This is a genomic window from Pseudomonas fluorescens group sp. PF-69, assembly GCF_054481235.1.
Genome location: NZ_JBTMNC010000001.1, coordinates 910,571 through 967,691, shown reverse-complemented (window position 1 = coordinate 967,691; position 57,121 = coordinate 910,571). Strand labels below are relative to the sequence as shown.

The window sequence follows — 57,121 nt, the reverse complement described above, 5'->3', positions numbered from 1 at the left end:
ATCGCCTGAAAAATCGGGTTCATCTGCGCTCGCTGGGCTTGCGTGGCAACCCCTTGAAGCTTGTGCCGAACATCAGCCGGATGCCGCAGTTACAGGTGATTTTGCTCGACGAAACGGGCCTGGACACTTGGCCTGTCGGGCTGTTTTCCCAGTCGCGGCCGCGCAGTATTTACCTCGATCTGCGACGCAACCCGATCACCCTCATTCCTGAGGTCGCACCGGGGTCGTTTCGTGCCGAGTTGCTGGCGCGCACGGTGATCAGCCGCGAGCCGCGCTGGATTTCGCCAGAGAACCTCGACACCCTCAGGTCCTATATTGAATCGGTCGGCATGGACCCGGACCGGCCATACCCGCCACGCGGCACGCTGGACAGCGCCGACTGGGCGGCAGGCATGACCGAGCGGCAGTGGCAGCAGAAGCAGGAAATCTGGAACGAGGTCGAGGACGAGTTCGACTCGGTGCCGTTCTTCAATGAAATCCGCAAACTCACCCAATCGGCCGACTTCACGGCGGGCGACGCCTATAAGACGGACCTGACCGCCAAGGTCTGGCGCATGCTCGAGGCCATGGCCAAAGACAGCGAACTGCGGATCAAACTGTTCAACGAGGCCGCAACGCCCACCGCCTGTGTAGATGGCGGCACGCAACTGTTCAACGCCATGGGCCTGCAGGTGCTGATTCATGAGGCCCACGCCCTCGCCAGCGCGGACCTGATCGAGACTCGGCTGCTGGAGCTGGCCCAGGGCAAATCCAGGCTCGATGAACTGGGCGCCATCGCCCGTCAACGGGTGGCGTCACGATTGGCGGAGGGGGAGCGGTTCCGGCGACTCGACGGGCAGGGCAATGTCATCGGCACCATCGATGAAGTGGAGGTTCACCTGGCGTACATGACCGATCTGGCTGAGCGCCTGAACCTGCCATGGCAGGCCCGGGGCATGCAGTTTCGCAAGATCGCCGGGGTGACCAAGGAGATGATCGACGCGGCGTTCCGGCGAATCGTGGCGCTGGAGGAGGGCGATTTGCTCACGGATCGAATCCTTGAACAGCCCTTGTGGAAAACCTGGCTGGAGTCTTCCAACGCTAAAGAACTGGACAGTTTGAAGCGACAGATCGACGCGACCACGGAGTTGCAGGATGCGTTGCAGCGTCGGTCCGAGACGGTGGAACCGGCCGCCAGGGCGGATCTGGACGTGGAGATCAAGGCGCTTTGCCGCGAGTTGAACCGCGACGAAAACGCCTTCAGCGAAGGGCAGGTCATGAGTGATGAGGACTACACCCAGGCATTGACCGACATCGACGGGCAGATCCGGCAAACGCTGAAATCGATCACTCGACAAGCGATCAAGCGTGCCCGGTTACCGCGGCTTGAGCTTCCATCCGCTCAATAACCGCGAACCCGACAACAATCAGTAACCTGTGGCGAGCGAGCGTGCTCGCCACAGGTTTTTTGTATTCACGCGCGATTGTCCAGGACCCGGTTCACCGCCAGCTCACTGAGCATGATCACCTGCTGAAGCGCCAGCATGGCGTTGCGGTTCGCACCGTCCAGCATCCCGGCAAACTCGCTCGCCATCACGCTCGCCGACGCCAATGACTCACAGGCATGGGCCAACAGGGTTTCGTTGTCGACATCAGGTGCAACGACAAAAATGGTCCGGGCCGTACGCGTGGCGGCCGTCACCGGGACGTTGGGTTTGAGGTAATAGTCCAGTGCGCGGTCGACGGCGGGGTGGAGCTTTCTTGACGGCGTGCAGAGGTGCGCATCGGTGCTTTGAGGTTCTGATCCAGCGGGTGTGTCGGTGACGTTGGGCATGGTGAGTCTCCGTGGTAGGTCTGGAGGTGCCACGCTACCCCCCTGACTTCCGACGGCCAACCCTAAAAAAGCGTCGGACGCGTCCTCGATTTTTCATGGTTTTTCATCGTTTCTAAACGTTTCCTTTTCGCCGGTTAAACGGTGCTCGATGGGCTTGTTTAAGCGCTGTCAGCATGACTTCATTCAGGCTACAAAAGCTTGTGCCGTTGCCTACAGTTGCGCCAGAATCCGCCGGCTTGTGCGCCTTGGTGCGGGTCTCTATTGTTTTGCGGCCACTGCCCATCAGTGGTCGGGTTTAGTCGCCCGTCGATGTCAAGACGCACACTGCCTCTGTCAGTCAGGTATCCCATCCCTGCACTTGATGGCGGCTGTGCGCAGGGCGCTTCGGCGCGCCGATTTCTTGGCTCATCGGTCTGCTAACCTGCGCGCAGCTGCGTCCCTATCGTTTAGCAGCGAACGGGTTGCGGCCTCACTCTTGCGAGGACCAGCTGACCCGTACGGCAGAAAAAGCAAACCCGATGGCGGTCGCCCTCCATCGGGTTTTTCTTTGGACGAGCGGCTCGCACTCAGAACAGGAAATACCGCTGCGCCATCGGCAACACATCCGCCGGTTCACACCACAACAACACGCCGTCGGCCTTGACCTGATAGGTCTGCGGGTCGACGTCGATGTTCGGCAGGTAGTCGTTGTGGATCAGGTCGGTTTTCTGCACTTTGCGACAGCCTTTGACCACGGCGATTTTCTTCTTCAGGCCCAGGGCTTCGGGCAGGCCGGCCTCCTGTGCGGCCTGGCTGATGAAGGTCATGCTGGTGGCGTGCAACGAGCCGCCGTAGCTTGCGAACATCGGGCGGTAGTGCACCGGTTGCGGGGTCGGGATCGAAGCGTTGGCGTCGCCCATCAGGCTGGCGGCGATGGCGCCACCCTTGAGGATCAGCGTCGGTTTGACCCCGAAGAACGCCGGGCGCCAGAGCACCAGGTCGGCCCATTTGCCGACTTCCACCGAGCCCACTTCATGGCTGATGCCGTGGGTGATCGCCGGGTTGATGGTGTACTTGGCGATGTAGCGTTTGGCGCGGAAGTTATCGTTGCCTTCACCGTCGCCGGGCAGCGGGCCGCGCTGCTTTTTCATCTTGTCGGCGGTTTGCCAGGTGCGGGTAATGACTTCGCCAACCCGGCCCATGGCCTGGCTGTCGGAGCTGATCATCGAGAACGCGCCGAGGTCGTGGAGGATGTCTTCGGCGGCAATCGTCTCGCGGCGGATTCGGCTTTCAGCGAAGGCCACGTCTTCGGCAATGCTCGGGTCCAGGTGATGGCAGACCATCAGCATGTCGAGGTGTTCGTCGATGGTGTTGCGGGTGAACGGCCGGGTCGGGTTGGTGGAACTCGGCAGCACGTTGGCGAAACCGCAGGCCTTGATGATGTCCGGGGCATGACCACCGCCCGCGCCTTCGGTGTGGTAGGTGTGGATGGTGCGGCCCTTGAAGGCGGCGAGGGTGGTTTCGACGAAGCCGGATTCGTTGAGGGTGTCGGTGTGGATCGCCACCTGCACATCGTACTGGTCGGCGACGTTCAGGCAGTTGTCGATGCTCGCGGGCGTGGTGCCCCAATCCTCGTGCAGCTTCAGGCCGATGGCGCCGGCCTTGACCTGTTCGATCAACGGCCCCGGCAGGCTGGCGTTGCCTTTGCCGGTCAGGCCGATGTTCATCGGGAAGGCATCGGCGGCTTGAAGCATCCGCGCCAGATGCCATGGGCCGGATGTGCAAGTGGTGGCATTGGTGCCGGTGGCCGGGCCGGTGCCGCCGCCGATCATGGTGGTGACGCCGCTCATCAGCGCTTCTTCGATCTGCTGCGGGCAGATGAAGTGGATGTGGGTGTCGATGCCGCCGGCGGTGAGGATCATGCCTTCGCCGGCGATGACTTCGGTGCCGGCGCCAATGGCGATGGTGACATCGGGCTGGACATCCGGGTTGCCGGCCTTGCCGATCGCGGCGATGCGCCCGTCCTTGAGGCCGACGTCAGCCTTGACGATGCCCCAGTGGTCGATGATCAGCGCGTTGGTGATCAGGGTGTCGACCACGTCGGCGGCGAGCAACTGGCTCTGGCCCTGGCCATCGCGGATCACTTTGCCGCCGCCGAACTTCACTTCTTCGCCGTAGGTGGTGAAGTCTTTTTCCACTTCGATCCACAGGTCGGTGTCGGCCAGGCGCACCTTGTCGCCGACGGTGGGGCCGAACATGTCGGCGTAGGCCTGACGGGAGATTTTCATTCGTTTGCCTTGAGATTCAATTGAATTTGAAATCGTTCGCTGCGCTCACTTTCGCGAGCAGGCTCGCTCCCACAGTTGATCGCATTCCCCTGTGGGAGCGAGCCTGCTCGCGAAGGGGCCGGAACAGACACTGTCTTGATCAGAGATTCCCCATGATCCGCCCGGCAAACCCGAACACCCGTCGATGCCCTGCCAGGTCGACCAGTTCGACCTCACGGCTCTGCCCCGGCTCGAAGCGCACGGCGGTGCCGGCGGGAATATTCAGGCGCATGCCACGGCTGGCGGCGCGGTCGAAGGTCAGGGCGTCGTTGGTTTCAAAGAAGTGGTAATGCGAGCCGACCTGGATCGGCCGGTCGCCGCTGTTGGCCACCGTCAGGCTCAGGGTGCGACGGCCAGCGTTGAGTTCGATGTCGCCGGGCTGGATCTGGTATTCACCGGGAATCATCAATGGGCTCCTTGCAGAATCTTGTAGTAGAGGGCGGTCGGCTTGTAGCGCCCGCTCGGGTCGCAGGCGTAGTCGGGGATTTCGCCGGCGCGGGTGTAACCCAGGGCCTTGTAGAAATCTTCCGCCGCAGAGCCTGCTTCGGTATCGAGGTAGAGCATGCCGCGCTTGTGCTGCAGGGCCGCCTGTTCCAGTGCGCTCATCAACTGTTGGCCCAGCCCACGGCGGCGTGCGTGTTCGCGCACCAGCAGTTTTTGCACTTCGGCACGGTTCAGGCCGTTGGCTTTCTGGCACAGGGTCAGTTGTACGCTGGCCTGCACTTGTTCGTCCTTGACCACCACCCACAGCAGCACATGGCCCTTGTTCAGGTTTTCCTGGACTTCATCGAAATACGCGCGGGCCTGGGTCGCGTCGAGGTCGGCCATGAAACCGACGCTGGCGCCATAACCCACGGCGTCGAGCAGCAGATCAATCAAGCCCTGACGATAGTGCGCAAAACTCTCAACATTGACGCGTCGCAGTTGGGCGGGGTTCATGGGGTATCACTCCTTGTTGGCGCTCGGTGGTTGCGCGCCAGGATTGAGGGTCAGTTGCATAAAGGTCAGGTCCAGCCAGCGCCCGAACTTGGTGCCCACCTGAGGCATTTGCCCGGTGGTTACGAAGCCGATGCGCTCATGCAGGCGAATGGACGCGGTGTTGCCGCTTTCGATGGCGGCGACCATCACGTGTTTGCCGCCACTCTTTGCGCGTTCGATCAGTACCTCCATCAACCGAGGACCGAGGCCATTGCCGCGCTGGTCGCTGCGTACGTAAACCGAGTGTTCGACGGTGTGACGGAAGCCATCAAAAGGCCGCCAGTCGCCGAATGAAGCGTAGCCCAGCACCTGGTTTTCGGCGTCGACGATCACCAGGATCGGGTACGCCTGGGATTGCCGGGCGCTGAACCAGGCCTGGCGATTGCCCAGGTCCACCGCCTGTTCGTTCCAGATGGCCGTGGTGTTGAGCACGGCGTCGTTGTAGATATCGCGGATGGCTGGCAGGTCGGCATGTACCGCATCGCGGATGTGGTAAGTCATGGCGTGGCCTCAGGCAATCGGTTGATGGACGGTGACCAGTTTGGTGCCGTCGGGGAAAGTGGCTTCGACCTGAATCTCCGGGATCATTTCCGGGATGCCTTCCATCACTTGTTCGCGGCTGAGCAGGGTGGTGCCGTAGTGCATCAACTCGGCCACGGTCTGGCCATCGCGGGCACCTTCGAGCAGCGCCGCGGAGATGTAGGCCATGGCCTCCGGGTAATTGAGTTTTACGCCGCGCGCCAAACGCCGCTCGGCCACCAGGCCTGCGGTGAAGATCAGCAGCTTGTCTTTTTCGCGTGGGGTCAGGTCCATTGGTGCAATCCATCAGGGCAGATTAAAAAAGGTATTCGGGTACATAAACACAACCCCTGTGGGAGCTGGCTTGCCAGCGATGGGGACCTCAAGGCCGCCAAAAGCATCGCTGGCAAGCCAGCTCCCACAGGGATCGGTGTTCAGGTGTTCCAGATTCGCGGTGGCATGGCTTCGCGGCCAAGCAGTGCCGGGCGCAGCAACCTCCACACATCAATCAGCCAGCCGCGCGCCAACAGTGCTTCGCTGGCCAGGCACCGGGCGACCATTAGCCCCGGCAATTGCGTCAGATCCCCGCGCACGGCATGGGGCAGCGAGCGACAACGCTCCAGCAAATCGCTATCGATTTCCCCGGTCACCAACAGGGTGGCGAACACCGGTTGCCCGTCCAGGCCAATCGGTGAGTCGAGCAAACCGTCAGCCCCGACAATGCGCTGGCGTTCGTGCCAGAGCAACTGGCCGTCGCGGCGAATATCCAGTTGCGCCTGAAAGTGTCCGAGGTCGAAACGCTCGCCGCTGGCCGGGCGACCCAGGGCGACGACGTCCCAGTAGAACAGCCGCGCATCGCCTTCAAGGTCGATGGCGGTGCTGAGTTCAGCCTGCGCCGCGCTGAAGATGATCGTTTCCTGTGGCAACCACTCCAGTGTCGCACCGGCCGCCACCTGCAATTTCAATTGCTGATAAGCGGGGCCGGCGGCGCGATACCACTTGGCCGCGCCGGGGCTGGTGATCTGTGCCCAGGCATCGCGGCCGACGCTGGCCGAGATGTTCAGGCGATCACCGCCGGCGATTCCGCCCGGCGGGTGGACGATGATGTGCTGGCAGACCTGCGGCCCTTCGGCGTACAGGTGCTTCTGCACCCGCAACGGGCCCAGGTGGCGGCGCTGAACCGGGCGTGTGCTGTCACCGAAACGGGCGTAAGCCAGTTCGAGTTCGGCATGCCAACTGGGCGTGAACAACGGCGAGGCGGGTAGATTCATGATGTCTAATTATCGTTAGGCTGCTACGGATCAGATCGCAACTTTAGATGGTAACCAGGCCGCGCACACCCTCGGCTTCCATATTTTCACCGCGACCCTGTTGCACGATCTCGCCCCGCGACATCACCAGGTATTGATCGGCCAGTTCGGCGGCGAAGTCGTAGAACTGTTCCACCAGCAAAATCGCCATGTCACCACGGGCCGCGAGCTTCTTGATCACTGCACCGATCTCCTTGATCACCGACGGCTGGATGCCTTCGGTGGGCTCGTCGAGAATCAACAGGCGTGGGCGGCTGGCCAGGGCGCGGCCGATGGCGAGCTGCTGTTGCTGGCCGCCGGACAGGTCGCCGCCGCGTCGGTGCTTCATTTGCAGCAGCACCGGGAACAACTCGTAGATGAACGCCGGCACTTCCTTGGCTTCGGAGCCGGGAAAGCGCGACAGGCCCATCAGCAGGTTTTCTTCCACGGTCAGGCGCCCGAAAATTTCCCGGCCCTGGGGCACGTAGGCGATGCCGGCATGCACCCGCTGATGCGGCTTGAACGTGGTGATTGGCTTGCCTTCCCAGTTCACCGCGCCCTCTTTGGCTGGCAGCAGGCCCATCAGGCATTTGAGCAGCGTGGTCTTGCCTACGCCGTTACGCCCGAGCAGGCAGGTGACTTCGCCGACCTTCACGTCAAACGTCAGGCCGCGCAGGATGTGGCTTCCGCCGTAGTACTGGTGCAGTTTTTCAACGTGCAACATTCTCAAATACCCCTTAAATCCCTTGTGGGAGCGAGCCTGCTCGCGATAGCGGTGGGTCAGGCGGCAAGTTTTTTTTCAGATAGACCGCCATCGCGAGCAGGCTCGCTCCCACAATTAAATGGTGTTCAGCCCTCATCGACCGAGATACACCTCGATCACCCGCTCATCGGCCTGCACCTGCTCCAGTGACCCTTCGGCCAGCACGCTGCCCTGGTGCAACACGGTGACGTGGTCGGCGATCGAGCCGACGAAGCCCATGTCGTGTTCCACCACCATCAGCGAATGCTTGCCGGCCAGGCGCTTGAACAGCTCGGCGGTGAATTCGGTTTCGGCGTCGGTCATGCCGGCCACCGGTTCGTCGAGCAACAGCAGTTGCGGGTCCTGCATCAGCAACATGCCGATTTCCAGGAACTGCTTCTGGCCGTGGGACAGCAACCCGGCGGGGCGATTGACCGAAGGGGTCAGGCGGATGGTGTCGAGCACTTCGGCGATGCGATCCCTCTGCTCGCCGCTGAGCCGTGCCCGCAGGCTGGCCCATACCGACTTGTCGGTTTTCTGCGCCAGTTCCAGGTTCTCGAACACGCTCAGCGCCTCGAATACGGTGGGCTTCTGGAACTTGCGACCAATGCCGGCCTGGGCGATCTGCACTTCACTCATCTGCGTCAGGTCCAGGGTTTCGCCGAACCAGGCATTGCCGTGGCTGGGGCGGGTCTTGCCGGTGATCACGTCCATCAGCGTGGTCTTGCCCGCGCCGTTGGGGCCGATGATGCAGCGCAACTCGCCGACGCCGATGTACAGGTTCAGGTTGTTCAGTGCGCGGAAGCCATCGAAGCTGACGCTGATGTCTTCCAGGGTCAGGATGGTGCCGTGCCGTGTGTTGAGGCCTTTGCCGGCGCGCTGGCCGAGGCCGATCGTATCGCGGCTGGTGCCGGCGTCCTTGTTGGGCTCCACGGGGAAAAAGGCCGGTTCGAGCATGAATTCAGCCGTCGCAGTGACTCTCATTGTTCACCTCTTTTCTTCAGCAAACCGATCACGCCCTTGGGCAGGTACAGGGTCACAACGATGAACAGCGCGCCGAGGAAGAACAGCCAGTACTCAGGGAACGCCACGGTGAACCAGCTCTTCATGCCGTTGACCACGCCCGCGCCGAGCAGCGGGCCGATCAGCGTGCCGCGACCGCCCAGCGCCACCCAGACTGCCGCTTCGATGGAGTTGGTCGGCGACATTTCACTGGGGTTGATGATGCCCACTTGCGGCACGTACAGCGCACCCGCGAGGCCACACAACACCGCGCTGAGCACCCACACGAACAGCTTGAAGCCCCGTGGGTCGTAGCCGCAGAACATCAAGCGGTTTTCCGCATCGCGCAGTGCGGTCAGCACCCGGCCGAACTTGCTTTGCGCCAGGCGCCAGCCGATGTACAGGCTCGCCACCAGCAACAGCACGGTGGCGAAAAACAGCACGGCGCGGGTGCCCGGTTCGGTGATGCCGAAGCCGAGGATCGTGCGGAAGTTGGTGAAGCCGTTGTTGCCGCCAAACCCGGTTTCGTTGCGGAAGAACAACAGCATGCCGGCGAAGGTCAGGGCCTGGGTCATGATCGAGAAGTACACGCCCTTGATCCGCGAGCGGAAGGCGAAGAAACCGAACACCAGCGCCAGTAGTCCCGGGGCCAGGACGACCAGGCACAGGGTCCAGAGAAAGCTGCTGGTGCCGGTCCAGAACCAGGGCAGTTCGGTCCATGACAGGAAGGTCATGAACGCCGGCAGGCCATCGCCCGAAGCCTGGCGCATCAGGTACATGCCCATCGCATAACCGCCCAGGGCGAAGAACAAACCGTGACCGAGGGACAGCAACCCGGCATAGCCCCAGACCAGATCCAGCGCCAGGGCGACGATGGCGTAGCAAAGAATCTTCCCCACCAGGGTCAGGGTGTAGGCCGAGACGTGAAAGGCACTGTCCGCCGATAACAGCGACAGCAACGGCAATGCCAGCAGCAGGATCAGGATGACTGCACCCACGGCAATCGTGACTTTGGGGCCGGCTTTTTGTGTGGCGGTAACGAGCAGGGGCTGGTTCATCAGTCGATCACCCGTCCTTTCAGTGCGAAGAGGCCTTGCGGACGTTTCTGGATGAACAGAATGATCAGCGCGAGGATGAGGATCTTGCCGAGCACGGCACCGATTTGCGGTTCGAGAATCTTGTTGGCAATGCCTAAGCCAAACGCCGCCAGCACGCTACCGGCCAATTGCCCGACGCCGCCGAGCACCACCACCAGGAACGAATCGATGATGTAGCTCTGGCCGAGGTCCGGGCCGACGTTGCCGATCTGGCTCAGGGCCACGCCACCGAGGCCGGCGATGCCCGAGCCGAGGCCGAAGGCGAGCATGTCCACGCGTCCGGTGGGCACGCCGCAGCAGGCGGCCATGTTGCGGTTTTGGGTGACGGCGCGCACGTTCAGGCCCAGACGGGTCTTGTTCAGCAGCAGCCAGGTCAGCACCACCACAAACAGCGCGAAGGCGATGATGACGATGCGGTTGTACGGCAGCACCAGATTGGGCAGCACTTGAATCCCGCCCGACAGCCAGGCCGGGTTGGCCACTTCGACGTTCTGCGCGCCGAACACCAATCGAACAAGTTGAATCAGCATCAGGCTGATGCCCCAGGTGGCGAGCAGGGTTTCCAGGGGGCGGCCATAGAGGTGACGAATCACCGTGCGTTCCAGGGCCATGCCGATGGCCGCCGTGACGAAAAATGCCACCGGCAAGGCGATCAGCGGATAGAACTCGATGGCCTGCGGGGCAAAGCGCTGGAACATCAACTGCACCACGTAGGTCGAGTAGGCGCCGAGCATCAGCATCTCGCCGTGGGCCATGTTGATCACGCCCAGCAGGCCGAAGGTGATCGCCAGGCCAAGCGCCGCCAACAACAGGATCGAGCCCAGTGACATGCCGCTGAAGGCCTGTCCAAGTAATTCGCCGACCAGCAGTTTGCGTTTGACTTGAGCCAGGCTGGTTTCGGCGGCGGTGCGCACGCCGGCATCGGTTTCGACGCCCGGTTCCAGCAGACTTTCGAGGCGGGTGCGGGCCAGCGGATCGCCGGTTTCGCCCAGCAGTCGCACTGCGGCGAGGCGCACGGCCGGGGCGGTGTCGACCAATTGCAGATTGGCCAGTGCCAGGCTGAGGGCGGCGTGAACGGTTTCGTCCTTTTCGCCAGCCAGTTGCTGGTCGAGGAATTTCAGTTGCGCGGGTTTGGCACTTTTCTGCAATTGCTGCGCGGCGCCGAGACGGATTTTGGCGTCGGCGGCGAGCAGTTGGTGGCTGGCCAGCGCGGTGTCGATCAGACCCCGCAGGCGGTTGTTCAGGCGCAGGGTTTTCGGCTGGCCGTCGATGCTCAACTCACCTTGTTGCAGGGCGTTGATCAGTTCGATGCGGGACGGATCGGGCTGCGCGGCCCAGGCTTCCAGCAGTTTGGCCTGCTGCACGGGATTGGCGGCGACGAAGTCTTCGGCGTCGCCGGCGTAGGTGGCCATTGGCAGCAAGAGTGCGATGGCCAGAACAAGTCGGTAAAGGGCAGTGGGCATAAAGAGTCGCCTTGACGCGGACATTGTGGGAGCGAGCCTGCTCGCGATAGCAATGGGTCAGTCACAGAGATCTTGAATGTGCTGCCGTCATCGCGAGCAGGCTCGCTCCCACAGGGATTTGTGTCGGGCCCGAATGCCCGGGCCCGACCTCCAGTGGCTTAGTTGCTCTTCACCGCATAGTCCGGCTTCTTGTCGTTGCCCGGAATGAACGGGCTCCACGGTTGGGCGCGGATCGGGCCTTCGGTCTGCCAGACCACGTTGAACTGACCATCGGCCTGAATCTCGCCGATCATGACCGGCTTGTGCAGGTGGTGGTTGGTCTTGTCCATGGTCAGGGTGTAGCCGGACGGCGCAGCGAACGTCTGGCCGGCGAGGGCTTCGCGGACTTTGTCGACGTCGGTGGACTTGGCTTTTTCAGCGGCCTGGGCCCACATGTGGATGCCGACGTAAGTGGCTTCCATCGGGTCGTTGGTCACCGCTTTGTCGGCACCCGGCAGGTTGTGTTTCTTGGCGTAGGCCTTCCAGTCAGCGACGAACTTCTTGTTCACCGGGTTCTCCACCGATTCGAAGTAGTTCCACGCCGCGAGGTTGCCCACCAACGGTTTGGTGTCGATGCCGCGCAGTTCTTCTTCGCCCACCGAGAACGCCACGACCGGTACGTCGGTGGCTTTCAGGCCCTGGTTGGCCAGTTCTTTATAGAACGGCACGTTGGAGTCGCCGTTGACGGTCGAGATAACGGCTGTCTTGCCGCCGGCGGAGAATTTCTTGATGTTGGCGACGATGGTCTGGTAATCGCTGTGACCGAACGGGGTGTAGACCTCTTCGATGTCCTTGTCCGCCACGCCTTTGGAGTGCAGGAACGAGCGCAGGATTTTGTTGGTGGTGCGTGGGTAGACGTAGTCGGTGCCGAGCAGGAAGTAACGCTTGGCGCTGCCGCCTTCTTCGCTCATCAGGTATTCCACTGCGGGGATCGCTTGCTGGTTCGGCGCGGCGCCGGTGTAGAACACGTTCGGCGACATCTCTTCGCCTTCGTACTGCACCGGGTAGAACAGCAGGCCGTTGAGTTCTTCGAACACCGGCAATACCGATTTGCGCGACACCGACGTCCAGCAACCGAACACCACGGCGACCTTGTCCTGAGTCAGCAACTGGCGGCCTTTCTCGGCAAACAGCGGCCAGTTCGATGCCGGGTCGACCACCACCGGCTCCAGCATCTTGCCGTTCACGCCACCCTTGGCGTTGATTTCGTCGATGGTCATCAGCGCCATGTCTTTGAGCGATGTTTCGGAGATCGCCATGGTCCCGGACAACGAATGCAAAATGCCCACCTTGATGGTCTCGGCGGCCTGGACGGTCCAGGTCATGCCCATCGCGGCAATCGATGCCGAGAGTGTGAAAGCCTTGATCAAGCTACGACGCTTCATTGTGCGATCTCCATGAACTTATGAATTTTTCTGGTTGGCAGATGCGGACTACTGAAGGGTCTTTAGCAAGGGCTGTGCCCGGTCGGGAAAAGGCAGGGAAATGTCGGTTTGGCGCGGTTGCGCGAGTGGCTGGCGCACCATGAAGGATCGTGTCCGGCACCTTGGTGCGCAGGGGTGCGCCAGATTGGGGCGGATACAGTGTTCATCTGTGGGAGCGAGTCTGCCCGCGCCCACATTGATCGGTGTTCAAGCGATGACTTGGCGGAACGTTAATGTCGAAGTCAGTGTTTGACGCACGTTTCCATGCCGTGACCGCCGCCTTGATACTGCGGAGCGTAATAGTACTTGGTGAAGGACACTTTCCCTTCAGGGGTTGAAACCACTTTGGCAATACCCACGCCATAATCTTTCGGCGCTGGATCGGTGTAGGCGAAATAGATGGCCAGCGAGTTCAGATGGGCTGCGGCAAAACCGTTATATCGAGCGTTGTCCGCCAGGGTCAGGGTGAAGTTGTAGGCGCCATACTCCCCGGTACTTTGTTCGGGATTGAGTTTCAAATCGACGACGCCTTCATAGTCGCCGATATGACTGTCCTTGCCGGTGCACACGTATTGGCCGCTGTAGTCGGTGCCAGTGAAGGGCGGTTGAGCGGCCCAGGCTGGTGCTGAAATGAACGCAATCGACACGATGATTTTTTTCAACATGGGATTCTCTTTTCGCTCTTGTAGGATCTTGTTGTTTAAGTTGTAGGAATAAACTCTGTACAAAGTGCGAGGTTTATTGGTTGCTCAGCTCGCGACCCAGCGGATTATGAGTTTTGTTTTGCTGTTGTTCAGGTTCAACTTAAAACAAGATCTTTCAAAGTAACGTCAGCGCGTAAAGTGTTGTTCCGTTAATAGAGCGCTGTATTAGCGACGACGCATCAAACCGATGAAGAACAGGCCACCAATCGCCGCGGTGGCGACGCCGATGGGCAGGTCCTCCGGCGCGATCATCGTCCGGGCGGCAACATCGACCCACACCAGAAATACGCTGCCCAGCAACACGCACACCGGCAGCAACCGCCGATGCTCGGCCCCCACCAGTCGCCGCGCAATGTGCGGCACCATCAGCCCGACAAAGCCGATGGAGCCGCTGATGGACACCAGCACCCCGGTCATCAGCGAGGCAATCACAAACACCCGCAGCCGGACCGTTCGTGCATTCAGCCCCAGCGTCACGGCGGTTTGTTCACCGGCCATCAACGCGTTCAACGGCCGGGCCATGCCGAGCAGCAACAGCAACCCCAGCAGAACGCTGGCAGCCGGCACCGCGAGCAATTCCCAGCGCGCCAGGCCGAGCCCGCCGAGCATCCAGAACATCACCGCCGAACTGGCGCGGTGATCACCCATGAACAGCAGCAGATTGGCCATCGCCATCATCACGAACGACACCGCGACGCCACACAGCAGCAGGCGATCGCTGTCCAGCCGACCGTTGCGGTTGGCGATCATCAGCACCAGCAGCATGCTCGACAAGGCGCCGACAAACGCCGTGATGGGCAACGTCAGCAGGCCGACGATTTCACCCACATGCAACACCACGATCACCGCACCCAGGGTGGCGCCCGAGGTCACGCCGAGCAGATGCGGGTCGGCCAGCGGATTGCGCGTCACCGCCTGGAGCGTTGCGCCGATCAACGCCAACCCGGCACCGACCAGTGCACCGAGCAACATCCGTGGCACGCGGATCAGCCAGACGATGTGTTCCTGCCCGGGGCTCCAGTCGGGTAAGCCGAGACCGAGGAGTTTGTGCAGCAGAATCCGCCAGACGACGTCCAGCGGCACCCGCGCCGGGCCGAAGCCCAGTGACACCACAGCCGACGTCAGCAACAGCGTGCCGAGCGCGATCAGCAACCAGGGGTAGCGACGGTTGATCATTCGCCGTGGAAACCCTTGGCCAGGGTGGCGACGGCGAGCACGTTATCGATCCCCGGCGTGGCCTGCACGTAGGGAATGACGATGAAGCGCTTATGCTTGATTGCGTCTACCGATTGCAGCGCTTGGTTGTTCAGCAAGAATTGAATCTTCTGATCAGCGGTGATTTCGCTGTAGTCGACGATCACGATCACCTGTGGATTGCGTTCAACCACGGTTTCCCAGTTGACCCTCGTCCAGCTTGCCTCGACATCGTCCAGCACATTTCGCCCGCCAGCGGCGTCGATCAGGGCTTGCGGCATACCGAGGCGGCCCGAGGTCATGGCCCGGTCTTCACCGCTGTCGTACAGGAACACGCGCGGTTTTTCGGCGGGCAGGTCTTTGCGAATCTCGGCGACTCGCGCCTGCATGGCGCCGATCAAGGCATTGGCGCGATCCTGCACATCGAAGATTCTGCCGAGGTTGCGCAGGTCGTTGTAGGTGTCCTCCAGCGTGGCCGGCGGGCGCTTCATCACGAAGGCGCAGGACTCGGTCAGCTCATAGACATTGATGCCCAAAGGCTGCAGGGTTTGCGGCGTGAGGTCGCCACCCACGCGCATGCCGTAATCCCAGCCGGCGAAGAAGAAATCGACGTTGGCATTGAGCAGGGTTTCCACCGACGGGTACTTCGCCGCCAGTTCCGGCAAGCCATCAAGAAGGGTCTGCATGTCAGGCGTCACCGCCTTCCAGCCGGACACACCGCTGTACCCGGCCATCTGTGGCTTGAGGCCGAGGGCGAGCATCATTTGGGTCATGTTGATGTCATGGCTGACCGCGTGTTTTGGCGCCTGCTGGAAGGTCACCTCGCGGTTGCAGCTCTGAATGGTCAGCGGGTAATGCGTGGCCTCGGCCAAGGCGTGGGCGCTGCCCAGCAGTAAAACGAGGGTGAAACTGCGGCGCAGCAGGGAGCGCAAAATCATGGTCGGGTTATCCAGGTCATTCGTGGGTAGCCGTGCAAGGGGTGTTCATCGATCAGCGCTTCGACGCCGAAGACGTTACGCAACAGCGCGGCGTTGAGGACTTCTTTGGGCGTGCCGCTGGCAACGATGCGGCCGTGGTCGATCACGTACAGCCGATCGCAAAATGCGGCGGCCAGATTGAGGTCGTGGATGCTGGCCAGCGTGCCGATCTTCAGGCGCTTGACCAACCTCAACAGCTCAAGCTGATAGCGCGGGTCGAGGTGGTTGGTCGGCTCGTCGAGGATCAGCAATTGCGGCTGCTGGGCCAGGGCTCGGGCGAGGATCACACGTTGTTTTTCACCGCCGGAGAGGGTGGAGAAAGCATGGTCCTCGAAGCCCTTGAGGCCGACTGACTCCAGGGCCTGGGTCGCGAGATTCCGGTCTTCGAGGGAGTCGCCATCGAACAGGCCTTTGTGGGGCGTACGGCCCATGGCGACCACTTCGTTCACGGTCAGGCCGAACGCCTCTGGGAATTCCTGCAGGACCACGGCGATGCGTTGCGCGCACCAGCGTGAGGATTGCTTCCAGACGTTGTGATGCTCGAGCCGGACTTCGCCGCCCTGCGGTTTGCTGAAGCGCCAGGCGCAACGCAACAGGCTGGTCTTGCCGCTGCCGTTGGGGCCGATCAAGCCGACGAACTCACCGGCAGCCACGTGCAGCGAGGCATCACGCAGCTGGAACTGGTGATGACAGTGGCCGTGGCCCAGGGGCGACCAGGTGATGTTGTTGAGGTGAAGCGAGGTCATGCCGCTACTCTTGAGGCGAAGCTTATGGCCTCCTCGCTGGCAAACCAGCTCCCACAGGTGTTGTGCAAATTCTGTGGGAGCTGGCTTGCCAGCGAAGGGGCCCGAAAGAAAACCCGGAACTGCCAGGGTGATGCGCGGGGCAGTCTACAGTGCTGACAATCCCGCGCATCTCGCCTGTCTCAAGATGAAGATGAGGCCGACTCAGTTTGCCGGTTCAAGCGCGAAAACAGCACACGATCGAGCACCCAGATCACCACCAGCGAGGCACCCACCAACGGAAACGCCACGGCCAACGCGAACATGATGACCATCGCGGTTTTCCATTTCGGCAGGTCGTGACGCAGCGGCGGAACGCCGAACTTGCCTTGTGGGCGTCGCTTCCACCAGATCACCACGCCACTGACGGCGCTGAGCAGGATCATCAGACAGATCAGCAGCACAATGATCTGATTGAACACCCCGAACATCTTGCCTTCGTGCAGCATCACGCCGATTTCCGTGGCGCGGGCAACGGTGCCGTATTGTTCAAAACGCACGTCGGCGAGGACCTTGCCGGTATACTGATCGACATGCAGGGTGGCGTCATTGCGCGGGTCATCGGCGAACACGGCGATGGTGAACACCCCCGTGGCGGTGGTCGGCAAGGTGATGCTGTAACCCGGCTCGACCTTGCGTTGCACGGCGATGTCCTGCACGTCTTGCAGGCTGATGGCCGGTGCCGCGGGGCCGGCTTGCGCACCGCCGTGGGCCATGTGCTCGGCATGGTCGCCAGACATCGGCATCGGCGTATTTTCCATGGCCCACGGCACGGTCTGGCGTGCGGCGCTGTTGAGGCTGCGGGCCTCGACGTCGGACTTGGGGACGTCATCCCACATCGCGGCGGGGAACACGTTCCACACTTCGGCGTATTGCTTGCCCCAGAACCCTGTCCAGGTCATGCCGCTGAGCAGCATCACCAGGAGCAGCGAGGCGCCCCAGAACCCGGTCACGGCGTGCAGATCGCGCCAAAGCACTCGTCCGCGACTGTTCAGGCGTGGCCACAGAATCCCCGCCGCCTGGCCGCGCGGCCACCACAGGAATACCCCGGAAACCACCAGCACCACGCCCCAACCGGCCGCCAGTTCGATGAGTCGATCACCCACGGTGCCGATCATCAGTTCGCCATGAATCGCACGGGCGATGGCTTGCAGGTTCTTCTTGGCATCTTGCTCGCCGAGGATGTCGCCGTGGTACGGGTCGACGAATACATTCAGTTCGTTGCCGCCCTTGAGCACGACGAACTGGGCACTGCGTTCGGCGTCGACCGGTGGCAGGTACTGCTTGATCGTTCCTTGTGGATACGCGTCTTTCACGCGCTTGAGCAGGTCGTCGGCCGGGACGGTGTGATGGCCGGCGGGAACGTTGAGCAGGCTGCTGTACATCAGTGAATCGAGTTGCGGCTTGAACAGGTAAATGGTGCCAGTCAGGGCCAGCATCACCATGAAGGGGGCCACGAACAGGCCGGCATAGAAGTGCCAGCGCCAGGCCAGGTTGTAGAAATTCACGTTGGGCTGTTTCATCTTGTGTGCTCCGCTTGGCTTGGATCTTTTTTGTTGTCGGGTACGGTTGCTGCGCAACCGATCGCGAGCAAGCTCGCTCCCACAGGGGGAGCGGGTTGCCCTTGAGGGTTAGAAGCTCATATCCACCTTGGTCCAGAACGTGCGCCCGGGCTCCTTGATGGCTTGCGGGTCATTGGCCGGGTAACCGAAACCGGCGTTGCCCGCCAGGTTCAGGTGTTCGGCGTAGGCCTTGCCGAACAGGTTGTCGACGCCAGTACTGACCTTCCAGTTCTGGTTGATCCGGTAGGCGCCGTTGAGCGAGAACACGCCGAACCCCGGGGTCTTGTCGAAGTCCTTGCCGACGACATTGCCTTTGTTCTGGTCGATGCGGTTTTGCGCGGCGACCACTCGCCACAGCGCGCCGGCGCTCCAATTGTCTTCGCTGTAAGTCAGGCCGAAACGTGCGTCCAGCGGCGGCATTTGCGGCAACGCACTGCCATCGCTGCTGTTCTTGCCCCAGGCGTAGGCCAGGGTCGCGTCGGCCTTCCAGCGGTCGGTGAGCTTGTAGGCCGCGCCCAATTCACCGCCCATGATTCGCGCGTCGATGTTCTCGGCTTGCGAGGTGGTGCCCATCATTCCCGGCGTGTAGTCGAACAGAATGTAATCACGCACCTGACCGACATAAGCCGAGGCCCAGGCTTCGAGCGCTTCGGTCTTGTATTGCAGGCCGACGTCGAGTTGGGTGGTTTTCTCCGGTTTGATCGAATCGAAGGCGTTCACCGAACCGGCAGGACCGGAGTTCGGCGAAAACAGCTCCCAGTAATCCGGGAAACGCTGGGTGTGCCCGAGGCCTACGTACAGCGTGGTCGGGCTGTCAGCCAGATCGTGTTCATAACGAACGAAGCCGCTGGGCAGGGTGTCGGCGCGGGTGTCGTCGGCGGTCGGATTGGGCCGGGTCATCATGCCGGAGCCGGTGGTTTGCCGGTAATCCTTGGCCGAAGCACGGTCCAGGCGCGCGCCGCTGATCAAACGGTCACGCTCGGCGGCATACCAGGTCAGCTCGCCGAACACCCCGTAGTTATGGAAGTCGGCGTCCTTGGTGTAGGGCAGGTTCTGGTAGGTGTCGACACCCATGGCGCTGCGTTGGCGGTGTTCGTTGGTCTGCGCATCGATGCCACTGATCAGCTGCACATCGGCCCAGTGCCAGGTGGCCTTGATGCGGGCGCCGAGGGTGCGGCGGTCGACGTTGGAGGCCATGGGGCCGGCCATCATGCCGGTGCCGGACGGCGTGCGCAGGGTGTAGTTGTCCATCACGTGGTCGGCGTAGTTGTAGTAGACCTGCGCCTCGAGCTTGTCCAGGACGTCACTGATGTTGGACTTCTCGAAGCGCAGGCCGAGGCTTTCGCGCTTGAACTGCGAACCGTCCATGCTGCGCCCGGCGTAACGGGCCTCGCCGTCGCCCTTGCCGGCGGTCAGTTCCAGCAAGGTATCGGCGTCCGGGGTCCAGCCGACAGCGACGTCGCCGTTCCATTTGTCGTAGCGCGACGCGACGGTGTCGTTGTTGCCGTCTCGATAATCATCGGAGTGCGCGGTGTTGCCGATGACGCGCACATACCCCAGCGGCCCGCCGGCAGCGGCGTCCACCAGCTTGTCGAACCGGCCGTTGGAACCGGCCAGCACGCTGGCATTCACCCGGGTGCCGAGTTCGCCGAAACGTTCCGGTTCACGGTCGAACAGGATGGTGCCGGCCGATGCGCCAGGCCCCCAGAGCACGGTTTGCGGGCCTTTGATGACGGTCAGCTTGTCGTAGGTTTGCGGTGAAATGTACGAGGTGGGCGCATCCATCCGGCCGGGGCAGGCGCCGAGCATCATGCCGCCGTCGGTGAGGATGTTCAGCCGTGAGCCGAACATGCCGCGCAGGACCGGGTCGCCGTTGGTGCCGCCGTTACGCACCATGGCGAATCCGGGGATGGTTTTCAGGTAGTCGGCACCGTCGCTGGCCGGCACCGGTTGGCGCGGCTCCTTGGGGTTGGTGACGATGGTCAGCGGTGAACTCGGCGCAACGGCGGTGATGACCGTCGGGCTCAGTTCTTCAACATGATTGGCGTGTTCATCGGCCAGCGCCACCGGCGCCAGAAGGGCACCGCAAAGGATGGCGGTGGCGTGCCTGAAACGAATGCTGGCTTCGTTCAGGGCAAAAGAGGCTTGGGCAGGGCTCAAGCGTGAGTCAGCAGAAAACCTGGACATGACAATTTCCATCGAACAGTCGTAAACGACACGGCCGACAACCTGCGCAATCCCTGTGGGACCGAGCTGTGGTTGTCTTGTGGACCGTGTGAAATCAGTGGTGGGTGTTTACGCGAGGACGGGCGGGGCGCGGGTGCGAGCACCGGGGAAGAAGGTTTGCCGGGCATGGCCCAGGCGTGGGGAGAGTGCGATGAAAGTATTGACCGGCGGAGTGTCGAATGCGGTGAATGACACGCCACCGGTGAGTGCCGGGCAGTTGAACAGCAGGCTGCAATAGCCGCATTTTTCCCAGAGGACATGATGCCCGGCTTGTGGCGGGCAGTGCTCGGCGGCGGGTTGCGCACCGTGGTCGGCGTGCTCCATTGCCGACATGTCCATGCTCATGTCCATCGACATGTTCATGGACATGTTCATGGACATGGCCGCACGCGAATCCATCGGCATCGACTGAGATATCAGCGGACCGATGAAAATCATCAGCATGGCGAACAGGCTGATCCAGCTGCCGCGTGTCAGGCTCAATGGCTGACGACGTGACCTGGATGACCTGGCGCTAAGCGAGCGCATGGGCGTTTTCAGCTCAGGCGATTACGGGGTATGCGCGTGTGCTGGCATGCCGTCCGGCGCCTGCTTCTGCACCGCGACGTCGACCTTCACGTCACCGGCCTTCTCGAAGTGCAGGGTCATCGGGAACCGTTTGCCGTCAGTGAGCAGGCTGCGGTCTTTCAGGTTCAGGAGCATCACGTGATAGGCCATCGGTGCAAAAGTGACCTCGCCGCCAGCGGGGATCTCCACGCTCGGTACGTGCTGCATTTTCATCATGTCGTTTTGCATGACGTGCTCATGCAACTGGGCTTCGCCGGCAATGGGGGTATCGGCGCTGAGCAGGCGGTCGGCGGTTTTGCCTTGGTTGTGAATCACGAAGTACGCCGCAACGGTCGGCGCATTGGGCGGCAACTCTTGCGACCAGGGGTGGGCGATCTCCAGTTCGCCAACCTTGTATTCGTGGGCATTGGCAAAACAGGCAGGCAGCAGCAACGCGGCCAGAACGAGGAATTTGTTCAACATGGCAGTTCTCCGGAACGATTCAAAACGCAGTTCAATTGCGAGAAGGAATCACACCAGAGGGGACGCGCGGGGATTGAGACTTGGCCATTGCTGGCGCGGAGTCGGGGTGTTGAGGGACGACGGAGGCAAGCTGTGATTGGATTCGAAACTGGCGAAATACAGCTGCGGTTCATGCCCTGGCAGCGCCACCAGCGGCGCGGAACCGGAGCAACACCAGCAATGCTGCATATTGGAGTGTTCGTCGTTTTGCGGTGCCTTCTGCTCAATCTTGCCCAGAGAAATCGCCACCATTTTGGTGCCGCTGGATGAACAGAAACTGCCCCACAACACTTGTTCGGCAGGCGCTTTGGCCGTCTGCGCCATCGCTCCGGACATCGGCATGGCGAGCATGTTGAACAGCACTGCGAAGCAGGCTATCCAGGCAATTGCGAGCCGTTGTCGGGACATGGAAAAAATCCGTTTGGGTGGGCGATCAGGCGCGGGCTATTTAGCCTGATCAAGGCCGATAAGTAAAAAGGCTGCGTGCGGTTTGGTGTCGCAGTGCGATCAGATCGCAATGGCATGCAAACGCATACCCAACGCTTTCATGACCTTCATGATAGTCGCGAATTCTGGATTGCCAGTGCTGCTCAACGCCTTGTATAGGCTCTCACGACCTAACCCCGCGTCACGGGCAACTTGTGTCATGCCTTGCGCGCGGGCTATGTCGTTGAGCGCCGCGCGGATCAGAACACCGTCACCTGCATCTTCTTCAAAGCAGGCATCCAGATAGGCAGCCATTTCTTCCGGAGACTTGAGAAATTCCGCTGCATCGAAACGGGTGAATTGTTCGGTCATGATTTACTCCTCATTACCGATGTTTTGCGCCATTTGAATGGCACGTTTGATATCTCGTTTTTGAGTCGATTTATCACCGCCTACCAGTAGTAAATAAACCACTTGGTCCCTACGGGCGAAGTAGATCCTGTAACCGGGACCCTGGTGTACGCGCATTTCATAAACTGCCGCGCCTATTGGCATGCAATCACCAAAGTTTCCATGCTGAGCCGCCCGGAGTCTTGCAATGATGCGAGCCTTGCCGATGGTGTCTTTCAATGAGTCGAGCCAATCGGCAAACGCTCGGGATCGTTCAAAGTCGATCATGTCGGGGATCGTATTCCTTGGGATACAAGTTGGCAAGCAGCGCTTTTCTGAGGATGAATCCAGGTTTCCTCTTGAATGGCTAATCTGTTGACTTGATCGATTTAGCGGAATCCGAATATAGGGGGGAAGCCGTTTAGATTAACAGCCAGCTTCTTCTTGGAGTTTTGCCGGCAAATTCGCGGATTTTTGCAGGTCTTAAGAATGGTCTGACAGCGACAAGGCTTCAAGTAATTGCCTGACCGAATCAAACTCCCGCTCAACCCCCGGCAACACCGGCCGCTTCAACACCAGCACCGGCACCCCGCGCTCCCGCGCCACTTCCAGCTTCGGTTCGGTGGCGGCGCTGCCGCTGTTTTTGCTGATCAGCACGTCGATCTGCCGGCGTTCGAACAGCACACGCTCATCCTCGATCAGGAACGGCCCGCGTGCACCGATCACTTCGCAGCGCTCGTTGCCGGGGTAAACGTCCAGTGCGCGCAGGGTCCAGAATTGATCCGGCGGGATTTCATCCAGGTGCTGCAGGGGCTCGCGCCCGAGGGTAAACAGCGGTCGCCGGAAGGGTTTGAGTGCCTGGATCAATTCAGCCCAGTCGCTGACTTCGCGCCAGTCATCCCCGGGCTGTGGTTGCCATGCCGGACGCCGCAGCGCCCAGCAGGCGATGCCACTCAAGCGGGCGGCGGTCGCGGCGTTTTGACTGATTCGGGCGGCGTAGGGATGGGTGGCGTCGAGCAGCAGATCGATTCTTTCATCGCGGATGAACTGCGCCAGGCCTTCGGCACCGCCATAGCCGCCAACACGAACCTGGCAAGTCAGATCCGTCGGCACCCGACCGACACCGGCCAGGCTGTAGATATGTTGTGGCCCCAGGGTTCGGGCAATCGCCAGGGCCTCGGTGACGCCACCGAGTAACAGCAGGCGTTTCATTGGAAGGCTCCTGCATGGCCGACGATCCCGCCCTGGCGATCGATGGCGAACACTTCGACCTGAACCTGCGCCGGTACCACGCTGCGGGCAAAGTCCAGGGCATGGCGGCACACTGCATCGCCGAGGGCGATCCCGGCAGCGCTGGCCATGGCCAACGCTTGCTGACTGGTGTTGGCTTCGCGGATGCCTTGCTGCAACGCCGCGTCGGCGCCAACCGCTGCCGCCCATCCGGCCAGTTGTGGCAGGTCAATGCTCGAATGCCGACTGTGCAAGTCCATGTGCCCGGCCGCCAGCTTGCTGATCTTGCCGAAGCCGCCACAAAGACTGAGTTTTTCCACCGGCACTTTGCGCAGGTGCTTGAGCACGGCGCCGACGAAGTCACCCATTTCGATCAGGGCAATTTCCGGCAGGTTGTAGACCCGACGCATGGTGTCTTCGCTGGCATTGCCGGTGCACGCCGCGATGTGCAGGTAACCGTTGGTCCTGGCGACATCGATACCCTGGTGAATCGACGCAATGTACGCCGCGCAGGAAAATGGCCGGACGATGCCGCTGGTGCCAAGAATCGACAGACCGCCGAGAATCCCCAGGCGCGGGTTCATGGTTTTCAGCGCCAGTTCCTCGCCACCCTCGACGTTCACCGTGACCTCGAAACCGCCGCCGTAGCCGAATTCATCGGCCAGTCGGGTCAGGTGATCGGTGATCATTTTGCGCGGCACCGGGTTGATCGCCGGTTCGCCGACGCCCAGCACCAGCCCTGGCCGGGTGACGGTGCCGACACCGCGACCGGCCTTGAAGCTGACACCCGGCTCGCCGACAAGGCGTACCCGGGAAAAGAGCAAGGCGCCGTGGGTCACGTCAGGATCATCGCCCGCGTCCTTGAGGGTGCCCGCTTCGGCGCCGTCCTCGGTCGTGCGGCAAAACTCCAGGCGCATCTGCACCTGTTTGCCTTTGGGCAAGATGATCTCCACGGCATCCGAGCTCACCCCGCTGAGCAGCAGGCGAGCCGCCGCAAGGCTGGTGGCTGTCGCGCAACTGCCCGTGGTCAGGCCACTGCGCAGGGGGGCGGGTTGTTCGGCGGTTTCGTCACGCATCGAAAGGCTTCGTCACATCCAGCAAGGTAATCGGCAATGCCTGGCGCCAGGTATCGAAGTCGCCCAGCGGTTGCGCCTGAGCGATATGAATCCGCGTCAGGTCTCCACCGTGCCGGTCGCGCCAGGCCATCAGGGTCATTTCACTTTGCAGCGTGACCGCATTGGCGATCAGCCGGCCGCCGGGTTTGAGGGCCGCCCAGCAGGTGTCGAGGACACCTTCGCGGGTCACGCCGCCACCGATGAAAATCGCGTCCGGTCGCTCCAGTCCGGTCAAGGCTTGCGGGGCACTGCCGCGAATCAGTTGCAGGCCGGGCACGCCCAGGGCATCGCGGTTTTGTTCGATCAACTGCTGCCGCCCGGCATCGGCCTCGATGGCCAATGCCCGGCAACTTGGATGGGCGCGCATCCACTCGATGCCGATCGAACCGCTGCCGGCGCCGACGTCCCACAAGAGTTCACCGGGAACCGGGGCCAGGCGTGCGAGCGTGACCGCGCGTACATCACGCTTGGTCAGTTGGCCGTCATGCTTGAACGCCGAGTCCGGCAAACCGGCCAATCGAGACAGGCGCGGCGTATGGGGTTCGGCGATGCAGTCGATGGCGATCAGGTTCAGGTCGGCAATCGCGGGATCGGTCCAATCGCTGGCAATGCCGTCGATCCGCCGTTCTGCGGCACCGCCCAAGTGCTCCAGCACGGTGAGGCGACTCGGGCCAAATCCGCGATCACGCAGCAGCGCGGCGATGGCGGCGGGGCTGCCCCCATCGTTGCTCAAGACCAACAAGCGCACGCCGCTGAACAATTGCGCATTGAGGGCGGCGACGGGGCGGGCCACCATCGATAACGTCACGACCTCCTGCAAGGGCCAGCCCATTCGGGCGGCGGCGAGCGAGCAGGAGGAGGGCGCTGGCAGAATTTGCAGGTCGTCGCTGGCCAGTTGTCGGCTGAGACTGGCGCCGACCCCGAAAAACATCGGATCGCCACTGGCGAGCACGCAGACGGGCTCACCTTGCAGGGCCAGCACGGGGGCGATGGAAAACGGGCTCGGCCAGCTCTGGCGCTCGCCCCGAATGCACGCAGGCAACAGGTCCAGGTGCCGCTGACCGCCGAAGATCCGTGAGGCATGCAACAGGGCGTGCCGGGCGTTCTTGCCCAGGCCTTTGAAACCGTCTTCACCGATGCCTACTACCGTCAGCCAGGGGGCCATGCCGTTCCTCTTCTTTAAACCGAAGCCAAATCACTCTGCGCAACCTGCGTCGACTCACGCAGGTTGCGCATCATAACGCGGCGGCGAATGCATTCGCCTGTGGCAGCGTGCGAAATCGTTGTTGACGGTGATAGAGCTGTTAATGGGGACGGTGGATTTAATTTTATTGATGACGCTTTCTCAGATCGAATCTCTTCATTCTGATTTCGAGGCGCTTTTTCTCGATCATTGATCTTTTGCTTTCAAGTATTCTTTTATCCAGTTTAAGGCTGGCTCGATGCTGGATGATTTTTGCGGGCTGTTCTTCCCAGCTCCAGAATATAAAACTGTTCTTTTTGGCGTTGGCTACCAATTCCAGATTGAACACTGCAACTTCAAGAAAGCCTTTTGAGTCATACCGCACAGGGATAACCTGAAAGCGCTTGCCATTAAGACTCTCCTTATCCAGTGAGGCGATCGCCGGATTGTCCGGCTTCAACGCGTCGAGGGTATCGATCATGGCGTTCCCTTGTCGGGAGTCGGGCATGCTCTGTGCGCTCTGAACCAGAAAATCCGCGATGCTCGTCGAGATGTCGTATCGCGTGCGAGTGAAGATGGCGTCCTGAAAGACAGACCAGCCAAAAAAATTCAGCGTCACTACATACTCATGTAGCCATTTTTCCGAATCTGTAAAGCGGCTGCTGACCAGGTCCGCGGAATGGGTGGCTATTTGTGTGCAATAGGTAAAGTCATCGTAATCCGCTGGTGAGAGTTCACTGATGCATGAAATAAGATTGGGGCCGGTTAATGTTCCGGAGGGTTTTTCCATAACCATACACTGCTCCTTGTATGTGGTTTTTGTGTTGTGATGCGTGTTTTTAATGGTTGATGAAACTACAAAGAATCATCGGTAGTTGAAATGATGGCGGGTTATAAATTTGATTCTTGCTGTTAAGCGTTTTCGTGGCGTTATTGCCTGATTGAATTGCCCCTGTGCAATACAGGCTCGAACAGCGCAAAGCGGCCCCGGGATCGCTTTTCGTCGTCAATCTGCGCGGGCTTTTCATCCGGCCAGACAAAGCAGGCATAATGCTGCCCTTCATTTCGTACCGGTCATCCTGTGAATCCACATCAGAAATCCACCCTTTTGCGCCCTTCGGCCTGTCCCGGGTTGTTGCGGGTCGTCCAGGCATTGGACGGTGGTATCTGCCGGATCAAACTCAGCGGTGGCTCGATCAAGGCCCGGCAGGCGATCACCGTGGCAGAGGGCGCCGAACGATATGCCGCTGGGGTGATCGAGGCGACCAACCGTGCCAACCTGCAGATTCGCGGGATTGGCAGCGAAACGGCGGCGTTGATCGACAGCTTGCTCGCCGCTGGATTGGGGCCGAGGCATGCCGAGGGCGATGATGTCCGCAATCTGATGCTCAGCCCGGCTGCCGGGATAGACCCTCAGATGTTGTTCGACACCCGCGCACTGGCGGAACAGGTGCTGGACACGCTGCAAACTCATGCGCGCTTCCACGATCTGAGCGCCAAGTTTGCCGTGCAAATCGATGGCGGCGAAGCGCTGGCGATGCTGGAACACCCGCATGATCTGTGGCTGAGCGCGACAAAGCAGGATGGCACCCATTGGCTCGTCTTCGGCCTGGCCGGCACCCCCATGGAGGCTGCGCTCGGTGCGGTGAGGCTGGACGATGGTCACGCATTGGTGGTGGCGGTGCTGGAGTTGTTTCTTGAACTCGCACGACCGGATCAGACGCGAATGCGCCACTTGTTGGCCGAATACCCGGTCGCCACGTTCCTCGCCCGGCTGCAGGCGCAGTTGCCAATCAACCCCGTTGTTGGCTGGCAACGCCGCGTGAGCCCGGACTTTCTGCACATTGGCGCGCACCCACAGGCACAGGCGAGCCTGGTGTACATCGGCGCCGTGCCGCCGCTGGGCCGACTGACCCCGGATATGCTCCGAGGCGCGTCGCAACTGGCGCAAGCGTTCGGCGATTCGAGCCTGCGTTTCACCCCTTGGCAGAGTTTGCTGTTGCCCAATATCCATGAGGAAAACGCCGCTGAAGTCATTCGGCGCCTGGAGTCATTGGGCTTGCTATGCGGAAACGCTCAGCCATTGTCCCGGTTGATCGCCTGTACCGGATCCAGCGGCTGCGGCAAAGGCCTGGCCGACACCAAGGCGGACGCGTTGCAACTGGCTGCTTTGCTGCAACGCCATGGGCATGCATTGAAGGTGCACTTGAGCGGTTGCTCACGATCCTGTGCTGCCGCGCATATTGCTCCGGTCACTTTGCTGGCCGTTTCTCCCGGTCATTACGACCTCTATTTTCGCGATGCAGCGCAGCCGGGATTCGGCGCCCTGCACGCACGCAACCTTACTATCGACGCGGTCGGCGCCTTGCTCGACGCCCGCTCACGGAGCCCCCTAGATGCTTGATTACATCCGCGACGGTCAGGAGATCTATCGCAATTCCTTCGCGATCATTCGCGCCGAGGCCAACCTCGCGCGAATCCCGGCCGATCTGGAAAAACTCGCGGTGAGGGTGATTCACGCCTGCGGGATGGTCGATGCCATCGACGGTTTGCAGTTTTCCGAAGGCGCGGGCAAGGCCGGACGCGATGCGCTGGCGGCCGGTGCGCCGATCCTGTGTGATGCGCGGATGGTCTCCGAAGGCGTGACCCGCGCGCGCTTGCCGGCGAACAACCCGGTGATTTGCACCCTGCGCGATGAAAGCGTGCCTGAGCTGGCCCGTGAGTTGGGCAACACCCGCTCCGCCGCCGCGCTGGAGTTGTGGCGCCCGCATCTGGAGGGCAGCGTGGTGGTGATCGGTAATGCGCCGACCGCGCTGTTCTATCTGCTGGAAATGCTCGACGCCGGGGCACCGAAACCGGCGCTGATCCTTGGCTTCCCGGTGGGCTTCGTCGGGGCCGCCGAATCGAAGGCAGCGCTTGCCGCCGACAGCCGTGGCGTGCCCTTCGTCATCATGCAAGGCCGGCTGGGCGGTAGCGCCATGGCCGCGGCCGCCGTCAATGCCCTCGCCACGGAGATCGAATGATGCAGCAACCAGGACGTTTGATCGGCCTCGGCGTCGGCCCGGGTGATCCTGAACTGATTACCGTCAAAGCCCTGCGCCTGTTGCGTGAATCGCCGGTGGTGGCGTACTTCGTCGCCAAGGGAAAAAAGGGCAACGCCTTCGGCATCATCGAGGCCCATTTGCAGGATGCACAAACCCTGCTGCCGCTGGTTTACCCGGTGACCACCGAGGCACTGCCCGCGCCGCTGTCGTATGAGCAAGTGATCAGCGATTTCTACGATACCGCTGGCGAACAACTGGCCGCGCACCTGGATGCCGGTCGGGACGTGGCGGTGATCTGCGAAGGTGATCCGTTCTTCTACGGCTCTTACATGTACCTGCACGATCGCCTGGCCGACCGCTATGACGCCGAAGTCGTGCCGGGCGTGTGCTCGATGCTCGGCGGTGCTTCGGTACTCGGGGCGCCGCTGGTGTATCGCAATCAGAGCCTGTCGGTGTTGTCCGGTGTATTGCCGCACGATGAGCTCAAGCGTCGCCTGGCCGATGCAGACGCGGCGGTGATCATGAAGCTGGGGCGCAACTTCCCCAAGGTCCGCCAGGTTCTGGAAGAGCTCGGGCTGGCCGAGCGCGCGCTGTACGTCGAGCGCGCGACCATGGCCAATCAGAAAATCGTGCCGCTGGATGAGGTCGAGCCGATGTCTTCGCCGTATTTCTCGCTGATCATCGTTCCCGGCGAAAGGTGGCAAGGCTGATGCCCCGTCCAGTTCCGGCGATTGTCATACTCGGCAATGGCAGCCTTGCGACCGCGCGCAAGATTCAACAACTCTACCCGGATGCGCTGATCTACGGTCTGGCCGAACGGGTTGAGGGTGCGGACTGTCTCTATCGTGAGTTCGGTGCGACGTTGCGCGATCTATATCGGCAAGACACGCCGATCATTGCATTGTGCGCGGCCGGGATCGTGATTCGCACACTGGCGCCGCTGCTACTGGAAAAGGGCAGCGAGCCGCCGGTGCTGGCCGTGGCCGAAGACGGCAGCGCAGTGGTGCCGCTGCTCGGCGGCCTGGGGGGGGTGAACGTGTTGGCGCGAGAGATCGCCGCTCATCTCGAGGTGGCGCCTGCGATCACCACCAGTGGCGAACTGCGTTTTGGCACTTGCCTGCTCAATCCACCCAGCGGTTATGCCTTGGGCGACCTGGAGCTGGGCAAGCGTTTCGTCTCCGATTTGCTGGCCGGTGAAACGGTGCGCATCGAAGGTTCGGCGCCCTGGCTGGCGCAGGCGCAGTTGCCTGAGGATGAGCAGGCGCGGTTGACCGTTCATGTCGGCCATGCCGAGCGAGCGGTTGCGGCCAATGAGCTGCTGATCTATCCGCGTTGCGTGGTGGTCGCGGTAAGACCCGGCGTTGCGGATTTGCCGAAGGTGATTGGTGATGTTTTGCATCAGGCCAATATTGCCCGGCAATCGCTGGCCTGCCTGTTGGCTGCCGACACGGAAATGGCTGACCCGGCTCTGCGTGAAGCCGCACTCGAATTGGGCGTACCCCTGCGTTTTTCCAGCGCGGTTGGAACGCTCGGCGAGCTGGCCCGCGATGCCATCGGGCAGGCTGTTTCCATCGCTGGCGATGAAACCGTCAGCGTAGCGGTCGCCGAACAGCCAGTGGACCCGCTGCAGATCGGCCGACCTCGCGGGCGCCTGGCAGTGATCGGTCTGGGGCCCGGTGCGGCCGAGCTGATGGTCCCGGCGGTGAAGGCCGAACTGGCTCGCGCCAATGATGTGTTGGGTTACGAAACCTACGTACGCATGGCCGGGCCATTCCGGGCTGATCAAGTGCTGCATTGCACCGACAACCGTGAAGAAATGCAGCGTGCGCGCCATGCTTTTGAACTGGCGGCCCAAGGGCGGTCTGTGGTGGTGGTGTCGTCTGGCGATCCGGGTGTCTTTGCCATGGCTGCCGCCGTGCTGGAAGCGCTCGACGAGTCCACGGACGTCCATTGGCACAACGTCGATCTCGAGATCCTGCCGGGCGTTTCCGCGTCGCTGGCAACTGCCGCACAAGCAGGCGCACCGCTGGGTCATGACTTCTGCGTGTTGTCGCTGTCGGACAACCTCAAGCCCTGGTCGATCATCGAAAAGCGCCTGGATCTGTCGGCCCAGGCGGACCTGGCCCTGGCGTTCTACAACCCGATCTCGCGCTCGCGCCCGTGGCAGCTGGGGCAGGCGCTGGACATCGTCGCCAGGCATCGCACAGCTGAAACGCCAGTCGTGCTGGGGCGTGATATCGGTCGCCCGGGTCAGACCTTGCGGGTGACGACACTCGGGCAATTGACTGCCGATCAGGTGGACATGCGAACGATGGTGCTCATTGGCTCGTCGACGACTCGTGTGATTCCTCGCCCGGACGGTAGTACCTGGGTGTACACGCCACGTAGCTACGGCGATAAGCTCAATCCCGCCCGATAGTAACTGCTTCATTTTTTGTATCGAATAACCCCGGATCGCCCGAACTATTGTTCGGTGGCGGTCCGGTTGGTTTCGTGCACTTTTTGTTGTGGTCGTAATTGTGTGCATGATTGTTTTGTGCACGCTACATAAGTTGTATTTAGTTGTGGTTGTTGGTTGAGTTGGGTCGAGTTAGATTTGATTCGCTCCGGGAGGGAGCGGTGTTTAATAAATAAAAGGATATTATTGTGAGTGAATTTGAAAGTTCTTTAAGCGTTTCTGACAGTATCAATTTGGTAAGGGCGCGCGTTGAAAGGCGCAAAAAGGCCGGGGCAGGCAACCGGCTGAAAAGGTCGGTGCCGTCGACGGTTGCAACGGGTCCAACAAAAGAGCTGGATGCGCTGGTGCTCGGCAATAGCCTGATTGGCTATGGTGACAAGATAAGCATTGAGAACATGGCGATTATCGAAAACTTGATCACCATGTCGAAAATGGAGGCCAGTTACGAAGTTCCAGGGAATAAAGATCCCAAGGCTTGGTATCACGCCTTTACGACGTGCATGGAAGATCTGGGATGTTTTGTTCCAGATAAAGGTTACTCGAAATACAGCGCAACTTCGCTGAAGCTGGAAATCGATAATGTCATGGTTGATATTGTCCGGGCTGCCGTTGAGGCGGCCAAGGCTGCCTTGCCAGGCGCCGCGGTGCTTAGTGCGGTCGCGAACTCTACATTGGACGCCCTAAAGAAAGAGCCTGAAGCCATCAACTTGCTGAATATAGGGGCGAAGAGTGCTGAAGGCGTACGCTTGTCCACGATTCCCTGCGAACAAATGTCGAATGGAATTATTCTGGTTGCGATAGCCGCTGTTGATCATCAAGGTGGAGGCCGTGAGGGGGGGTGCTGTTTGTCGACTGGAAAACTTCCTCGCTGGATATTTTTCACGGGAAGTCGTACGTAACCTTCAATCCTGCCCGATATGCGGAAATAAGGGCGGACATCGAAGAGTATCTTGGCGAGCATCGAAAGGAAATTTTGGTCAAGCGTTTCAGGCGTCGCAAGTAACACGAAAGGGTCAGAGGCGTCTGCTGCCTCTGGCCCGTCTGAAAATTGGTTCGTTGATTGATGCTGGAGTTATCCCTTCCGAGTGAAGTCTCGGAGAGGGCGGTGCCGGTCAAGGAATCAGATAGCCCTTGACCCCGGTGAAAATAATCTGCGCCGCCAACGCACACACGAACAACCCCATCAATCGGCTGACGATCTGCAATCCCTGGTCGCCAAGAATGCGCTCGATATGATTGGCCAGGTACAGCACCACGCCGACCGTGAAACTGGCCAGGGCAATACTGAGGATTGCGGTGAGCTTGTCGTCCCAGTGCGGCTGGCTCACACCCATGACCAGCAAGGCACCGATGGTGCCGGGGCCGACCGTAAGCGGGATGGTCAGCGGGACGATGGTCACGTCCTGTTGCACGTTGTCGGTTTGCACTGCCGACTTGCCTTGCGCCATGCCGAGTGCCGAGATGAACAGCACGCTACCGGCACCGATGCGGAACGCATCCACAGTGATGCCGAAGACGCTGAAAATCACTCTCCCGAACAGGTACAGCAAGACGCTTGAAACCAGCGTGGCGATTGCCACTTTCCAGGCCAGGCGACGCTGTTCCTTGCGCGAGTAACCGCGGGTCAGACTGATGAAGCAGGACAATACGAAGAACGGGCTGTAGAGCACCAGCATCTTCAGGTAAACACTGAACAACACGTGAAGCATGGTGCAGGCTCACTGGCGAGGGAAGTCGAGGAGGGGAGTCTATCAGGCGTTGCCGGGTCTGTCGGCTCAGGACGTTGGGGTCGTGGCGCGGTTTTGCTGATCACGCTGGGCAACCCAGTGTTCGATCAGTTCGCGCAGTTGCGACAATTCGACGGGTTTGGCCATGTGTCCGTCCATGCCGGCGTGGCGCGCGCGCTCCTTGTGCTCGGCGAGAATGTGCGCGGTCAATGCCACCACGGGGGTGCGAGTGCGCTGGTTGCCGACTTCCCAGGCACGCAATTGCTGGGTGGCCGAGAAGCCATCGAGGACCGGCATCTCGCAATCCATCAGTACCAGGTCATAACGCTGGGCCTTCATGGCCTGGAGGGCTTCTTCGCCATTGCTGGCGGTGTCCGGTTGCAGGTTGAGCTTGCCCAACATGCCGCGGATGACCTTGGTCGAGATGCTGTTGTCTTCGGCCACCAGAATGCGGAAGTCGCTGGGGACCTTGATCGGCAGAGGTGGACCCAATGGCTGCTGCATCACGGCGAGGCCCTTGTTGCGCTGGGTCAACTCGTCGGCCAGGGTTGTCTTGAGGGTGTAACCGGCCACGGGTTTGGCGAGGATGCGCTTGATTCCGGAGTTGCGTGCGATGATCTTGCTCGGCGCATTGCTGATGCCGGTGAGCATGATCAACAGGATGTCGTGGTTCAGGCTCGGGTCTTCCTTGATCTTGGCGGCCAGTTGCATGCCGGTCATGCCGGGCATGTTCTGGTCCAGCAGGACCACGTCGAAGTAGTCGCGCAGGTGCGCCTTGGTGCGCAGTAATGCCAGCGCCTCCTTGCCGGAGGGTACGGCGCTGACGTTCAGGCCCCAGGCGCTGCATTGCTGCACCAGCACTTTGCGGCAGGTGTCGTTGTCGTCCACCACCAACACCCGTGCGCCCTGCAACGGACCGTCGAGGTCGGAAGTCGGGTGTTCGAGACGGTCAGGGTCCAGCGGCAAGGTCAACCACAGTGTGCTGCCCTGGTTGTTGCCACTCTTGATGCCGAACTCGCCGTGCATCAGGCGAATCAACTGACGGGCGATGACAAGGCCCAGATTGCCGCCCAGCCGGTTGGTCGAGAGGAAATGCTTGCTGTGCAATTCGGCGTGCATCAGCGCGTCGCGCTCTTCAGCGTCCATAGGCTCGCCGCTGTCCTGCACGGCAATGCGCAGGCGCGGTTTGGGGCTTCGTTCGTCGAGCGCGACGACGATCAGGATTTCGCCTTCATCGGATTTTTTAAGGGCGTTTTCAACCAGGCTCAACAGGGTCTGGCGCAAACGTGTCGGATCACCGCTGATGACCCGTGGCACTTGCGGCTGGATGAAGCTGATCAATTCGACGTTCTGCTGTTCGGCCTTGGCGCGGAAGATGCTCAGGCAGTCTTCGATCAGGGCGTTGAGGTCGAACTGCACATCGTCCAGTTCGATCTGTCCGGATTCGAGCTTGGAGATGTCGAGAATTTCGTTGATCAGCGTCAGCAGTTCGTTGCCGGCGCTATGGATCGTCTGCACGTAGTCGCGCTGCTTGACCGAGAGTGGCGTGCCCAGCAACAGCTCGGTCATCCCCAGTACGCCGTTCATCGGGGTGCGGATCTCATGGCTGATCTTCGCCAGAAATTCAGCCTTGGCGTTGATTTCGGCGTTGCTGGCGGCCAGGTCGCGACTGATGCTGAAGCGGTCTTCGGTGATGCTGCGCTGGCGCTCGCTCAAGGCGATGCTCATCAGCAGGCCGCTGATGCAAATGAATGCCAGCAGGGTGGTGATCAGGCCATGGGGTTCGATGTGGGTCAGCCCCAGCAGGGCAGGCAGGATGATCAGTATGCCGAGGTTGAACACCACCATGGCGGCCACGAACAGCCGCGCCGGGCGATAGCCTTTCTGCCAGTGGAAGGCGCTGACGAACAGCATCGTCAAGCCTGCAAGGGCCACCAGTCCGTAGGTGATGAAGTTCAACGGCAACGTGTTGACGAACAGCAGTAGCAACCCTGAGATCGTGATCAACAGAATTTCGCCCACGATCACTTTGTTCAGCGGGTGGAAACCGAGGGGGGCGAAGAAGCGTAGCGCGAACATCAGGCCGCAGGGTGCCGTCAGCAACAAGGCGAGGTACGCGCCTGGGGTTTGCACCGCTTGCCACTCCGCAAGCCAGGGGCCGGCCAGATTCAACAGCAGGACCAGGCTGAGCATCAGGCAGCCTTCGGATGCCGCCAGCCACAGGCTGCTGCGTGAGTGGGTGTAGGCGTAACGGATGAGGTTGTGCAGGATCAGCATGCCAATGCAGCCCAACAGCAGGCCGTAGATCAGCGTCTGGCTCTGGTTGGCTGCGGTCATGACCGCTGATTGCAAGGTGATGTAAGGGCGTAGCTGGTGTTCGGAAACCAGCCGCAGGTAAACATCGAGAGGCTTGTCGCTTTGCGGCAACGGCAGCATCAGGTCGCTGCTGGGCAAAGGTCGATCGGTACTGGTTTGTTCGCTGCCTGTCTTCGATTGCTCGATCAGCTTGTCGCCGTCCAGCACATACATATTGAGGTGCAACAAATCGGGTGCGAACACCCGGAGCAACTGTTCATGCTTGCCGGGAGCAAGCCGGAACCGCAGCCAGAGTGCGCCTTCGGGCTCGGCGGCGGTGAGCTCGTCGAGTTCGATAGGGCTGAATTGATTGGTATAGCGTGTGGAACGGATGTCGCTCAGCTGCAGGTCGCCCTGTTCGTCGAGCAAAACGGACCAGCCGCTGCCTTGTGCGGCCTGAGCCGGAAGCATGCAGAGCAAGGTCAGCAGAGTGACGGTAAAACCTATGGCAATCCTGAGCCAGCGCACGGCGAAATCCCTTCGTAGGTTGATGCCAGAATATAACTATGCGCGGCGCCGGAATAGTCAGGCAAGGGCTCGAAGCCCTTGCCCGGCTGAATGGATAGCTTATTCCTGATTTTCGCCACGCTCGCGGGCAATGGCACGGTAGCCAATGTCCTTGCGATAGAAACAGCCTTCCCAATCAATTTTGGCTGCCAGCTTGTATGCCTGCTGTTGAGCGGCATCGACGCTTGCGCCCATGGCGGTGGCGCACAGCACCCGACCGCCGGCCGTCACGACTTGTCCGTCCTTGAGTGCAGTACCGGCGTGGAAGACTTTGCCTTCCAGTGTCGCGGCTGCATCCAGACCCTTGATGGCCGCGCCTTTGGCATAGTCACCAGGATAGCCGCCAGCGGCCAGAACGATACCGACGCTCGGACGTGGATCCCATTGCGCTTCAACTTTGTCCAGCGCCTGGGCCAGGGCTGCTTCGACCAGCAGTACCAGGCTCGACTGCAGGCGCAGCATGACCGGCTGGGTCTCAGGGTCGCCGAAACGGCAATTGAATTCGATCACTTTTGGGTTACCAGCCTTGTCGATCATCAGACCGGCGTACAGGAAACCAGTGTAGACGTTACCTTCCTCGGCCATGCCGCGAACCGTCGGCCAGATCACCAGGTCCATGACGCGCTGATGCACTTCATTGGTGACCACCGGAGCAGGCGAGTAGGCACCCATGCCGCCGGTGTTCGGGCCGGTATCGCCGTCACCGACGCGTTTGTGGTCCTGGCTGGTGGCCATCGGCAAGACGTTCTTGCCGTCAACCATGACGATGAAGCTGGCTTCTTCGCCGTCCAGGAACTCCTCGATCACCACGCGGGAACCGGCGTCGCCGAAAGCGTTGCCGGCCAGCATGTCGCGCACCGCGTCTTCGGCTTCGGCCAGGGTCATGGCCACGATCACGCCTTTACCGGCGGCAAGACCATCGGCCTTGATCACGATTGGCGCGCCTTTTTCACGCAGATAAGCCAGGGCCGGCTCGATCTCGGTGAAGTTCTGATAGTCGGCGGTCGGGATCTTGTGGCGAGCCAGGAAGTCCTTGGTGAACGCTTTCGAACCTTCCAGCTGAGCGGCGCCGGCGGTCGGGCCGAAGCAGTCGAGGCCGCGGGAGCGGAACAGATCGACGACACCCGCGACCAGCGGCACTTCAGGGCCGACGATGGTCAGGGAAACGTTTTTCTCGGCAAAGTCTGCAAGTTGCTCAAGCGCCAGCACATCGATGGCGACGTTCTCGCACTTGGCTTCAATGGCGGTGCCGGCGTTGCCCGGAGCCACGAAAACCTTCTGCACACGCGGATCCTGAGCCACTTTCCAGGCCAGGGCGTGTTCACGGCCACCGCTGCCAATGATCAAAACATTCATTTCAAAAACCTCGGATGACGCTAATTCTGTGGGCAGCGCTGAAGCTGCTTTTCTGTGGGAGCGAGCCTGCTCGCGAAAGCGGTGCTTCAGGCACATCGCCATTGAATGTGCCGCCGTCTTCGCGAGCAGGCTCGCTCCCACATTTGATCGTCGTACTTAATGACGGAAGTGGCGCATGCCGGTAAACACCATCGCGATGCCGGCTTCATCCGCCGCAGCAATCACTTCAGCATCACGCATCGAGCCGCCTGGCTGGATCACAGCCGTCACGCCCGCCTTGGCCGCATTGTCCAGGCCGTCACGGAACGGGAAGAATGCGTCGGAAGCCATCACCGAACCCGCTACCTGCAGGCCGGCATGTTCTGCCTTGATCGCGGCGATACGTGCCGAGTTCACGCGGCTCATCTGGCCAGCGCCGACACCGATGGTCTGACGGTTCTTGGCGTAGACGATGGCGTTGGATTTAACGTACTTGGCGACTTTCCAGGCGAAGATCAGGTCATGGATTTCCTGTTCGGTCGGTGCGCGTTTGGTCACGACTTTCAGGTCGTCGGCGCTGATCATGCCGATGTCGCGGCTCTGCACCAGCAGGCCACCGTTGACGCGTTTGTAGTCCCAGGCCGCCGCGCGGTCAGCCGACCACTCGCCGCAGGCCAGCAGACGTACGTTGGCTTTGGCGGCCACGATGGCGCGGGCTTCTTCGCTGACGCTTGGGGCGATGATGACTTCGACGAACTGGCGCTCGACGATGGCTTTGGCGGTTTCAGCATCCAGCTCGCGGTTGAACGCGATGATGCCGCCAAAAGCGGATTCGGTGTCGGTGGCGTAGGCCAGGTCGTAGGCCTTGCGGATACCGCCTTCGGCGTCCGGGCTGACGGCCACGCCACACGGGTTGGCATGCTTGACGATCACGCAGGCTGGCTTGACGAAGCTCTTCACGCATTCCAGCGCGGCATCGGTGTCGGCCACGTTGTTGTACGACAGTTCCTTGCCTTGCAGCTGGGTCGCGGTGGCGATGCCGACTTCGGCAGGCTTGGCTTCCACGTAGAACGCCGCGCTCTGGTGCGGGTTCTCGCCGTAGCGCATTTCCTGGGCCTTGATGAACTGGCTGTTGAAGGTGCGCGGGAATTCGCTGCGACCTTCAGTGCTGAGGGTGTCAGCGGCCTGGTTCACGGTGCCCATGTAGTTGGCGATCATGCCGTCATAGGCAGCGGTGTGCTCGAAGGCCTTGAGCATCAGGTCGAAACGCTGGGCGTAGGTCAGGCCACCGGCCTTGAGGTTTTCCAGGACGCCGGCGTAATCGCTGGCGTTGACCACGATGGCCACGTCCTTGTGGTTCTTCGCTGCCGAACGCACCATGGTCGGGCCGCCGATGTCGATGTTTTCGATCGCGGTCGGCAGGTCGCAGCCTGGCTTGTTGATGGTGGCTTCGAACGGGTAGAGGTTAACCGCTACCAGGTCGATCGGCTTGATGCCGTGCTCGTTCATGATGGCGTCGTCTATACCGCGACGACCCAGGATCCCGCCGTGGATTTTCGGGTGCAGGGTTTTCACCCGACCGTCCATCATTTCGGCAAAGCCGGTGTAATCAGCGACTTCCACTGCGGCAACGCCGTTGTCCTGCAGCAGCTTGAACGTCCCGCCGGTGGAGAGGATCTCGACGCCCAGTGCTTCAAGTTCTTTGGCGAATTCGAGGATCCCGGTCTTGTCGGAAACGCTGATCAAGGCGCGGCGGATCGGCAGGCGGGTAGTCTGGTCGGTCATTTCAATTTCCATCAAAAGCAAAGGAGTCAGCAAAAAAGGCGACCGGTTTTACGCGGGCGCCTTTCTGGTTTGATTGAATGCTTACAGCAAATCGTACTGCTTGAGTTTCTTGCGCAGCGTGCCTCGGTTCAGCCCGAGCATCTCGCTGGCTTTGGTCTGGTTGCCCTTGACGTAGTTCATCACGCACTCGAGCAGGGGAGCCTCGACTTCGGAGAGCACCAGGTTGTACACATCCGTGACGGCAGCGCCCTCAAGGTGGGCGAAATAATTGTGCAGCGCTTTCTCGACACTCCCGCGAAGGGTCTGGCCTTCTTCACTCGGGGTATTGAGGTGCTGTTTCAAATTCACGTTGTCGCTCACGGGTGTTGTTCCACTCACTAAAGTCTCGGTCATCATCGTCATGCGGCCACCCCCTCTCCGTCCCCTGTCAGGCTCTTGTAACGTTCGGCGAAGAAGCCCTGAACGTTGGCGCATTGTGCTTCCGTATCTTCCAAACGATTGAAGTGGGCGCGAAACTCCCTGGCGCCCGGCAAGGTTGCGAGATACCAGCCCACATGCTTTCGAGCAATGCGTACGCCCATTACGTCTCCGTAGAAGGCGTGAAGCGCAGCCAGATGCTCTAGCAGTATGCGTTCCACTTCGATCAGTTCCAGCGCCGGGAGCTTCTCGCCGGTTCGCAGGAAATGGTCGATCTCGCGAAAAATCCATGGCCGCCCCTGGGCAGCCCGACCAACCAGAAGGCCATCGGCACCGGTCGCATCAAGCACGTATCGGGCCTTCTCTGGCGAGTCGATGTCGCCATTGGCGAAGACCGGCATCGACACCGCCTGCTTGATCGCGGCGATGGTGTCGTACTCGGCTTCACCGGTGTACAGATCGGCACGGGTGCGGCCATGGACCGCCAGCGCCGTAATGCCTGCCTGCTCGGCGATCTTCGCCACGGTCAGGCCGTTCTTGTTGTCCCGGTCCCAGCCGGTACGGATCTTCAGGGTCACCGGCACATCAACCGCAGCCACGACGGCCTGCAGGATCTCGGTAACCAATGCCTCATCCTTCAACAGGGCGGAGCCGGCAGCCTTGTTGCAGACTTTTTTTGCCGGACAGCCCATGTTGATATCAATAATCTGTGCGCCCAGCTCGACGTTGGCCCGGGCCGCATCCGCCAGCATCTGTGCGTCACCACCGGCGATCTGTACCGAGCGTGGCTCGGGATCACCTTCGTGGATCATGCGCATGCGCGACTTGCGGGTGTTCCACAAGCTCATGTCGCTGGTGACCATTTCCGAGACTACTAGCCCCGCGCCCAGTCGCTTGCACAGCTGACGAAAGGGTTGGTCAGTGACGCCCGCCATGGGGGCGAGAATCAAGCCGTTGTGTAATGTGTATGGGCCGATGCGTACCGCCGACATAGGACTTCCCTGTTGTGGGGCCGGATCATGAGAGTTCGAAAAAGGGTTGGCATGATACCCGCTCTCGATGACTGGATAAAGGCTGAATTGAACAAAATCTGAACAGTTATTCCGTTATCGCCAGCGGTTTGGTCCGGGCGGATAAAGTCAGAAAGTTGTCGTCAATTCGGGATCGGTGAACGGTTTCACTCCGGCGAGTGGAAGCTGAGGCTGTAGTTCACCGCTTTGGCGCCTGGATCGAGAATGTCCAGTGCGATGTGGATCGGTGTTTGCGGGGGCATTTCGGCCATGCCTTCGAGGTCGCCGCTCAGGTACTCGGCGGGCTTGAAGCGACGGCTGGCGATCAGATGGCCATTGAGGTCGGCAAAGCGCAGTTCCAGCAACGGGAATGGCTGGGAGAAGGGCGCGCGGTTGTAGATGATCGCGTCGACCACCAGGGCGCCGTTGAATTCCGGGTGACTGCGCACCACCAGGTTGCTGCTTTTGATTTTGGCGATGTCGACTTTGGATGGCACTGTGCAGCCGATTTGCGGGCACAGTTGCTGGAACCACGGACGGTATTGGTCCTGACGTGCCAGTTCATCGAAGTGGTAAGCAACGTACTGGCCGGCGAGCGCACCGGCGCCGAGCACGATCAGCAGTAGCCAGAAGAGTCGGCGACCCCACGGGGAGCGACGTTTTTGCCAGTCGAGTTGCAGCGGATCATCGGTCAGGTCTTGCAACACGTCGGTGCGCACGCCGGGTTCACTGCGTTCGCGTCGCTTGCGCAATGGCTCGATCGAGGGCAGGTCGTCGTCATGTTCGTCGCTTGCAGTGGCCGACAGGCGTTCATGATGAACCGGTGTGTCGAGCGGGTCGTGCAGGCGCAGTTGTGGCGGTGTTGCTTCGTCCTCCGGTTCTACGGGCTCCAGGGACAGTGAAGGTTCGGTGCGCGAGGGTTTGTTCGGGACCTGCTCCGGTTCCGGCAAATCCTCTTCTTCGGTCTGGGCGCGATCGGCAGCCGATTCGCTGAACAGGCTGTCGGACCAGGGCTCTTCGGTCTCGGCGGTGTCGCGACGGGCGCTGAGCGTGTCTTCGCGATGCCGGGTGAACTCCGTGGTCGGCTGGATTTCCCGCTGCTCGAGTCGGGCCAGTTCTTCGTCGAGGTCGAGGCTGTCGAGGTCCAGCTCGGCGGCTGTCCATTGTTTTTGGCTGATGGCGCGCGGTTCTGCGGGTGGCGGTGCTTCGACGGTGGCCGGGACGACCGGTGCGACAGGCTCCTTGCCGGCCTGCTCAAGCAACTGCTTGGCGGCATTGAACACCTGCAGGCATGAGCCGCAGCGAACAACGCCGCGAGCCACGCTCAACTGAGCATGGCTGACGCGGAAGCTGGTTTGGCAATGCGGGCACTGAGTGACGAAGCTGTCGGTCATGCGGCGATCCGGATTATGCAGAGGCTCATTCTAGCGCCGACGACCGGTGATGCGCACCCAGCCATCGCGATTGGCGATCGGATCCAGGTCGAAGTCCTTGGCATAGGCGGCGGCGACTTCTTCGCCTTGCTCGGCGAGGATGCCCGACAGCGCCAGGCGACCGCCCGTCTTGACCAGTCCGGACAGCTGCGGTGCCAGGGACACCAGCGGGCCGGCGAGAATGTTGGCAACCAGCACGTCGGCCTGAACCTGCGGCAAATCTTCCGGCAGATACAGCGGGAAGAGCTCTTCGGCAATATTGTTGCGTCCGGCGTTGTCGCGGGAAGCTTCCAGCGCCTGAACGTCGATGTCGGTGCCCACGGCTTCCTTTGCACCCAGCAGGAGGGCGGCAATCGCCAGAATCCCCGAGCCACAGCCGAAGTCCAGCACATTGCAACCTTTCAGGTCCTGGCCGTCGAGCCATTCCAGGCACAGCGCGGTGGTGGGGTGGGTACCGGTGCCGAACGCCAGGCCCGGGTCCAGCAACAGGTTGACCGCCTCAGGCTCGGGGGCGGCGTGCCAGCTCGGCACGATCCACAGGCGCTGGCCAAAACGCATCGGCTGGAAGTTATCCATCCAGCTGCGTTCCCAGTCCTGGTCTTCGATCACTTCGCTGTGGTGCTCGGGCAATGGGCTGCCGGTCAGCAGTTCCAGATGGGCCAGTACCGGGCCAGCTTCGGTGCCGCCTTCGAACAGGGCCAGCAGGTGGGTGTGCGACCACAGTGGCGTGGTATTGAGTTCCGGCTCGAAGATCGGCTGATCTTCGGCGTCCATGAAGGTCACCGACACGGCGCCCACTTCAAGGAAAGCGTCTTCGTAGGTTTCGGCTTGTTCTGGGCTGATGGCGAGACGGACTTGCAGCCAAGGCATGGCGGGCACCTTTGAAAAGTATTGATTGCAGCCTAGCGGGCTGCGAGAAGCGCGCAAGTTTACGCGAGCGCGGGGGTTTTGTGGGAGTGGGTTGGTCCGAGCATCAACACATACCCCGTGCGCGCGAGCTTGCTCGCGATGAGGCCGGCACATCCGATATCAATCGTAGACGGATACACCGCTATCGCGGGCAAGCCCGCTCCCACAGGGGCGCTGGTGATTCGTTAAATGAAGTATCCGGAAACAACAAGGCCGCCCGAAGGCGGCCTTGTTGATGAGGTCGAAGCTTAGTGCTTCTCACCCGCCAGCTTGTGCTCGAGGTAGTGAATGTTCACGCCCCCTTTGCAGAAGCCTTCATCGCGGGTCAGGTCGCGGTGCAGCGGGATGTTGGTCTTGATCCCGTCGACCACGATCTCGTCCAGGGCATTGCGCATGCGTGCCATGGCTTCGTCACGGGTTGCGCCGTAGGTGATCAGCTTGCCGATCAACGAATCGTAGTTCGGCGGAACGGCATAACCACTGTACAGGTGCGAATCGACGCGAACGCCGTTGCCGCCCGGGGCGTGGAAATGCTTGACCGTGCCAGGGCTCGGCATGAAGGTTTTCGGGTCTTCGGCGTTGATCCGGCATTCCAGCGCGTGACCGCGGATGACCACGTCATCCTGGGTGAACGACAGCTTGTTGCCGGCGGCGATGCTCAGCATCTCCTTGACGATGTCGATGCCGGTGACCATTTCCGATACCGGGTGCTCTACCTGGACACGAGTGTTCATCTCGATGAAGTAGAAGCGACCGTTCTCGTACAGGAACTCGAAAGTGCCTGCGCCGCGGTAACCGATGTCGATGCACGCCTTGACGCAGCGGGCGAAGACTTCCTGGCGAGCCTTCTCGTCGATGCCCGGTGCCGGCGCTTCTTCGAGAACTTTCTGGTGACGGCGTTGCAGCGAGCAGTCGCGGTCGCCCAGATGGATGGCGTTGCCCTGGCCGTCGGAAAGTACCTGGACTTCCACGTGGCGCGGGTTGGTCAGGAATTTTTCCAGATAGACCATCGGGTTGCCGAACGCTGCGCCCGCTTCGGAACGGGTCAGTTTCGCCGAGGAAATCAGGTCTTCTTCCTTGTGCACAACGCGCATGCCGCGACCACCACCGCCGCCAGCGGCTTTGATGATCACCGGGTAACCGACTTCACGGCCGATGCGCAGGGCGGTTTCTTCGTCCTCCGGCAGCGGGCCGTCGGAACCCGGAACGGTCGGCACACCGGCGGCGATCATGGCGTGCTTGGCCGAAACCTTGTCGCCCATCAGGCGGATGGTTTCAGCTTTCGGACCGATGAAGGCGAAGCCGGATTTCTCGACCTGTTCGGCGAAGTCGGCGTTTTCCGCGAGGAAACCGTAGCCCGGGTGAATGGCGGTGGCGCCGGTCACTTCGGCCGCGGCGATGATCGCCGGGATGTGCAGGTAGGATTGGGCGGCCGATGCCGGACCGATGCAGACGGATTCGTCTGCCAGGCCCAGGTGCATCAGTTCCTTGTCAGCCTTGGAATAAACGGCGACGGTCTTGATGCCCATCTCTTTGCAGGCGCGCAGAATCCGCAGTGCGATCTCACCGCGGTTGGCGATCAGAACTTTTTCCAACTTCGCAGTCATCAAAGGCTCTCCGCGGTTCAAACGATGGTGAACAGCGGTTGGTCGTACTCAACCGGCTGGCCGTCTTCGACGAGGATGGATTCGATCACACCGCTGGTTTCAGCTTCGATGTGGTTCATCATCTTCATGGCTTCAACGATGCACAGGGTGTCGCCTTTCTTCACGGTCTGGCCGACTTCAACGAAGGACGGCGAGGTTGGCGAAGACTTGCGATAGAACGTGCCGACCATCGGCGAACGGGCAACGGTGCCGTTCAGCGCTGGTGCGGCCGCAGCAGCAGGGGCTGCAGCGGCAGCCGGAGCAGCGGCAGCGACAGGCGCGGCAGCCGGGGCATGCATTGGAGCCGGTGCGTAGTACTGCTGAGCCGGGGTCTTGCTATGACGGCTGATGCGTACGGACTCTTCGCCTTCCTTGATCTCGAGCTCGTCGATGCCGGACTCTTCCAGCAATTCGATCAGTTTCTTAACTTTACGGATATCCATGAATCATCAACTCCCAAGGGTCGGTCAGGGGCGTTTAACGCTTGTTGTTCAAGCTGTTGCCTGTTTTTCAAGCTGCTCTAGGGCGGCCTCCAGGGCCAGTCGATAACCGCTGGCGCCAAGGCCGCAGATCACTCCCACCGCTACGTCGGAGAAGTAAGAGTGATGGCGGAAAGGTTCGCGTTTGTGCACGTTAGACAAATGCACTTCGATGAATGGGATGCTCACCGCCAGCAACGCGTCACGTAATGCGACACTTGTATGCGTAAAAGCTGCTGGGTTGATCAAAATGAAGTCCACACCTTCAGTGCGAGCGGCGTGGATGCGGTCGATCAATTCGTACTCGGCATTGCTTTGCAGGTGCAGCAAATGGTGGCCGGCTTCACGGGCCCGGCGCTCCAGGTCCTGGTTGATCTGCGCCAGCGTCGTGGCGCCGTAGGTGCCCGGTTCACGGGTGCCAAGCAAGTTCAGGTTGGGTCCGTGCAGAACCAGTAGGGTCGCCATCGGCTGTTCCTTTGTTATCCGTGTGCAGTTGTCAGAACCCGGCGACTATGCCGCAAAGCCTTTGTGACTGTCCAGTTCTCTGCAATAGGCAGCACGATGACCGATGTTTGCGCGAAATATATGACCGCTTGATTAAATCCGGTCATTCGCCCTGGCGACACGTTCGGCGAAGTCCCGTGCATTGATCTCGCCGATCACCCGTACTTCCGCACGTTCGACGCCGTCCTTGCCGAAAAACATCAGTGCCGGAGGTCCGAACAGTTTGTAGCGGTCGAGCAGGGCGCGTTGCTCGGCATTGCTGGCGGTGATGTCGAAGCGAATCAGCCGGTAGTCCTTGAGCCGTTCCACAACCGTGGAGTCGTTGAGCACTTCGTGTTCGATGACTTTGCAACTGATGCACCAGTCGGCGTACCAGTCGAGCAGCAGCGGAGTGCCCGATGCGCGGGCTTCGGCCAGTGCGCGGTCGAGGTCGGCCGGGGTGCTGACGGTCTGCCATGCATTGCTGTTGGGTGCTGGCGGGTTGCCGGCAACCGTGCGCATCTGACCGATCGGGTTGAACGGATCGGTCTGTCCGCTGAACGCGCCATACCAGCAGGCCAGCGCATAAAACAGCAGAAACAACCCGAGCAATTGACCCAGGCGTTTTCGAGGGGGTTTGTAGACGAACTCCAGCGCGCCCATGAACAGGCCGACGCCACCGGCCAGCAAACCGATCAACAGCAAGGTGATCTGCCCCGGCATGACGCGGCTGAGCAGACCGATCGCCAGCCCCAGCAGCAATACGCCAATCGCGTTTTTCACGTAGACCAGCCATGGTCCGCTCTTCGGCAGCCAGGCGGCACCGCCTGTGGCCACCAGCAACAGCGGTGCACCCATGCCGAGGCCGAGCATGAACAGTTTCAGGCCGCCGCCCAAGGCATCGCCGCTGGCACTGATGTATAGCAGCGCGCCGGCCAGAGGTGCCGAGACGCAAGGTGAAACCAGCAGGCTCGAGACCACGCCCAGCACGGCGGCGCCCCACAATGAACCGCCTTCGGTGCGTCCGGCGATGCGATCGAGTCGGCTGCTGATCGCGTGTGGCAACTTGAGTTCGAACACGCCGAACATCGCCAGGGCGAACACGGCAAAAAACATCGCGAACGGCACCAGCACCCAGGCTGATTGCAGGCGTGCCTGCAAGTTGAGCTGCGCGCCGAACAATCCCATCAAGGCACCGAGCAGGGCGAAGCAGATGGCCATCGGCAGTACATAGGCCAACGACAGATTGAACCCGCGCCAGCCACCGACCTGACCGCGCAACACCACGCCGGAAAGAATCGGCAGCATGGGCAGTACGCAGGGAGTAAAGGTCAGGCCCAGTCCGGCGAGAAAGAACAGCGCCAGTTCGCGCCAGCCCCAGTCACGGGCTGGCGTTGCGCCGTCGCCGTTGATGCTCAGGCGTTCGGTCTCGGGTGGATAGCACAGGCCTTTGTCCGCACAGCCCTGATAGGTCACGGCCAGGGTAAAGGCGCGTTGATCGGTGCGCGGCAGTTCCACGTCGAGAATGCCGTGGTAGACCTCGACGTCGCCAAAGTACTCGTCATGCTTCTTTTGCCCGTCCGGCAGTCTTGCCGTGCCGAGGACGACATCGGCTGGATCGGCGCGGAACTGAAAGCGGTGACGGTAGAGGTAATAACCTTCGGTGGCGACGAAGCGCAGCTTGATCGATTGCGGCGTGCTTTCCACCAGACTCAGTTGGAAGGCTTCGCGCACCGGCAGGAAATCGGCGCTGTTGTTGATCGAGCCCAGCGTCGAACTGGGCCGACTCTCCAGCAGCCCGGTGGCGGTGGCCGGCAGGGCGAGCACTAAAAGCAGCAGGCAGAGCAAACGGCGCATGACAATCTCGCGTATCGGAATTGGGGGCATGATAGCGGACGGCGGACGGGTATGCAGGGCCAAGGATGGGGAGTGAGTGAACTGACGCTATCGCGAGCAGGCTCGCTCCCACAGGGGGATCTGCGGCGTACACAAATCAAATGTGGGAGCGAGCCAGCTCGCGATGGCAATCTGTCAGACGCGGAACGCCTGAACGGCCGTATGCAGTTGCCCGCCCAACACCAGCAGGTTTTCCCCTTGCTCTCGCCCTTCGCCAATGCGCAGCAAGTTATCCCCACCCAGTTGGTGAATCCGCTCGCTGTGATCGCGGATCTCGCTGACAGCGCCACTCTGCTGGGCGGTGACATCGGCAATGCGCACGGCTGTCTCGGAAATGGTCTGGATCGCTCCGACGATTTTATCCAGTGCACCGTCGGCCGCCTGGGCCTGATTGGCGGTGGCTTCGGCGTGTTCGACCTGGGCGCGCATGCCTTCGACCGATTGCCGCGCGGCCGTTTGCAGGCCGGCGATCAGGGTCTGGATTTCTCCCGTGGCGCCGGCGGTGCGTTGTGCCAGGGAGCGCACTTCTTCCGCCACCACGGCAAAACCGCGCCCCATTTCCCCGGCGCGTGCGGCTTCGATGGCCGCGTTCAGGGCCAACAGGTTGGTCTGGTCGGCAATCGAGCGGATCACCGTCAACACACCGCCGATGGTGGCCGATTCCTCGGCCAGGTGTTCGATCATCTGCGCATTGCCTTGCACTTCACCCACCAGCGCATGCAGGCCGGTGAGGCTCAGGCCGATGACTTGCTGCCCGTGCGCGACGGCCTGGCCCGCGTGGCGGCTGGCATCGGCAGCCTGACTGGCATCGCCGGCCACTTGTTGAATGGTCGCTTCCAGTTCGCTGAGCGAATCACGGATCATGGCCGTGTCACCGGCCTGATGTTCGGCGCCGCTGTGCAGGTCGTTGCTCAAATCTGCCAGGGTTCGGCTGCTGCCGGCGACCTGCTCGGCGTTGAGGCGAATGGTGCCCACCAGGTCCACCAGATAGGCGCGCAGGCGATTGAGCGAGGCTTCGATGTCTTGCAGTTCGCGGTTGGTTTTGCCCAATTGAATGTCGCGACTGAAATCGCCTTCGGCCCAGGTGGACAGGGCCGGAGCGAGGTTGGTCAGGGTTCGGGCCAGCTTGCGTTGCAGGGTGTCGATGAGCAGGGCGATCAGCAAAATCAGGCCGATCATCACGCCTTGCATCAATCGCACTTCGCTCTGGATCTGTCCGTGTTGGGCGCGTACCACGGGCTCAAGACCGGCGATCACTTGCTGCACGGCGGTGATTTTCAGGTGGGTCGCGGCACTGAGGTCGGCGCGTTTCTGGATCTGCTCGCGGGTACGCGCCAGTTCCGCCGGGTAGCGGGTGAGGAGGCTGTTCAGTTCTCGCTTGAGGCCGACGCCGGCATCTTCCGCAACGGCTTTTTCAGTGTTTTCCAGCCCCATCATGGCGGCGAAATCATCCGTATTCGATTCAGCGCTGACGGCCACGCCCAGCAGTGGCAGGGTATCCAGCTGCTCAGCCTGGGCACGGATGTTGGCGACTTCGCGCTCGACATCGGCAGCCAGTTCGCTGCGGCCGCTGCTGACCAGTTTGTCCCGGGCCAGGGAAAGTTTGCCCAGGTGCTGGGCGGCGGCGAGCAATGGTGTCAGGTACGCCGCGTTGCCGCTGGCGTACTGGCTGAGTTGGTCAAGGCTGGCGCCGAGTTCCCGTTCGGCTTGCAGCAACAGGGCTTGCGGGTCTCCCGCGAGTTTGCCGGCGGCCAGCAGGTCGGTTTTGCTGAATTCGTCCAGGGTCGACAGGCTGGGGCGCAAGGTTTCGGCCAGGGCCGGCGGCAATTCGCCGAGCTCTTTTTGCAGGCCGTCGATGGCCTGGCTGGCGCTGCTCAAGCGCAGGGCATCGCCGCTGGCGAGATAGTCTTCGACGTTGCGCGCGACTTCATTTTGAAACCGCTGGGACAGGCCGAGGTATCGCTCCATCAACAGATAGGGGCGTTCGAGGGCCTTTTGCGACCACCAGAGTGTCGCGCCAAGGGCGACGCAGACGGCGACTAAAAGAAGGGTATTGAGATTGGTCAGCAGCTTCAGGCGCATCGTGTCTACCAACGGCAGAGTGGTAAGCGCCTGAATTTATTGCGTTTCTGTTACAGGGTTATGACGGATGGAGTGATTTGCGATGAAAAAGTGGCACTTTGCTTTGACGTCCTGGCCGCCTGTACGCGATTGCGCCCGGCGTCTTTGGCCCGATAGAGCGCCTCGTCCGCCTGGCTGGCCATCAACAGGCTGTCCGAGTGTTCGCACAACTCGACCACCCCGGCACTGAAGGTGCACCAAAGATCGTGGGGTTGAGCGGGGTAATGAATTTCGGCAAACCGCTGACGTATTTCATCGAGGACCCGGTAGGCCGCTTCAAGGTCAGTGTCGGGCATGACGATGGCGAACTCTTCGCCGCCGTAACGGCCGATAAAGTCGGTCTTGCGCAATCGTTGCTTGAGGAACAGGGCCAGGCTCTTGATCACGCGGTCGCCCATGGGGTGGCCGTGGCTGTCATTGACCCGTTTGAAGTGGTCGATGTCGAGCATCGCAAAGCTCAGCGGCTTGTTCTCGCGACGGGCGCGGAACGAGCAGTCTTCGAGCAATTGCAGAATGTGGGTGTGGTTGTACAACCCGGTGAGGCTGTCGCGGACCATCCGTGCCTTGAGGTTGCGTGCCCGTGCCGCGCGGTTGCGCACGGTGGTGATCAGGTGCCGAGGCTTGATCGGCTTGGTCAGGAAGTCGTCGCCGCCTTCGCTCATGGCGTCGAGTTGCTTGTCCAGATCATCTTCGGCCGACAGGTAAATGATCGGCACGCTGACGTAACGGTCGTTGTGGCGAATGACCTTGGCCAGTTCCGTACCGGTGCACGCCGGCATGTACATGTCGAGGATGATCAGGTCCGGTTGAAAGTCAGCCAGCTCGGCCATGGCCTGGATCGGCTCGATCAAGGTCCGGGTGACGATCCCTGCGCTATTAAGGAGGCGTTCGGTGTGCAGTGCCTGGGCGCGGGAGTCGTCGATGATCAGCACTTTATAAGGTTCGTACTGGGCGACGCAGGTCAGGACTTCGATTTTCTCCAGCAGGCTCGAGGCTTCGAGGGTGCCGGTGAGAAACTCCTGACCACCGGCCCGCACGGCGGCCAGGCGGGTCGGGGTGTCGGTTTCGTGCAGGCTGAAGAATAACAACGGTAAACGTTGATCGAGGCCTGCCTGGGCTTCGGCGGCCAGTTGCAGGCCGATGCCGGGGCCGCTGAAATCCACGTCCATGACAATCGCCGCCGGCAGGCGCTCGACCATCGAGGAACGAAACGCCGCCACGCTGTCCAGGGACTGGGCGCTGAGGCCAAAGAACTCAAGCTGTTTGGCCAGGCGTTCGCCACGGTCATGGTCCTGCAGCATCACGTAGATCGGCTTGCGCAGGGGCGGCAGGAAGGTTTGGTCGAGCTGGTCGCCATGACGCAGGCCGGTGCGCGACAGGCGCTGCATCAAGCGATTGAGGTCGGTGATCAGGCCGCTGCTCAGTCGTCCGCGATTGGCGTCGACAGCTTCCAGCGACTGGCTGATATGGCGTGCCAGTTGCGTGTGTTCCGGTTGCTCGAAACGTTCGGCGAAGCGCAGCAGGCGCAGATTGGCCTCGCTCAGTTCCGACAGATCATTGGTCGACCACTCGCTGCGCTGCAGGCGCTGCCATATCTCAAGAATCTGACGTGCTTGATGAATTACCCGCTGGGCAAAGTGATGCTTGAGGCGCTCGCGGCTGGGGTCTTCTGGCTCGGTCATATCCTGACTACTAGTTAGGGTGCACGCTGAGGGTCGACTGGTGGCTCTATGCTAGCACCTCTTTTCGATTGCATGAGTGTTGTAAGTCAATAATCTGTAAAGCGCCTTCATTCAGTTTGTGACTGAGCGGTCTTTAATTGAATGGTTGTTCTTTGGAGGGCCTTTTAGATCGGGGGCTTTCAGGGTTTTTCTGGTTTGGCAGGGTGCCGATTCTGGTGGTTTTCCAGCCTTGCCCGGCAACGGTTCGCGGCGTTTTGACGGGATGGATTGGCGACGATTTTCGTTTTTTTGGGGGTAGGGGAATCCCCTATAGGCTTTCTGTCAGACCCTGAGCCGTCGTCGCAAAAAACAACCGATCAATACCGGCACTGACAGTCAGCAGCCGGCAACCCCGGGTTTTTTTGCGAACGAGGCGACTAATTTTCAGCATCAACCCAACGGCGGGTGCCGGGCCAAGGCACGTTGTTGTATGGTTGTGGTCGAACCGATGAACCCAAGTGATTGAAAGGATATCGCCATGCTGGACTGGAAGAACCGCGCCGGTAGCGCGCCTGAACGTGCCGCTGAACCGAAGTCGGCTACCCGCAGTTATCTGGGCGGCCTGTTGTTCAGTCGGGCGCTGCTCACACTGCTCGTGATCTACCTGGTGGTCACGAGCATTCTGGGCTGGTACTGGAGCCAGGAGCCATCGCTGTTTCCGGTGCAGCAAAATGCCCAAATGGCGGCCGAGAAAGAAGGCAAGCAGATGGTGGTCGGCTATACCACGGTCGAAACCCTCAAGACTGTGGCCGGTACATTGCTGAGCAAGCCAGGCGGCTACATTTCCAACGACCGTTTCCCGCCGGGCCTGTGGATGGACAACATGCCGAGCTGGGAATATGGCGTGCTGGTCCAGGTGCGTGATCTGAGTCGTGCGATGCGCAAGGACTTCGCCCGTTCGCAATCGCAGTCCACTGAAGACGCCGATCTGGCCAAGGCCGAGCCGCGTTTCAACTTCGACAATAAAAGCTGGGTGTTGCCGTCCAGTGAGTCCGAGTATCAGGAAGGCATCAATTCCCTGAGTCGCTATCAGGCGCGCCTGTCGGATCCGAACCAGAAGACGGCCCTGTTCTATGCCCGTGCCGACAACCTGAACAACTGGCTGGGTGACGTCGGGACTCGCCTGGGGTCGCTGTCGCAACGCCTGTCGGCCAGTGTCGGCCGAGTCAAGCTCAACACGGCGTTGAAAACCGAAGTCGTGGCACCGGGTGTGGCGCCGCAGGTTGACGAAGAAATCGTCGAAACCCCGTGGATGCAGATCGACAACGTGTTCTATGAGGCACGCGGTCAGGCCTGGGCCCTGTCGCACTTGCTGCGCGCTATCGAGGTCGATTTCGCCGATGTGCTGGCGAAGAAGAACGCCACGGTCAGCGTGCGCCAGATCATCCGTGAACTGGAAGCTTCGCAGGAACCGGTATGGAGCCCGATGATCCTCAATGGCAGCGGCTTCGGCGTGCTGGCCAACCACTCGTTGGTCATGGCCAACTACATCTCCCGCGCCAATGCGGCGGTGATCGATTTGCGTCAACTGCTGAATCAGGGCTGAGTCATGGTCGATAGTGCCAAAGAGGCTGCCCACCGGGCCGCTTCGGATGCTGAACAGATCGCCTGGGTCGACGAGCAGGACAACCCGCTCGGAGCCCTGGTGCGTGCCGATCTGCGCGAGCGCGGGCTGATCGGACGGGGCACCTACATCATGCTGTTCAATTCCGTCGGTGAGCTTTGCGTGCACCGTCGAACCCTGAGCAAAGCGATTTATCCCGGATATTGGGACGTGGCGGCGGGCGGCATGGTGCTGGCCGACGAAACCTATGCCGAGTCGGCGGCCCGCGAGCTGGAAGAAGAGCTTGGCGTGAGCGGTGTGGAATTGACCGCCCATGACCATTTTTTCTTCGAAGACACCGGCAACCGGCTCTGGTGTTCAGCGTTTTCGGCGGTGTGGGATGGTCCGTTGGTCCTGCAACCGGAGGAGGTGCTTGAAGCGCGTTTTCTGCCAATCGACGAAGTGCTTCGGGAAATCGACGAAAAGCCTTATTGCCCGGACTCATTGGCCGCGCTGAAACGCTATCTCAGGGCCCGCGGCGGCGACGTCGCAAAAGAGCTGTAAATTGGCGCCGATTGGCTCTTAGCAATCGGCGTTTTTGCCGTTACACTGCGCGACCTTTTGTAGGAGCGAGCCTGCTCGCGAAAAACGCAAGGACGACGCGTGCTGCCGAGTGCCGCGCGTTATCGTTGATGTCCATCGCTGCGATGCGGCGACCCGACAAGCCAGCTCCTGCAGTGATGTACTGTTTCACTAGCGCTGCCCCTGCCTGAGTGGGGTTTCGCGGTCGATAGCCTTTCCCAAGTGCTGCGACCAGTCTTTGTCCTCCCAAGAGGATTGCCGGTGGCCAAAAAAGCCGCATCCTTCGCCGCCCTCGGTGGCCTGGTATTTTCCACCGACGCAGGTCGTCATTGCCCGGATTGCAGTAAACCGGTGGACGCCTGTATCTGCAAACAGACCGTTATTCCGGCCGGCGACGGCATCGCTCGCGTGCGTCGCGAAAGCAAGGGCCGTGGCGGCAAGACGGTGACGACCATCACCGGCGTGCCGCTGGCTGAAGACGCGCTCAAGGAGCTGGCCACGACGTTGAAAAAACGTTGCGGCACCGGTGGGGCGTTGAAAGACGGGATCATTGAAATCCAGGGCGACCATGTCGAGCTACTCTTGGCCGAGTTGACCAGGCACGGTTTCAAAGCGAAGAAATCCGGCGGCTAGCAGCCTCTGTGAAAACCACCCGTGGCTTGACCCGGTCCTGATGAACGTCAGGTCTGGCGTCGTCATCATGGTTTTCACAGAGCCTGTTCATGACCGGTTTCTAAACTCACTGCCGTCGACGGGGTCTACCCCTCGTTGACGAACCGTCATTTTCATTCTTTAGACTGCGCCGGCCTGAATCCAGGCGACGCACTATGACTTCTTTATAGGGGACTTCGATGTCCGTACGACGCACACGCAAAGACGATGGCAGCCAATGGACAGTTGCGGACAGCCGCAGTGTTTACGGGATTCGCCATTGGGGGGCCGGGTATTTCGCGATCAACGACGCCGGTCGCGTCGAAGTTCGTCCGAACGGCCCGAGCAGCGCGCCGATCGACCTGTTCGAGCAAGTCGACCAGTTGCGTAAAAGCGGCTTGTCCTTGCCGCTGCTGGTCCGTTTCCCGGACATTCTGCAAGACCGCGTGCGTCAGTTGACCGGTGCGTTCGACGCCAACATCGAACGCCTGGAATACCAAAGCAAATACACCGCGTTGTACCCGATCAAGGTCAACCAGCAGGAAGCGGTGATCGAAAACATCATCGCTACCCAGAACGTCTCCATCGGCCTGGAAGCCGGCTCCAAGCCTGAACTGCTGGCGGTACTGGCACTGGCGCCGAAGGGCGGCACCATCGTCTGCAACGGCTACAAGGACCGTGAGTTCATCCGTCTGGCGCTGATGGGCCAGAAGCTCGGCCACAACGTGTTCATCGTGATCGAGAAAGAGTCCGAAGTCGGCCTGGTGATCGAAGAAGCGGCGTCGCTCAAGGTCAAGCCCCAGGTCGGTCTGCGCGTGCGTCTGTCCTCCCTGGCGTCGAGCAAGTGGGCGGACACCGGTGGCGAAAAATCCAAGTTTGGTCTGTCGGCGGCGCAGTTGCTGTCGGTGGTGGAGCGTTTTCGTGCTGCCGGCCTGGATCAAGGCATTCGCCTGCTGCACTTCCATATGGGGTCGCAGATCGCCAACCTGGCGGACTACCAGCACGGTTTCAAGGAAGCGATTCGCTACTACGGCGAACTGCGCAACCTCGGCCTGCCGGTGGATCACATCGACGTCGGCGGTGGCCTGGGCGTCGACTACGACGGTACGCACTCGCGTAACGCCAGCTCGATCAACTACGACATGGACGATTACGCGGGTGTCGTGGTCGGCATGCTCAAGGAGTTCTGCGACGCGCAGAGCCTGCCGCACCCGAACATTTTCTCCGAGAGCGGCCGTTCCCTGACGGCGCACCACGCCATGCTGGTGGTGCAGGTCACCGACGTCGAGAAACACAACGACGACGTGCCGCAGATCGAGAACAAGGAAGCGCTGCCGGAAACCGTGCAGTGGCTGGTGGACCTGCTCGGCCCGACCGATATCGAAATGGTCACCGAAACCTACTGGCGCGCCACGCACTACATGAGCGATGTGGCCTCCCAATATGCCGACGGCAAGCTGACCCTGGCGGAAAAAGCCCTGGCCGAGCAATGCTACTTCGCCGTGTGCCGTCGCCTGCACAACTCGTTGAAGGCGCGCCAGCGCTCCCACCGCCAGGTGCTCGACGAACTCAATGACAAGCTGGCCGACAAGTACATCTGCAACTTCTCGGTATTCCAGAGCCTGCCGGACACCTGGGCCATCGGCCAGGTTTTGCCGATCCTGCCGCTGCACCGCCTCGACGAGGAGCCGCTGCGTCGCGCCGTGCTGCAGGACCTGACCTGTGACTCGGACGGAAAGATCAAGCAGTACGTCGACGAACAGAGCATCGAAACCAGTCTGCCGGTGCACGCGCTGAAGGACGGTGAAGACTACCTGCTGGGCATCTTCCTGGTTGGCGCCTATCAGGAAATTCTCGGCGACATGCACAACCTGTTCGGTGACACCGACTCGGTGAACATCTATCAGAACGCCGACGGCAGTGTGTATCACGCGGGTATCGAAACCCACGACACCATCGAAGACATGCTGCGTTACGTGCACCTGTCGCCAGAAGAACTGATGACCCACTACCGCGACAAGTGCGCCAGTGCCCGCATCAGTGCCAGCGAGCGCACCCAGTTCCTCGATGCCCTGCGTCTGGGCCTGACCCGTTCGTCTTACCTGTCTTCTTGAGGTAAGCCCCGCTCTCATCAGGTTGTCTGAAAATTTACCGTACGCTGCGGAAATTTCAGATGACCTGGTGCGACACCTCTCTTTCTCTAAGCGAAACGACCTACGTCCTCGGCCATCCAGGCCATTTAGTCCTCTTTTCGCGTAGGTCATTTCCTAAGTTGTACTTCGCCTCTCTACTCGGCCATGTCTCTCGGCGAGAATCCCCGGCCGCCCCTCCTGTAGAGAATCGCCGATGTTCGATCCAGTCAACGAACCCGCATTTCGTCTGGACGTAGCTGGTCTGTCCGACACCTTCGAGGTCCTGGCCTTTACCGGTAGAGAATCCATCAGCGAGCCATTCGTCTTTGACCTGGAGTTGCTGATCGATGACCTGAGCCTTGACCTCTCCAGCCTGATGTACCGTTCGGCCTCTCTGCACTTCGGGCCAGCGGGAAACCGTGTGCACGGACAGCTGCATGAACTGGTCCAGCGCGACCATGGGCCGCTGGCCAGGCTCTGCCATGTTCGCCTCGGCCCACGGTTGGCTTGCCTTTCCCAGCGTTTCAGCCAACGCATCTTCAGCGCCCGCTCGGTGCCGCAAATCCTCGATCAGGTGCTCAAGGAGCACGGCATCGTCGGTCCGAACCGGCGCTTCGAACTGGACGCTGATTACCCGCCTCGTGATTTCTGTACGCAGTACCGGGAATCGGATCTGCAATTCGTCCAGCGCCTGTGTGCCCAGGAACGGCTGCACTACCACTTCGAACATCGGCCGCGAGGACACTGCGTGGTGTTTTCCGATGGTCAGGGGTGTTTTTCTCGTGGCGAAAGGGCGCTGTTCAACCGCGATGGCGAACAACCGGCGGTGCGTCGTTTCGAGGTTCGACAATGCGCGCAGAGTGAGGTGCAGCGTGCGCAATGTCACACGGACCTGCCGACACTGCGCAGCGGGCAGATGATGCCGCTCGCCGAACATCCGGTGGCCGAGTGGAATCGATCGTGGTTGCTGACCCATGTCGAGCATCAGGGCAGTCAGGACCTGGACGCTCCCTACAGCAACCAGGTGCGGGCGATGCGTTGGGAGGCGTCGTTCGAGTCGCCTCATTCTGCACGCAAACCGGTCATGCACAGCCTGCAACGGGCCTGGATTGTTGAGGTCGATGAGCCCCGGCCCGATCCGTCCAGGCCCGTGGCGGTGCAATTTGACTGGCTTTATCAAGGCGAGGGGGCCGCCCCCAGTCACTGTTGGCTGCCGATATCACCGGAGCTGGAAGCGGCAAACGTCGCTCGCTTGAGTGAAGGCACGGAAGTGGTGGTGAGTTTCATCGAAGGCGATCCGGATCAACCACTGATTATCGGCGTTCTTCACCCGACGCAGATGCCCGAAGCGGTCGAGA

52 protein-coding genes (2 of these 52 cut by a window edge) are annotated in these 57,121 nt (G+C 61.0%); 11 read left to right on the top strand and 41 right to left on the bottom strand.

Features of this window, described 5'->3' with window-relative positions; translation table 11 throughout:
- Positions 1-1,388: the final stretch of an NEL-type E3 ubiquitin ligase domain-containing protein gene (locus tag ACX3YF_RS04440; protein WP_458973461.1), read on the top strand. 3,862 nt of this gene lie to the left of the window's left edge; the window shows 1,388 of its 5,250 coding nt (coding positions 3,863-5,250); the start codon falls outside the window, past its left edge; it ends in the stop codon at positions 1,386-1,388.
- Positions 1,389-1,453: 65 nt separating this feature from the next.
- Here the strand turns inward: ACX3YF_RS04440 and ACX3YF_RS04435 are convergent, their stop codons facing one another.
- The 27 genes from ACX3YF_RS04435 to ACX3YF_RS04305 all read right to left on the bottom strand — a co-directional run bounded on the left by ACX3YF_RS04435 (position 1,454) and on the right by ACX3YF_RS04305 (position 26,325).
- Positions 1,454-1,813: a DUF6124 family protein gene (locus ACX3YF_RS04435; RefSeq protein WP_130206346.1), complete on the bottom strand. Its 360-nt coding sequence runs from the start codon at positions 1,811-1,813 to the stop codon at positions 1,454-1,456.
- A gap of 566 nt (positions 1,814-2,379) precedes the next feature.
- The gene (gene ureC, locus ACX3YF_RS04430; RefSeq protein ID WP_458973460.1) at positions 2,380-4,080 is read right to left on the bottom strand and encodes an urease subunit alpha; all 1,701 of its coding nucleotides are present in this window, start codon (positions 4,078-4,080) and stop codon (positions 2,380-2,382) included.
- A gap of 139 nt (positions 4,081-4,219) precedes the next feature.
- Positions 4,220-4,525, bottom strand: a complete 306-nt coding sequence (locus tag ACX3YF_RS04425) for an urease subunit beta (protein ID WP_090465355.1) — start codon at positions 4,523-4,525, stop codon at positions 4,220-4,222.
- Positions 4,525-5,058 (bottom strand): GNAT family N-acetyltransferase, encoded by a 534-nt coding sequence (locus ACX3YF_RS04420; RefSeq protein ID WP_130206350.1) that lies wholly within the window; start codon positions 5,056-5,058, stop codon positions 4,525-4,527. Before ACX3YF_RS04420 ends, ACX3YF_RS04425 begins: the two co-directional genes overlap by 1 nt.
- A 6-nt stretch (positions 5,059-5,064) precedes the next feature.
- A complete protein-coding gene (locus ACX3YF_RS04415) occupies positions 5,065-5,598 on the bottom strand; it encodes a GNAT family N-acetyltransferase (protein ID WP_130206352.1) in 534 nt (177 codons plus the stop codon).
- A gap of 9 nt (positions 5,599-5,607) precedes the next feature.
- Complete coding sequence (gene ureA / locus ACX3YF_RS04410; protein ID WP_007937143.1) at positions 5,608-5,910, bottom strand: urease subunit gamma; 303 nt, start codon at positions 5,908-5,910, stop codon at positions 5,608-5,610.
- A gap of 140 nt (positions 5,911-6,050) precedes the next feature.
- Positions 6,051-6,887, bottom strand: coding sequence for an urease accessory protein UreD (locus tag ACX3YF_RS04405; protein ID WP_130206354.1), 837 nt, complete (start codon positions 6,885-6,887; stop codon positions 6,051-6,053).
- A gap of 43 nt (positions 6,888-6,930) precedes the next feature.
- Positions 6,931-7,629 (bottom strand): urea ABC transporter ATP-binding subunit UrtE, encoded by a 699-nt coding sequence (gene urtE / locus ACX3YF_RS04400; RefSeq protein WP_130206356.1) that lies wholly within the window; start codon positions 7,627-7,629, stop codon positions 6,931-6,933.
- A 132-nt stretch (positions 7,630-7,761) separates the two neighbouring features.
- The gene (gene urtD, locus ACX3YF_RS04395; RefSeq protein WP_198131571.1) at positions 7,762-8,631 is read right to left on the bottom strand and encodes an urea ABC transporter ATP-binding protein UrtD; all 870 of its coding nucleotides are present in this window, start codon (positions 8,629-8,631) and stop codon (positions 7,762-7,764) included.
- On the bottom strand, positions 8,628-9,707 hold the full coding sequence (gene urtC, locus ACX3YF_RS04390; protein WP_130206362.1) for an urea ABC transporter permease subunit UrtC: 1,080 nt from the start codon (positions 9,705-9,707) through the stop codon (positions 8,628-8,630). Before urtC ends, urtD begins: the two co-directional genes overlap by 4 nt.
- Positions 9,707-11,209 carry an urea ABC transporter permease subunit UrtB gene (urtB, locus tag ACX3YF_RS04385; RefSeq protein ID WP_448645727.1) on the bottom strand — a complete coding sequence of 501 codons (1,503 nt, stop codon included), beginning with the start codon at positions 11,207-11,209 and terminating at the stop codon, positions 9,707-9,709. The genes urtC and urtB overlap by 1 nt, the downstream gene beginning before the upstream one ends.
- 158 nt (positions 11,210-11,367) lie before the next feature.
- Complete coding sequence (gene urtA / locus ACX3YF_RS04380; protein ID WP_130206366.1) at positions 11,368-12,633, bottom strand: urea ABC transporter substrate-binding protein; 1,266 nt, start codon at positions 12,631-12,633, stop codon at positions 11,368-11,370.
- Between the two features lie 281 nt (positions 12,634-12,914).
- On the bottom strand, positions 12,915-13,337 hold the full coding sequence (locus tag ACX3YF_RS04375) for a hypothetical protein (RefSeq protein WP_449104649.1): 423 nt from the start codon (positions 13,335-13,337) through the stop codon (positions 12,915-12,917).
- Between the two features lie 204 nt (positions 13,338-13,541).
- Positions 13,542-14,552, bottom strand: coding sequence for a FecCD family ABC transporter permease (locus ACX3YF_RS04370; protein WP_458973459.1), 1,011 nt, complete (start codon positions 14,550-14,552; stop codon positions 13,542-13,544).
- Entirely contained in the window at positions 14,549-15,508 is a 960-nt protein-coding gene (locus ACX3YF_RS04365) for an ABC transporter substrate-binding protein (protein ID WP_458973458.1), read from the bottom strand. Before ACX3YF_RS04365 ends, ACX3YF_RS04370 begins: the two co-directional genes overlap by 4 nt.
- Positions 15,505-16,293 carry an ABC transporter ATP-binding protein gene (locus ACX3YF_RS04360; protein WP_130206374.1) on the bottom strand — a complete coding sequence of 263 codons (789 nt, stop codon included), beginning with the start codon at positions 16,291-16,293 and terminating at the stop codon, positions 15,505-15,507. The genes ACX3YF_RS04365 and ACX3YF_RS04360 overlap by 4 nt, the downstream gene beginning before the upstream one ends.
- Positions 16,294-16,472: 179 nt before the next feature.
- A complete protein-coding gene (locus ACX3YF_RS04355; RefSeq protein ID WP_454837775.1) occupies positions 16,473-17,852 on the bottom strand; it encodes a PepSY-associated TM helix domain-containing protein in 1,380 nt (459 codons plus the stop codon).
- Between the two features lie 108 nt (positions 17,853-17,960).
- Positions 17,961-20,078: a TonB-dependent copper receptor gene (locus ACX3YF_RS04350; protein ID WP_458973457.1), complete on the bottom strand. Its 2,118-nt coding sequence runs from the start codon at positions 20,076-20,078 to the stop codon at positions 17,961-17,963.
- A 108-nt stretch (positions 20,079-20,186) separates the two neighbouring features.
- Positions 20,187-20,645 carry a DUF2946 domain-containing protein gene (locus tag ACX3YF_RS04345; protein ID WP_458973456.1) on the bottom strand — a complete coding sequence of 153 codons (459 nt, stop codon included), beginning with the start codon at positions 20,643-20,645 and terminating at the stop codon, positions 20,187-20,189.
- A gap of 21 nt (positions 20,646-20,666) precedes the next feature.
- Entirely contained in the window at positions 20,667-21,146 is a 480-nt protein-coding gene (locus ACX3YF_RS04340) for a copper chaperone PCu(A)C (protein ID WP_130206382.1), read from the bottom strand.
- A gap of 48 nt (positions 21,147-21,194) precedes the next feature.
- On the bottom strand, positions 21,195-21,593 hold the full coding sequence (locus tag ACX3YF_RS04335; protein WP_458973455.1) for a DUF2946 domain-containing protein: 399 nt from the start codon (positions 21,591-21,593) through the stop codon (positions 21,195-21,197).
- Between the two features lie 99 nt (positions 21,594-21,692).
- On the bottom strand, positions 21,693-21,983 hold the full coding sequence (locus ACX3YF_RS04330; protein WP_130206386.1) for an addiction module antidote protein: 291 nt from the start codon (positions 21,981-21,983) through the stop codon (positions 21,693-21,695).
- A gap of 3 nt (positions 21,984-21,986) precedes the next feature.
- Entirely contained in the window at positions 21,987-22,289 is a 303-nt protein-coding gene (locus ACX3YF_RS04325) for a type II toxin-antitoxin system RelE/ParE family toxin (protein ID WP_130206388.1), read from the bottom strand.
- Between the two features lie 195 nt (positions 22,290-22,484).
- Positions 22,485-23,213, bottom strand: a complete 729-nt coding sequence (locus tag ACX3YF_RS04320) for a cobalt-precorrin-6A reductase (protein WP_454837778.1) — start codon at positions 23,211-23,213, stop codon at positions 22,485-22,487.
- Complete coding sequence (locus ACX3YF_RS04315) at positions 23,210-24,307, bottom strand: cobalt-precorrin-5B (C(1))-methyltransferase (RefSeq protein ID WP_458973454.1); 1,098 nt, start codon at positions 24,305-24,307, stop codon at positions 23,210-23,212. The genes ACX3YF_RS04320 and ACX3YF_RS04315 overlap by 4 nt, the downstream gene beginning before the upstream one ends.
- Entirely contained in the window at positions 24,300-25,511 is a 1,212-nt protein-coding gene (gene cbiE / locus ACX3YF_RS04310; RefSeq protein ID WP_458973453.1) for a precorrin-6y C5,15-methyltransferase (decarboxylating) subunit CbiE, read from the bottom strand. The genes ACX3YF_RS04315 and cbiE overlap by 8 nt, the downstream gene beginning before the upstream one ends.
- Positions 25,512-25,674: 163 nt before the next feature.
- Positions 25,675-26,325 carry a hypothetical protein gene (locus tag ACX3YF_RS04305; protein WP_130206396.1) on the bottom strand — a complete coding sequence of 217 codons (651 nt, stop codon included), beginning with the start codon at positions 26,323-26,325 and terminating at the stop codon, positions 25,675-25,677.
- A gap of 285 nt (positions 26,326-26,610) precedes the next feature.
- Here ACX3YF_RS04305 and cobG point away from each other — a divergent pair, with 285 nt between their 5' ends.
- The 5 genes from cobG to ACX3YF_RS04280 all read left to right on the top strand — a co-directional run bounded on the left by cobG (position 26,611) and on the right by ACX3YF_RS04280 (position 31,930).
- On the top strand, positions 26,611-27,933 hold the full coding sequence (cobG, locus tag ACX3YF_RS04300; RefSeq protein ID WP_458973452.1) for a precorrin-3B synthase: 1,323 nt from the start codon (positions 26,611-26,613) through the stop codon (positions 27,931-27,933).
- Positions 27,926-28,552 carry a precorrin-8X methylmutase gene (locus ACX3YF_RS04295; protein ID WP_047536952.1) on the top strand — a complete coding sequence of 209 codons (627 nt, stop codon included), beginning with the start codon at positions 27,926-27,928 and terminating at the stop codon, positions 28,550-28,552. Before cobG ends, ACX3YF_RS04295 begins: the two co-directional genes overlap by 8 nt.
- The gene (locus ACX3YF_RS04290) at positions 28,552-29,283 is read left to right on the top strand and encodes a precorrin-2 C(20)-methyltransferase (RefSeq protein WP_189340373.1); all 732 of its coding nucleotides are present in this window, start codon (positions 28,552-28,554) and stop codon (positions 29,281-29,283) included. The genes ACX3YF_RS04295 and ACX3YF_RS04290 overlap by 1 nt, the downstream gene beginning before the upstream one ends.
- On the top strand, positions 29,283-30,992 hold the full coding sequence (gene cobJ / locus ACX3YF_RS04285) for a precorrin-3B C(17)-methyltransferase (RefSeq protein WP_130206402.1): 1,710 nt from the start codon (positions 29,283-29,285) through the stop codon (positions 30,990-30,992). The genes ACX3YF_RS04290 and cobJ overlap by 1 nt, the downstream gene beginning before the upstream one ends.
- Positions 30,993-31,219: 227 nt before the next feature.
- Positions 31,220-31,930 carry a hypothetical protein gene (locus ACX3YF_RS04280; RefSeq protein ID WP_458973451.1) on the top strand — a complete coding sequence of 237 codons (711 nt, stop codon included), beginning with the start codon at positions 31,220-31,222 and terminating at the stop codon, positions 31,928-31,930.
- Between the two features lie 213 nt (positions 31,931-32,143).
- Here the strand turns inward: ACX3YF_RS04280 and ACX3YF_RS04275 are convergent, their stop codons facing one another.
- The 14 genes from ACX3YF_RS04275 to gcbA all read right to left on the bottom strand — a co-directional run bounded on the left by ACX3YF_RS04275 (position 32,144) and on the right by gcbA (position 50,816).
- Complete coding sequence (locus ACX3YF_RS04275) at positions 32,144-32,740, bottom strand: MarC family protein (protein WP_047536956.1); 597 nt, start codon at positions 32,738-32,740, stop codon at positions 32,144-32,146.
- A 66-nt stretch (positions 32,741-32,806) separates the two neighbouring features.
- Complete coding sequence (locus ACX3YF_RS04270) at positions 32,807-35,581, bottom strand: hybrid sensor histidine kinase/response regulator (RefSeq protein ID WP_458973450.1); 2,775 nt, start codon at positions 35,579-35,581, stop codon at positions 32,807-32,809.
- A 99-nt stretch (positions 35,582-35,680) separates the two neighbouring features.
- A complete protein-coding gene (gene purD / locus ACX3YF_RS04265) occupies positions 35,681-36,976 on the bottom strand; it encodes a phosphoribosylamine--glycine ligase (RefSeq protein WP_047536961.1) in 1,296 nt (431 codons plus the stop codon).
- A gap of 156 nt (positions 36,977-37,132) precedes the next feature.
- Positions 37,133-38,740, bottom strand: a complete 1,608-nt coding sequence (purH, locus tag ACX3YF_RS04260) for a bifunctional phosphoribosylaminoimidazolecarboxamide formyltransferase/IMP cyclohydrolase (RefSeq protein ID WP_130206406.1) — start codon at positions 38,738-38,740, stop codon at positions 37,133-37,135.
- An 81-nt stretch (positions 38,741-38,821) separates the two neighbouring features.
- Complete coding sequence (gene fis / locus ACX3YF_RS04255) at positions 38,822-39,142, bottom strand: DNA-binding transcriptional regulator Fis (RefSeq protein ID WP_015093301.1); 321 nt, start codon at positions 39,140-39,142, stop codon at positions 38,822-38,824.
- A complete protein-coding gene (gene dusB, locus ACX3YF_RS04250) occupies positions 39,139-40,149 on the bottom strand; it encodes a tRNA dihydrouridine synthase DusB (RefSeq protein ID WP_056852460.1) in 1,011 nt (336 codons plus the stop codon). Before dusB ends, fis begins: the two co-directional genes overlap by 4 nt.
- A 185-nt stretch (positions 40,150-40,334) precedes the next feature.
- Positions 40,335-41,561: a DUF3426 domain-containing protein gene (locus ACX3YF_RS04245; protein WP_130206408.1), complete on the bottom strand. Its 1,227-nt coding sequence runs from the start codon at positions 41,559-41,561 to the stop codon at positions 40,335-40,337.
- A 30-nt stretch (positions 41,562-41,591) separates the two neighbouring features.
- Complete coding sequence (gene prmA, locus ACX3YF_RS04240) at positions 41,592-42,470, bottom strand: 50S ribosomal protein L11 methyltransferase (RefSeq protein WP_130206410.1); 879 nt, start codon at positions 42,468-42,470, stop codon at positions 41,592-41,594.
- A gap of 287 nt (positions 42,471-42,757) precedes the next feature.
- The gene (accC, locus tag ACX3YF_RS04235) at positions 42,758-44,116 is read right to left on the bottom strand and encodes an acetyl-CoA carboxylase biotin carboxylase subunit (RefSeq protein WP_130206412.1); all 1,359 of its coding nucleotides are present in this window, start codon (positions 44,114-44,116) and stop codon (positions 42,758-42,760) included.
- Positions 44,117-44,133: 17 nt separating this feature from the next.
- Positions 44,134-44,598 (bottom strand): acetyl-CoA carboxylase biotin carboxyl carrier protein, encoded by a 465-nt coding sequence (gene accB / locus ACX3YF_RS04230; protein ID WP_095964766.1) that lies wholly within the window; start codon positions 44,596-44,598, stop codon positions 44,134-44,136.
- 48 nt (positions 44,599-44,646) lie between these two features.
- Positions 44,647-45,099, bottom strand: coding sequence for a type II 3-dehydroquinate dehydratase (gene aroQ / locus ACX3YF_RS04225; RefSeq protein WP_090328693.1), 453 nt, complete (start codon positions 45,097-45,099; stop codon positions 44,647-44,649).
- 132 nt (positions 45,100-45,231) lie between these two features.
- Positions 45,232-46,974, bottom strand: a complete 1,743-nt coding sequence (locus tag ACX3YF_RS04220) for a protein-disulfide reductase DsbD (RefSeq protein WP_458973449.1) — start codon at positions 46,972-46,974, stop codon at positions 45,232-45,234.
- A gap of 174 nt (positions 46,975-47,148) precedes the next feature.
- Entirely contained in the window at positions 47,149-49,095 is a 1,947-nt protein-coding gene (locus ACX3YF_RS04215) for a methyl-accepting chemotaxis protein (protein ID WP_130206418.1), read from the bottom strand.
- 50 nt (positions 49,096-49,145) lie between these two features.
- Positions 49,146-50,816, bottom strand: a complete 1,671-nt coding sequence (gene gcbA / locus ACX3YF_RS04210) for a diguanylate cyclase GcbA (protein ID WP_130206420.1) — start codon at positions 50,814-50,816, stop codon at positions 49,146-49,148.
- A gap of 517 nt (positions 50,817-51,333) precedes the next feature.
- On the opposite strand from gcbA, the gene ACX3YF_RS04205 reads away from it, so the two are divergent.
- The 5 genes from ACX3YF_RS04205 to ACX3YF_RS04185 form a co-directional block, all read left to right on the top strand.
- Positions 51,334-52,401, top strand: a complete 1,068-nt coding sequence (locus ACX3YF_RS04205) for a DUF2333 family protein (RefSeq protein ID WP_130206422.1) — start codon at positions 51,334-51,336, stop codon at positions 52,399-52,401.
- A 3-nt stretch (positions 52,402-52,404) separates the two neighbouring features.
- Positions 52,405-52,962 (top strand): NUDIX hydrolase, encoded by a 558-nt coding sequence (locus ACX3YF_RS04200; protein WP_130206424.1) that lies wholly within the window; start codon positions 52,405-52,407, stop codon positions 52,960-52,962.
- A gap of 279 nt (positions 52,963-53,241) precedes the next feature.
- On the top strand, positions 53,242-53,613 hold the full coding sequence (locus ACX3YF_RS04195) for a translation initiation factor Sui1 (protein WP_047536996.1): 372 nt from the start codon (positions 53,242-53,244) through the stop codon (positions 53,611-53,613).
- Between the two features lie 218 nt (positions 53,614-53,831).
- Positions 53,832-55,745 carry an arginine decarboxylase gene (gene speA, locus ACX3YF_RS04190; protein ID WP_047536999.1) on the top strand — a complete coding sequence of 638 codons (1,914 nt, stop codon included), beginning with the start codon at positions 53,832-53,834 and terminating at the stop codon, positions 55,743-55,745.
- Between the two features lie 232 nt (positions 55,746-55,977).
- On the top strand, positions 55,978-57,121 hold the 5' portion of the coding sequence (locus ACX3YF_RS04185; protein WP_458973448.1) for a type VI secretion system Vgr family protein. 179 nt of this gene lie beyond the right edge of the window; 1,144 of the gene's 1,323 nt are visible here — the first part of the coding sequence; it begins with the start codon at positions 55,978-55,980; its stop codon lies beyond the right edge, outside the window.

Bases quoted from the DNA above. Each gene is read 5' to 3' on its own strand.
- ACX3YF_RS04360 (WP_130206374.1), bottom strand. From the start codon at position 16,293: ATGACCTCGCTTCACCTCAACAACATCACCTGGTCGCCCCTGGGCCAC.
- ACX3YF_RS04335 (WP_458973455.1), bottom strand. From the start codon at position 21,593: ATGTCCCGACAACGGCTCGCAATTGCCTGGATAGCCTGCTTCGCAGTG.
- ACX3YF_RS04345 (WP_458973456.1), bottom strand. From the start codon at position 20,645: ATGCGCTCGCTTAGCGCCAGGTCATCCAGGTCACGTCGTCAGCCATTG.
- ACX3YF_RS04245 (WP_130206408.1), bottom strand. From the start codon at position 41,561: ATGACCGACAGCTTCGTCACTCAGTGCCCGCATTGCCAAACCAGCTTC.
- ACX3YF_RS04370 (WP_458973459.1), bottom strand. From the start codon at position 14,552: ATGATCAACCGTCGCTACCCCTGGTTGCTGATCGCGCTCGGCACGCTG.
- fis (WP_015093301.1), bottom strand. From the start codon at position 39,142: ATGACGATGATGACCGAGACTTTAGTGAGTGGAACAACACCCGTGAGC.
- ACX3YF_RS04425 (WP_090465355.1), bottom strand. From the start codon at position 4,525: ATGATTCCCGGTGAATACCAGATCCAGCCCGGCGACATCGAACTCAAC.
- accC (WP_130206412.1), bottom strand. From the start codon at position 44,116: ATGACTGCGAAGTTGGAAAAAGTTCTGATCGCCAACCGCGGTGAGATC.
- ACX3YF_RS04355 (WP_454837775.1), bottom strand. From the start codon at position 17,852: ATGAAACAGCCCAACGTGAATTTCTACAACCTGGCCTGGCGCTGGCAC.
- ACX3YF_RS04435 (WP_130206346.1), bottom strand. From the start codon at position 1,813: ATGCCCAACGTCACCGACACACCCGCTGGATCAGAACCTCAAAGCACC.
- ACX3YF_RS04420 (WP_130206350.1), bottom strand. From the start codon at position 5,058: ATGAACCCCGCCCAACTGCGACGCGTCAATGTTGAGAGTTTTGCGCAC.
- aroQ (WP_090328693.1), bottom strand. From the start codon at position 45,099: ATGGCGACCCTACTGGTTCTGCACGGACCCAACCTGAACTTGCTTGGC.
- purD (WP_047536961.1), bottom strand. From the start codon at position 36,976: ATGAATGTTTTGATCATTGGCAGCGGTGGCCGTGAACACGCCCTGGCC.
- urtC (WP_130206362.1), bottom strand. From the start codon at position 9,707: ATGAACCAGCCCCTGCTCGTTACCGCCACACAAAAAGCCGGCCCCAAA.
- ACX3YF_RS04325 (WP_130206388.1), bottom strand. From the start codon at position 22,289: ATGATCGACTTTGAACGATCCCGAGCGTTTGCCGATTGGCTCGACTCA.
- prmA (WP_130206410.1), bottom strand. From the start codon at position 42,470: ATGCCTTGGCTGCAAGTCCGTCTCGCCATCAGCCCAGAACAAGCCGAA.
- gcbA (WP_130206420.1), bottom strand. From the start codon at position 50,816: ATGACCGAGCCAGAAGACCCCAGCCGCGAGCGCCTCAAGCATCACTTT.
- ACX3YF_RS04375 (WP_449104649.1), bottom strand. From the start codon at position 13,337: ATGTTGAAAAAAATCATCGTGTCGATTGCGTTCATTTCAGCACCAGCC.
- speA (WP_047536999.1), top strand. From the start codon at position 53,832: ATGTCCGTACGACGCACACGCAAAGACGATGGCAGCCAATGGACAGTT.
- ACX3YF_RS04295 (WP_047536952.1), top strand. From the start codon at position 27,926: ATGCTTGATTACATCCGCGACGGTCAGGAGATCTATCGCAATTCCTTC.
- ACX3YF_RS04205 (WP_130206422.1), top strand. From the start codon at position 51,334: ATGCTGGACTGGAAGAACCGCGCCGGTAGCGCGCCTGAACGTGCCGCT.
- ACX3YF_RS04290 (WP_189340373.1), top strand. From the start codon at position 28,552: ATGCAGCAACCAGGACGTTTGATCGGCCTCGGCGTCGGCCCGGGTGAT.
- ACX3YF_RS04415 (WP_130206352.1), bottom strand. From the start codon at position 5,598: ATGACTTACCACATCCGCGATGCGGTACATGCCGACCTGCCAGCCATC.
- urtD (WP_198131571.1), bottom strand. From the start codon at position 8,631: ATGAGAGTCACTGCGACGGCTGAATTCATGCTCGAACCGGCCTTTTTC.
- ACX3YF_RS04200 (WP_130206424.1), top strand. From the start codon at position 52,405: ATGGTCGATAGTGCCAAAGAGGCTGCCCACCGGGCCGCTTCGGATGCT.
- dusB (WP_056852460.1), bottom strand. From the start codon at position 40,149: ATGTCGGCGGTACGCATCGGCCCATACACATTACACAACGGCTTGATT.
- ACX3YF_RS04330 (WP_130206386.1), bottom strand. From the start codon at position 21,983: ATGACCGAACAATTCACCCGTTTCGATGCAGCGGAATTTCTCAAGTCT.
- purH (WP_130206406.1), bottom strand. From the start codon at position 38,740: ATGACCGACCAGACTACCCGCCTGCCGATCCGCCGCGCCTTGATCAGC.
- accB (WP_095964766.1), bottom strand. From the start codon at position 44,598: ATGGATATCCGTAAAGTTAAGAAACTGATCGAATTGCTGGAAGAGTCC.
- ACX3YF_RS04350 (WP_458973457.1), bottom strand. From the start codon at position 20,078: ATGTCCAGGTTTTCTGCTGACTCACGCTTGAGCCCTGCCCAAGCCTCT.
- ureC (WP_458973460.1), bottom strand. From the start codon at position 4,080: ATGAAAATCTCCCGTCAGGCCTACGCCGACATGTTCGGCCCCACCGTC.
- ACX3YF_RS04405 (WP_130206354.1), bottom strand. From the start codon at position 6,887: ATGAATCTACCCGCCTCGCCGTTGTTCACGCCCAGTTGGCATGCCGAA.
- cobJ (WP_130206402.1), top strand. From the start codon at position 29,283: ATGCCCCGTCCAGTTCCGGCGATTGTCATACTCGGCAATGGCAGCCTT.
- cbiE (WP_458973453.1), bottom strand. From the start codon at position 25,511: ATGGCCCCCTGGCTGACGGTAGTAGGCATCGGTGAAGACGGTTTCAAA.
- ACX3YF_RS04275 (WP_047536956.1), bottom strand. From the start codon at position 32,740: ATGCTTCACGTGTTGTTCAGTGTTTACCTGAAGATGCTGGTGCTCTAC.
- ACX3YF_RS04215 (WP_130206418.1), bottom strand. From the start codon at position 49,095: ATGCGCCTGAAGCTGCTGACCAATCTCAATACCCTTCTTTTAGTCGCC.
- ACX3YF_RS04320 (WP_454837778.1), bottom strand. From the start codon at position 23,213: ATGAAACGCCTGCTGTTACTCGGTGGCGTCACCGAGGCCCTGGCGATT.
- urtE (WP_130206356.1), bottom strand. From the start codon at position 7,629: ATGTTGCACGTTGAAAAACTGCACCAGTACTACGGCGGAAGCCACATC.
- ACX3YF_RS04305 (WP_130206396.1), bottom strand. From the start codon at position 26,325: ATGGTTATGGAAAAACCCTCCGGAACATTAACCGGCCCCAATCTTATT.
- ACX3YF_RS04315 (WP_458973454.1), bottom strand. From the start codon at position 24,307: ATGCGTGACGAAACCGCCGAACAACCCGCCCCCCTGCGCAGTGGCCTG.
- ACX3YF_RS04220 (WP_458973449.1), bottom strand. From the start codon at position 46,974: ATGCGCCGTTTGCTCTGCCTGCTGCTTTTAGTGCTCGCCCTGCCGGCC.
- urtA (WP_130206366.1), bottom strand. From the start codon at position 12,633: ATGAAGCGTCGTAGCTTGATCAAGGCTTTCACACTCTCGGCATCGATT.
- ACX3YF_RS04365 (WP_458973458.1), bottom strand. From the start codon at position 15,508: ATGATTTTGCGCTCCCTGCTGCGCCGCAGTTTCACCCTCGTTTTACTG.
- urtB (WP_448645727.1), bottom strand. From the start codon at position 11,209: ATGCCCACTGCCCTTTACCGACTTGTTCTGGCCATCGCACTCTTGCTG.
- ureA (WP_007937143.1), bottom strand. From the start codon at position 5,910: ATGGACCTGACCCCACGCGAAAAAGACAAGCTGCTGATCTTCACCGCA.
- ACX3YF_RS04340 (WP_130206382.1), bottom strand. From the start codon at position 21,146: ATGTTGAACAAATTCCTCGTTCTGGCCGCGTTGCTGCTGCCTGCCTGT.